The 57,671-nt window shown below is 62.3% G+C and carries 40 protein-coding genes, 1 tRNA gene and 1 riboswitch (1 of these 42 running past the window's edge); of the genes, 19 read left to right on the top strand and 22 right to left on the bottom strand.

The genetic code is table 11. From position 1 onward, the window contains the following. Positions 1-819 carry the end of a phosphoethanolamine transferase gene (locus tag JAB1_RS03875; protein ID WP_070278903.1) on the top strand. It extends 1,107 nt beyond the left edge of the window, so 819 of the gene's 1,926 nt are visible here — the last part of the coding sequence; the start codon falls outside the window, past its left edge; the stop codon is at positions 817-819. 9 nt (positions 820-828) lie between these two features. Here the strand turns inward: JAB1_RS03875 and JAB1_RS03870 are convergent, their stop codons facing one another. Further along, entirely contained in the window at positions 829-2,415 is a 1,587-nt protein-coding gene (locus JAB1_RS03870; RefSeq protein ID WP_254671968.1) for a DNA mismatch repair protein MutS, read from the bottom strand. A 186-nt stretch (positions 2,416-2,601) separates the two neighbouring features. Between JAB1_RS03870 and JAB1_RS03865 the strand changes: the two genes are divergently transcribed. The 8 genes from JAB1_RS03865 to JAB1_RS03830 all read left to right on the top strand — a co-directional run bounded on the left by JAB1_RS03865 (position 2,602) and on the right by JAB1_RS03830 (position 11,518). Next, complete coding sequence (locus tag JAB1_RS03865; RefSeq protein ID WP_070278900.1) at positions 2,602-3,867, top strand: efflux RND transporter periplasmic adaptor subunit; 1,266 nt, start codon at positions 2,602-2,604, stop codon at positions 3,865-3,867. A 24-nt stretch (positions 3,868-3,891) separates the two neighbouring features. Continuing rightward, a complete protein-coding gene (locus JAB1_RS03860) occupies positions 3,892-4,605 on the top strand; it encodes an ABC transporter ATP-binding protein (RefSeq protein ID WP_070259929.1) in 714 nt (237 codons plus the stop codon). Between the two features lie 8 nt (positions 4,606-4,613). Further along, complete coding sequence (locus JAB1_RS03855) at positions 4,614-5,936, top strand: ABC transporter permease (protein ID WP_070278898.1); 1,323 nt, start codon at positions 4,614-4,616, stop codon at positions 5,934-5,936. A gap of 28 nt (positions 5,937-5,964) precedes the next feature. Continuing rightward, on the top strand, positions 5,965-7,203 hold the full coding sequence (locus JAB1_RS03850) for an FtsX-like permease family protein (RefSeq protein ID WP_070278896.1): 1,239 nt from the start codon (positions 5,965-5,967) through the stop codon (positions 7,201-7,203). Positions 7,204-7,231: 28 nt separating this feature from the next. After that, a complete protein-coding gene (locus tag JAB1_RS03845) occupies positions 7,232-8,584 on the top strand; it encodes a sigma-54 dependent transcriptional regulator (protein ID WP_070278894.1) in 1,353 nt (450 codons plus the stop codon). Between the two features lie 14 nt (positions 8,585-8,598). Beyond that, entirely contained in the window at positions 8,599-9,915 is a 1,317-nt protein-coding gene (locus tag JAB1_RS03840) for a PAS domain-containing sensor histidine kinase (RefSeq protein ID WP_070279009.1), read from the top strand. Between the two features lie 239 nt (positions 9,916-10,154). Then, entirely contained in the window at positions 10,155-10,679 is a 525-nt protein-coding gene (locus JAB1_RS30085; RefSeq protein ID WP_034783275.1) for an FxDxF family PEP-CTERM protein, read from the top strand. A 59-nt stretch (positions 10,680-10,738) separates the two neighbouring features. Continuing rightward, positions 10,739-11,518, top strand: a complete 780-nt coding sequence (locus JAB1_RS03830; RefSeq protein WP_070278892.1) for a spermidine synthase — start codon at positions 10,739-10,741, stop codon at positions 11,516-11,518. A gap of 11 nt (positions 11,519-11,529) precedes the next feature. Here JAB1_RS03830 and JAB1_RS03825 read toward each other — a convergent pair whose 3' ends face one another. Both JAB1_RS03825 and JAB1_RS03820 read right to left on the bottom strand, forming a co-directional pair. Then, positions 11,530-12,135 (bottom strand): hypothetical protein, encoded by a 606-nt coding sequence (locus JAB1_RS03825; protein WP_070278890.1) that lies wholly within the window; start codon positions 12,133-12,135, stop codon positions 11,530-11,532. A gap of 31 nt (positions 12,136-12,166) precedes the next feature. Then, on the bottom strand, positions 12,167-13,672 hold the full coding sequence (locus JAB1_RS03820; protein ID WP_070278886.1) for a PLP-dependent aminotransferase family protein: 1,506 nt from the start codon (positions 13,670-13,672) through the stop codon (positions 12,167-12,169). A gap of 105 nt (positions 13,673-13,777) precedes the next feature. Here JAB1_RS03820 and JAB1_RS03815 point away from each other — a divergent pair, with 105 nt between their 5' ends. After that, on the top strand, positions 13,778-14,437 hold the full coding sequence (locus JAB1_RS03815; RefSeq protein WP_070278884.1) for a pyridoxamine 5'-phosphate oxidase family protein: 660 nt from the start codon (positions 13,778-13,780) through the stop codon (positions 14,435-14,437). 85 nt (positions 14,438-14,522) lie between these two features. Then, positions 14,523-15,353 carry a class I SAM-dependent methyltransferase gene (locus tag JAB1_RS03810; RefSeq protein WP_083299564.1) on the top strand — a complete coding sequence of 277 codons (831 nt, stop codon included), beginning with the start codon at positions 14,523-14,525 and terminating at the stop codon, positions 15,351-15,353. A 68-nt stretch (positions 15,354-15,421) separates the two neighbouring features. Here JAB1_RS03810 and JAB1_RS03805 read toward each other — a convergent pair whose 3' ends face one another. From JAB1_RS03805 to JAB1_RS03790, 4 genes are all read right to left on the bottom strand, one after another. Then, positions 15,422-15,616 carry a hypothetical protein gene (locus tag JAB1_RS03805; protein WP_034783267.1) on the bottom strand — a complete coding sequence of 65 codons (195 nt, stop codon included), beginning with the start codon at positions 15,614-15,616 and terminating at the stop codon, positions 15,422-15,424. A 279-nt stretch (positions 15,617-15,895) separates the two neighbouring features. Beyond that, positions 15,896-17,533 carry a serine hydrolase gene (locus tag JAB1_RS03800; RefSeq protein WP_070279007.1) on the bottom strand — a complete coding sequence of 546 codons (1,638 nt, stop codon included), beginning with the start codon at positions 17,531-17,533 and terminating at the stop codon, positions 15,896-15,898. 22 nt (positions 17,534-17,555) lie between these two features. Next, positions 17,556-19,415, bottom strand: coding sequence for a M1 family metallopeptidase (locus JAB1_RS03795; RefSeq protein ID WP_070278882.1), 1,860 nt, complete (start codon positions 19,413-19,415; stop codon positions 17,556-17,558). Between the two features lie 118 nt (positions 19,416-19,533). Further along, positions 19,534-21,927 carry a M1 family aminopeptidase gene (locus tag JAB1_RS03790; protein WP_070279006.1) on the bottom strand — a complete coding sequence of 798 codons (2,394 nt, stop codon included), beginning with the start codon at positions 21,925-21,927 and terminating at the stop codon, positions 19,534-19,536. Between the two features lie 145 nt (positions 21,928-22,072). Next, positions 22,073-22,251: riboswitch (yybP-ykoY riboswitch) on the top strand. A gap of 11 nt (positions 22,252-22,262) precedes the next feature. Between JAB1_RS03790 and JAB1_RS03785 the strand changes: the two genes are divergently transcribed. Both JAB1_RS03785 and JAB1_RS03780 read left to right on the top strand, forming a co-directional pair. Further along, on the top strand, positions 22,263-22,838 hold the full coding sequence (locus JAB1_RS03785; protein ID WP_070278880.1) for a TMEM165/GDT1 family protein: 576 nt from the start codon (positions 22,263-22,265) through the stop codon (positions 22,836-22,838). A 113-nt stretch (positions 22,839-22,951) separates the two neighbouring features. After that, a complete protein-coding gene (locus JAB1_RS03780) occupies positions 22,952-23,173 on the top strand; it encodes a hypothetical protein (RefSeq protein ID WP_070278878.1) in 222 nt (73 codons plus the stop codon). Here JAB1_RS03780 and JAB1_RS03775 read toward each other — a convergent pair. Both JAB1_RS03775 and JAB1_RS03770 read right to left on the bottom strand, forming a co-directional pair. Beyond that, complete coding sequence (locus JAB1_RS03775; protein ID WP_254671972.1) at positions 23,159-31,693, bottom strand: glucoamylase family protein; 8,535 nt, start codon at positions 31,691-31,693, stop codon at positions 23,159-23,161. The genes JAB1_RS03780 and JAB1_RS03775 overlap by 15 nt on opposite strands. A gap of 497 nt (positions 31,694-32,190) precedes the next feature. Next, positions 32,191-34,230 (bottom strand): aminotransferase class V-fold PLP-dependent enzyme, encoded by a 2,040-nt coding sequence (locus tag JAB1_RS03770; protein ID WP_070278876.1) that lies wholly within the window; start codon positions 34,228-34,230, stop codon positions 32,191-32,193. Positions 34,231-34,396: 166 nt separating this feature from the next. Between JAB1_RS03770 and JAB1_RS03765 the strand changes: the two genes are divergently transcribed. Continuing rightward, complete coding sequence (locus JAB1_RS03765; protein WP_034783259.1) at positions 34,397-34,894, top strand: Lrp/AsnC family transcriptional regulator; 498 nt, start codon at positions 34,397-34,399, stop codon at positions 34,892-34,894. Positions 34,895-35,063: 169 nt separating this feature from the next. Further along, positions 35,064-37,064: a methyl-accepting chemotaxis protein gene (locus tag JAB1_RS03760; RefSeq protein WP_070278874.1), complete on the top strand. Its 2,001-nt coding sequence runs from the start codon at positions 35,064-35,066 to the stop codon at positions 37,062-37,064. 5 nt (positions 37,065-37,069) lie between these two features. Here the strand turns inward: JAB1_RS03760 and JAB1_RS03755 are convergent, their stop codons facing one another. Further along, a complete protein-coding gene (locus JAB1_RS03755; protein ID WP_034783258.1) occupies positions 37,070-37,582 on the bottom strand; it encodes a thioredoxin family protein in 513 nt (170 codons plus the stop codon). 149 nt (positions 37,583-37,731) lie between these two features. Here JAB1_RS03755 and JAB1_RS03750 point away from each other — a divergent pair, with 149 nt between their 5' ends. The 4 genes from JAB1_RS03750 (at position 37,732) to JAB1_RS03735 (ending at position 42,318) form a co-directional block, all read left to right on the top strand. Beyond that, positions 37,732-38,028, top strand: a complete 297-nt coding sequence (locus JAB1_RS03750) for a DUF3349 domain-containing protein (protein ID WP_139144427.1) — start codon at positions 37,732-37,734, stop codon at positions 38,026-38,028. Between the two features lie 80 nt (positions 38,029-38,108). After that, positions 38,109-39,275, top strand: coding sequence for an HPP family protein (locus JAB1_RS03745; RefSeq protein WP_034783256.1), 1,167 nt, complete (start codon positions 38,109-38,111; stop codon positions 39,273-39,275). Continuing rightward, positions 39,272-40,369 (top strand): M48 family metallopeptidase, encoded by a 1,098-nt coding sequence (locus JAB1_RS03740; RefSeq protein WP_070278872.1) that lies wholly within the window; start codon positions 39,272-39,274, stop codon positions 40,367-40,369. Before JAB1_RS03745 ends, JAB1_RS03740 begins: the two co-directional genes overlap by 4 nt. A gap of 137 nt (positions 40,370-40,506) precedes the next feature. Further along, positions 40,507-42,318 (top strand): DUF885 domain-containing protein, encoded by a 1,812-nt coding sequence (locus JAB1_RS03735; protein ID WP_070278870.1) that lies wholly within the window; start codon positions 40,507-40,509, stop codon positions 42,316-42,318. Between the two features lie 72 nt (positions 42,319-42,390). On the opposite strand, the gene JAB1_RS03730 is transcribed toward JAB1_RS03735, so the two are convergent. From JAB1_RS03730 to JAB1_RS03675, 12 genes are all read right to left on the bottom strand, one after another. Next, entirely contained in the window at positions 42,391-43,230 is an 840-nt protein-coding gene (locus JAB1_RS03730) for an HDOD domain-containing protein (protein ID WP_070259968.1), read from the bottom strand. Positions 43,231-43,306: 76 nt separating this feature from the next. Further along, the gene (locus JAB1_RS03725; protein WP_070278868.1) at positions 43,307-43,939 is read right to left on the bottom strand and encodes a transcriptional regulator; all 633 of its coding nucleotides are present in this window, start codon (positions 43,937-43,939) and stop codon (positions 43,307-43,309) included. A 709-nt stretch (positions 43,940-44,648) separates the two neighbouring features. Then, positions 44,649-48,890: a DNA-directed RNA polymerase subunit beta' gene (gene rpoC, locus JAB1_RS03720; RefSeq protein ID WP_034753138.1), complete on the bottom strand. Its 4,242-nt coding sequence runs from the start codon at positions 48,888-48,890 to the stop codon at positions 44,649-44,651. A 122-nt stretch (positions 48,891-49,012) separates the two neighbouring features. Next, entirely contained in the window at positions 49,013-53,119 is a 4,107-nt protein-coding gene (gene rpoB / locus JAB1_RS03715) for a DNA-directed RNA polymerase subunit beta (RefSeq protein ID WP_034783248.1), read from the bottom strand. 244 nt (positions 53,120-53,363) lie between these two features. After that, positions 53,364-53,735 (bottom strand): 50S ribosomal protein L7/L12, encoded by a 372-nt coding sequence (gene rplL / locus JAB1_RS03710; RefSeq protein WP_034753136.1) that lies wholly within the window; start codon positions 53,733-53,735, stop codon positions 53,364-53,366. A 67-nt stretch (positions 53,736-53,802) separates the two neighbouring features. Next, entirely contained in the window at positions 53,803-54,342 is a 540-nt protein-coding gene (gene rplJ / locus JAB1_RS03705; RefSeq protein ID WP_034753621.1) for a 50S ribosomal protein L10, read from the bottom strand. Positions 54,343-54,661: 319 nt separating this feature from the next. After that, positions 54,662-55,357: a 50S ribosomal protein L1 gene (gene rplA, locus JAB1_RS03700; RefSeq protein ID WP_034753134.1), complete on the bottom strand. Its 696-nt coding sequence runs from the start codon at positions 55,355-55,357 to the stop codon at positions 54,662-54,664. Further along, on the bottom strand, positions 55,357-55,791 hold the full coding sequence (gene rplK, locus JAB1_RS03695; RefSeq protein ID WP_034783246.1) for a 50S ribosomal protein L11: 435 nt from the start codon (positions 55,789-55,791) through the stop codon (positions 55,357-55,359). The genes rplA and rplK overlap by 1 nt, the downstream gene beginning before the upstream one ends. 115 nt (positions 55,792-55,906) lie before the next feature. After that, a complete protein-coding gene (gene nusG / locus JAB1_RS03690; protein WP_034753130.1) occupies positions 55,907-56,533 on the bottom strand; it encodes a transcription termination/antitermination protein NusG in 627 nt (208 codons plus the stop codon). After that, the gene (secE, locus tag JAB1_RS03685) at positions 56,533-56,916 is read right to left on the bottom strand and encodes a preprotein translocase subunit SecE (protein ID WP_010394308.1); all 384 of its coding nucleotides are present in this window, start codon (positions 56,914-56,916) and stop codon (positions 56,533-56,535) included. The genes nusG and secE overlap by 1 nt, the downstream gene beginning before the upstream one ends. Positions 56,917-56,948: 32 nt before the next feature. Beyond that, positions 56,949-57,024: transfer RNA gene (locus tag JAB1_RS03680), tRNA-Trp, on the bottom strand. A gap of 66 nt (positions 57,025-57,090) precedes the next feature. After that, positions 57,091-57,671, bottom strand: a 581-nt coding sequence (locus JAB1_RS03675; protein ID WP_254671967.1) for an EF-Tu/IF-2/RF-3 family GTPase, incomplete at its 5' end; no start/stop codon positions are given.

Raw genomic sequence — 57,671 nt, 5'->3', positions numbered from 1 at the left:
GCGGGCTTCAAGACCTACTGGCTGTCGAACCAGATTTCGTTCGGCCAGTTCGACACGCCCGTCTCCGTCTTTGCCAAGGAAGCGGACGTGGTGCAATTCCTGAACCTGGGCGGCTTTACCAACAATTCAAACTTCGACCAGATCCTGTTCGACCCGTTCAAGAACGCGCTGGCCGACCCGGCGCCGAAAAAACTCATCGTGCTGCACACCCTGGGCAGCCACTGGAACTACAGCCAGCGCTATCCGAAAGCGTTCGACAAGTGGCAACCGTCGCTGTTCGGCGTCGACAAGCCCGTCTACACGGACACGGCCATCAAGCCGCAGCTGAACAACAGCTACGACAGTTCCATCCTGTACACGGACTGGTTCCTGTCGAACGTGATCGGCATGCTGAAGGACGATGGCCAGCGCACCGCCCTGCGCAGCTCGCTCGTCTATGTGGCCGACCATGGCCAGACCCTGTACGACGGCACCTGCCGCCTGGCCTTCCACGGCCACAACACACAGTTCGAATTCCACGTGCCCGCCTTCGTCTGGTACTCACCGCAGTTCCAGCGGCACTATCCGGACAAGGTGACACAGCTGCAGCGCCATCAAAAGGCGCGCCTGTCGACGGAAAACATGTTCCATACGCTGCTCGACCTGGGCGACATCCGCTTCGCCGGCGAACAGCCCGAGTGGAGCATCGCCAGCCCCCGCTTCAAGCAGCACAAGCGCTACGTCGACAGCTACGGCTGGACCAACTACGACAACGCCATCATCCGCGGCGATTGCCGCGAAGTGATCGACAAGAGCACGCCGGAAAAGCAGGACAAATAAGCGCGGCCATCAGGCCCGTTCGAGCACGCCGCCGCAGTCGGCCGGCTGCGCCATGTGCGTGCTGAGCCAGTCGAAGACGCGCCCGGCCTTGTCTGCGATACCGGCGTCAAAGCCGCGCTGCGCCAGCAGGGCGATGCCATTCGTGGCCTGCAGCACGCCCGGCGCCAGCAGCAGCGCGCCGGCGTCATCGCGGCCCACGCACCACGGCGCCAGACAGTCTTCCAGCAGCGGCCCCAATACCAGATTGTGCGACGAGACGATCACCAGGTGGCGCGCGGCCAGGGAATGCAGCACGGCGGCGGCCGCCGCCACGGATTCGAGGTGGTTCGTGCCGCGGAAGATTTCATCGATCAGGAACAGCGCCGGCGCGCCCTTCTCGGCCAGCGCCAGCAATTCGCGTGCACGCCGCAATTCGGCGATATATAGACTTTCGCCGCCGTCGAGCGAATCGTCATTCTGCATGCTCGCATACACGGCCAGGCGCGGCACATCAGCACTGTCCGCATAACAGAAGCCAAAGGCCCGCGCACAGACCAGGTTCAAGCCTATGCAACGCAGCAAGGTACTCTTGCCGATGCCGTTCTGGCCGGAGATGAAGCCCCCCTTGCCCTGCACGCCGAACGACAACGGCGCAGCGTTCTCCAGCAAGGGATGCAGCATGCCCCGCAAGGCCAGCGCGCGCGGTGCCGCAATGCCCGCCCAGCAAAACACGGGGGCCGCATGCAATTGCCGCGCCAGCGCCAGGTCCGCTTCCAGCTGGGCCACCTGGGTAAAGCTATCGCGCAGGAAGGGCAACTGCTGCGCCACCAGTTGGCGCGTGCGGAAATAGCGCTTGACGTTTTTCAGCAGGAGCCAGTCGCCATATTCGACCAGCAGCGTATCGATGAAGGGCACGTAATGCAGCAGCGAGCGCTCGATGGCGCGCGTCAGCTTGGCCGCCTGCGCGCTGCCGGCAGCCAATGGCAAGGCTGCCGGTACATCGAGCCGCATCAGCGCGGCACGGGTTTTCAGCAGATGGCGCAAGGTATCGAGCGTACGTTCCCATAGCTTGGCGCTTTCGTAAAAACGCACCTGCACGGTCATCAGCGCAACACAGGCGGCCAGCACGCCAAACAGCGCCGGCCAACCTGCCAGCCAGCTGGCGGCGATGGTCAGCAGCAAGGCCAGCGGCACCAGCCATAGCCAGGCACTCCACCATGGCGCCGCTGCCAGCGCCGCACCGAACAGGGTCTCGCTCACTTCCGTATCGGCCTGGCGCAAGGGCAGGCAGGCGCGCTGCAGGCTCGCCGCCTGGGCCGGGTCGTCCAGCAATCGCTGGACGCGCGCAATGGAGCCAGGATCGGCCTGGCCGCCGCTCAGGCGTCGGTGCAGCTCCTGCTGGCCAAAGATGCTGGTCTCGCGCGCCAGTTGCGACGCGTACTGGTCGAGCAACAGTTCGTTCCAGGTCTGACCATCGAGCGATGGCGCCTCGCCCGTCAGCCGCTGCAGCATCGCCACGTCGCTGCGCGCAAAAGGATAATCGAGCGCTGGCGCAAAGGCACGGGCAGGGAAAATTTGCTGGAAAAACGGATGCATGGCGCCTTGGGGAGGAGTCAAAAAAGAGTCGCCACAGCAGATGCAGGCGATTGCCAATTTATCAAGTGGAACCTGCGCGGACGGACACGCTGGACGGCGCGGACACGGCGGACAGCCGGACGCCAGAATTTTTCCCGATTCAAATCAAGGACTTAACAACTGGCATGGATCGTGCATTAAAAACGATATCCTTCACGAGACCTGACCATGATCCGCGATACATCCTCCCAAGACGCCGTACTGTCCGCCCCGCCGGGCCAGCGCCACAAGAAACGCGCCCTGCTGCTGGCCGGCGCCGCCGTCGTCATCGGCGCCGCCATCGCTGCCGTAGCCGGCTGGCGCAACAGCGAGCATTCCGTCAATTCCGACCGCCTGCGCATCGCCGACGTCACGCGCGGCACCCTGATCCGCGACGCCGCCGTGAACGGACGCGTGGTGGCCGCCATCAGCCCCACGCTGTATTCGACCACCGTGGCCACCGTCACGCTGAAAGCGAAGGCCGGCGACACCGTCAAAAAGGGGGATATCCTCGCCGTGCTGGAATCGCCCGACCTGTCGGACGCGCTGAAACGCGAGCAGTCGAGCGTGCAGCAGCTGGAAGCGGAAGTGGCGCGCCAGCAGATCCTGGCCAAGAAACAGAAACTGCTGGCCCGGCGCGAAGCGGATACGGCGGAAATCGAGCGCCTGTCCGCCCAGCGCACGCTGGAGCGCTATGAAAGCGTGGCGCAGGTGGGCATCATTGCCAAGATCGATTACCAGAAGGCCAAGGATGCCTTGAATTCCGCCGAGATCCGCAGCAAGCACGCTTCGCAGGCGGCCGGCCTGGAAGGCGAAGACGTGACCCTGGCGCTGAAGACCCGGGTCAACGAACTGGAACGCCAGCGCCTGAGCCGCGACAACGCGCAGCGCAGGGTCGACGAGCTGACCGTGCGCGCGCCCGTCAATGGCTTCATCGGCACGCTGTCGGTGGCCAACCGTAGCGTGGTGCAGGCCAACACGGCCCTGATGACCCTGGTCGACCTGTCGCAGCTGGAAGTGGAGCTCGAGGTGCCGGAAACGTATGTGGCCGACATCGGCCTGGGCATGAGCGCCGAGATCGAGACGGGCGCCATCAAGGCGACCGGCAAGCTGTCGGCGCTGTCGCCCGAAGTGGTCAAGAACCAAGTGCTGGCGCGCGTGCGCTTCAACGGCGAACAGCCGGCCGGCCTGCGCCAGAACCAGCGCGTCTCGGCACGCCTGCTGATCGACGAGCGGCCCAATGTGCTGATGCTGGCGCGCGGTTCCTTCGTCGAAGCGGAAGGCGGACGCTTTGCCTACGTGGTGCGCGATGGCGTGGCCGTCCGCACGCCCATCAAGCTGGGCGCCACCAGCATCTCTGCCGTCGAGATTCTCGGCGGCCTGAAACTGGGCGACAAGGTGGTGGTCGCCGGCACGGAAAATTTCGCGAACGCGGCCCGCGTCGCACTCAATTAATTTCAGTCAACAAGGAGGCTTCCCATGCTGCGCATGCAAAACCTGAGCAAGATCTACCGCACCCACATGATCGAAACGCACGCGCTGCGCGGCTTCGAGATCCACGTCCGCCAGGGCGAATTCGTCACCGTCACGGGACCGTCCGGCTCCGGCAAGACAAGCTTCCTGAACATCGCCGGCCTGCTCGAGGAATTCACGGATGGCGAATACATCCTCGACGGCGTCAACGTCAGGGGCATGGACGACAATGCCCGCTCGCGCCTGCGCAATGAAAAACTCGGCTTCATCTTCCAGGGTTTTAATCTGATCCCCGACCTGTCGCTGTTCGACAATGTCGACGTGCCGCTGCGCTACCGGGGTTTCAACCGCGCCGAACGCAAGGAGCGCATCGAGGAGGCGCTGGCCAAGGTGGGCCTGGCGTCGCGCATGAAGCACTATCCGGCCGAATTGTCGGGCGGCCAGCAGCAGCGCGTGGCCATCGCGCGCGCACTGGCCGGCTCGCCGAAACTGCTGCTGGCCGATGAACCGACGGGCAACCTGGACACGCAGATGGCGCGCGGCGTGATGGAGCTGCTGGAAGAAATCAATGCGCAAGGCACCACCATCCTGATGGTCACGCACGATCCGGAACTGGCGCTGCGCAGCCAGCGCAATGTGCACATCATCGACGGCCAGGTGTCGGACCTGGTACAGCATGGCGCCACGCTGTCGCTCAAGCCGCAGCACGCGACCGCCTAGGAGCCGCCATGTTCCACTACTATTTCAAGCTGGGCCTGCGCAACCTGCGCCGCAATCCCGCCCTGACGGCGCTGATGGTGCTGACCCTGGCCGTCGGCGTGGCCGCCAGCGTGGCCACCGTCACCATCCTGCACGCGATGTCGGGCGATCCACTGCCGCACAAGAGCGACCGCCTGTTCGTGCCGATGATCGATGTAGTTCCCTTGAAAGGCTATACGCCGGGCACCAAACCCAGCTTTGGCCAGTCACAGCTCGCCTATACCGATGCGAAGAACTTCATGGCCAGCAAGATGGGCATCCGCCGCAGTGTCATGTACGGCGTGGCCGGCCCCGTGGAGCCGGCGCGCAGGGACCTCGGCGCCTTCCGGGCCCAGGGCCTGGCCCCCACGCGCGATTTCTTCGCCATGTTTGAAGTACCGTTCCTGTATGGCCAGCCATGGAGCGAGGCCGACGACGCCAGCGGCGCCGACGTCATCGTCCTGAGCCGCGCCCTGGCGGAAAAGCTGCTGGGCACAGTCAATCCCGTGGGCCAGCGCGTGACGGTGCTGGGACGCCCCTATCTGGTCAGCGGCGTGCTCGATCGCTGGGATCCCGTGCCGCGCGTGCACCGCATCATCGGCAGCAAGGGCGCCTTTGGCACGGAAGATGAATTCTTCATTCCGTTTGCCAGTGCCATCCGCCACGAAACGGGACATGACGGCGGCATGGCCTGCAGCGGCGTCGAGCGCAGCCCCGGTTACCAGGGTATCCTGGCATCGGACTGCACCTGGCTGCAATTCTGGTTTGAAATGGCCAGCGCCGGCGAACGCAGCGACTTGCAGGCTTATCTCGACAGCTATGCGGCCGAACAGCGCAAGCTGGGCCGCATGCCACGCCATGCGCCCAACATGCTGTACGACGTCAGGCAGTGGCTCGATTTCCTCAACGTGGTCGACAACGACAACAAGCTGGCTGCCTGGCTGGCCTTCGGCTTCCTGCTGCTCTGCCTGGTCAACACCATCGGCCTGCTGCTGGCCAAGTTCTCCGCGCGGGCGGCGGAAGTCGGCATCCGCCGCGCACTGGGCGCCACGCAGCGCGACATCTTCCGCCAGTTCCTGATCGAGACCGGCGTCATCGGCCTGGCCGGCGGCGTACTGGGCCTGTTGCTGGCCTATGCCGCCCTGGCCGTGGTGAGCGCGCAATCGAGGGAGCTGGGCACCGTGGCGCACCTGGATGTCCCGATGCTGCTGCTGACGTTTGCCGTTTCCGTACTGGCGGCCTTGCTCGCAGGGCTGTTGCCCACCTGGCGCGCCTGCCAGGTCACGCCGGCGATGCAGCTCAAATCCCAATGACACCCACCTTTTCACAATGAGGCCCCACATGGAAATCCGCCCCATCCTGTCGGCGCTGATGCGCAACAAGACCGGCGCCGTGCTCGTCGCCGTGCAAGTTGCCATCAGCCTGGCCATCCTGGCCAACGCCTTGTACATCGTCAACCTGCGCCAGGCCATCGCCGCCCGTCCCACCGGCGTGGCGGCCGAAAACGACATCTTCTATGTCAAAGTCCAGAGCATGGACAAAGGCAGCCCGCAGCGCCAGATAGCCGAACAGAAGCGCCAGGCCGCGATACTGCGCGCCCTGCCGGGCGTGGTCTCCGTGGCGCAAACCACGCAGGCCGTGCTGTCGCGTTCCGGCAGCAGCACCAACGTCGCGGCCAAACGCGGACAGGCCGAGGCCAGCGCCGGCACCTCGATGTACGTCACGCCCGATTCGCTGGTCAGGACATATGGCCTGAAGCTGGTGGAAGGGCGCGATTTCCATCCCGACGAGGTCCCGGAAATCAATGAAGACGTCGATGAAAGCTTCCCCAAGGTGGTGATCGTGACGCGCGCCGCGGCGCAAAAAATCTGGCCAGGCGAAACCAGCTTTGTCGGCAAACCCCTGTTCAATGGCACCGGCGACAACGATGACGAGATGCGCGTGATCGGCGTGGTGGAACGGCTGCAGACGCAGGTCGGCCAGGTCAGCGCCCAGGGCGAGTATTCGATCATCCTGCCGGCGCGCCTGACGGGCGGGCGCGATTCGCTGCTATTTGCCGTGCGGGCAGAACCAGGCCAGCGCAACCGCCTGATGAAGGAGGCGGAACAAGCCATCCGCACGTCCAGCACCGAGCGCCTGCTGGTGCGCACGGATACCCTGGAGCAGCACCGCAAGACACGTTATCTGGCCGACCAGGGCTTGTCCTGGATGCTCATCGCCGTCAGCACCCTGCTGCTGCTGGTGACGGCCAGCGGCATCGTCGGCATCGCCAGCCTGTGGGTCTCGCAGCGGCGCAAGCAGATCGGCGTGCGGCGCGCGCTCGGTGCCCGCCGCATCGACATCCTGCGCTACTTCCTGACGGAGAATTTCATGATCACCAGCGTCGGCGTGGCGGCTGGCGTGGTGCTGGCGCTGGGCCTGAATCAGCTGCTGGTCAGCCAGCTGGAAATGGCGCGCCTGCCGCCCGGCTACCTGCTGGCCGGCGCGCTGGTATTCTGGCTGCTGGGCGTGGGCGCCGTGTATGGGCCAGCCTGGCGCGCGGCCAGTATTTCGCCGGCCACTGCCACGCGCAGTACCTGAGCCGGCACCTGAGTGATATGCTGCGCGCATGCCTACCGTACTGATTATTGACGACAATGCCGCCGTGGCCATCGCGCTGGACGTGCTGTTCTCCCTGCACGAGATCGACGCCGTGCGCGCCGCCTCGCCCGAGGAAGGCCTGCAGCTGCTCGAGCGCCACGCCATCGACCTGGTGGTGCAGGACATGAACTTCACGGCCGACACCACTTCGGGAGAGGAAGGCAGCGCGCTGTTCCACGCAATCCGCGCGCGCTACCCGGATCTGCCCGTGATCCTGCTGACGGCATGGACACAGCTCGACGCGGCCGTCGACCTGATCAAGTCCGGCGCGGCCGACTACCTGGCCAAGCCATGGGATGACCGGCGCCTGATCGCTTCCGTGCAGAACCTGCTGGAACTGGGACAGGCCAGCCACGCGCTGCGCCAGCGCGTGGTGGCCGAGCAGCGCCAGCGCCACGCGCTGGAAAAAGACTTCGACTTGCGCGGCATGGTGTGGCAAGACCCGGCCACGGAAAGAGTCGTACACCTGGCGTGCCAGGTGGCGCGGGCCGACGTGCCCGTGCTCATTTCGGGGCCGAACGGCAGCGGCAAGGAACGCATCGCCGCCATCGTGCAAGCCAATTCCCAGGTCGCCAGCGGCCCCTTCGTCGTGCTCAATTGCGGCGCCGTGCCGGTCGAGCTGATCGAGGCGGAACTGTTCGGTGCCGAGGCGGGCGCCTACACGGGCATCACGCGCGCGCGCGACGGCAAGTTCGACGCGGCCGACGGCGGCACCTTGTTCCTCGACGAGATCGGCAACCTGCCGCTGGCCGGGCAAATGAAACTGCTGCGCGTACTGGAAACGGGACGCTTCGAGCGCCTCGGCTCGAACCGCGAGCGGCAAGTGAAAGTGCGCGTCATCAGCGCCAGCAACGCCGACCTGCCGGCGATGATCAAGGCAGGCACGTTTCGCGAAGACCTGTTCTACCGCTTGAACGTGATCGAACTGCGCCTGCCGCCGCTGGCCCAGCGCCCGCTCGACATCCTGGTGCTGGCACAGCATTTCCTGGGCAGCGAAAAAACCCTGGACGCGCAAGCGCAGGCCACCCTGCTGGCGCACGGCTGGCCCGGCAACGTGCGCGAACTGAAAAACGTCATGCAGCGCGCCAGCCTGCTGACGGCCGGTCCCGTGATCCGCGCACAGGAAACGGGCTTGCCGCTGGCGGGTGTGCCATCGCTGCGCGCGCCGCAGGATGGCGCCGCGACGGAGCCGGACCGCGACAGCGTCACCGCGGCGCTCGCGCGCGCACACGGCGTGGTAGCGCAGGCGGCACAGGAACTGGGGCTGTCGCGCCAGGCGCTGTACCGGCGCATGGAACGCCTGGGCATCGCGCGCGGCTGATGGCCTACCGTCCCATGCGCCTTTCCCTGCTCACGCGCTGGACAGCGCTGATCGTCACCCTGCTGGTGCTGGGCATCGTCATCGCCCTGCTGCTCGCGCATTTTTTACCCGGCCAGCCGCTGCTGGTGCTGGCGGGTACCCTGCTGTGCGTGCTGCCGGTGGCCGTGATTACCATCCGCGCGCAGCTGCAAGCGATGCTGTCGCTGTTTCGCGCCTTGAGCGGCACCGTCGCCAGCTACCAGGACGGCGACTTCGGCTTCAGCCTGCGCTGGCCGCAGAACGACGAACTTGCCGACCTGGTGGCGGCCCACAATGCGCTGGGCGACGTGCTGCGCAAGCAACGCCTGGACCTGGTGCAGCGCGAACTGCTGCTCGACACCATGGTGCAAAACACGCCGGTGGCCATGCTGCTGGTGGCCGAGGGCAGCGCTATCATCTACGCCAACCTGGCCGCGCGCCAGTTGCTGCACCACGGCCGCCGGCTCGAGGGGCATCACCTGGCCGACATCGTGCAACAGGCGGCGCCGGCCCTGGCCGAAGCGCTGGCGCGCCGCAACGACGGCTTGTTTACCAGCGGCGAGGGGGAGCAGGAAGAGGTATATCATCTGGCGCGGCGCAGCTTCAGCCTGAACGGGCGCAAGCACGAACTGCTGCTGTTGCGCCAGCTGACCCTGGAACTGCGGCGCCAGGAAGTGCAGACCTGGAAAAAAGTCATCCGCGTCATCAGCCATGAACTGAACAACTCGCTGGCGCCGCTGGCCTCGCTGGCCCATTCCGGCGCCGAGCTGGTGCGCCGCGGCCAGACGGAGCGCCTGCCGCAAATCCTTGCCACCATCGAGGAACGCACGCGCCACCTGGAAACCTTCATCCTCGGCTATGCGCGCTTTGCCAAGCTGCCCGCGCCACGCCTGGCGCCGTGCGAGTGGCAGCCTTTTCTCGACAGCCTGGCCTCGCAGGCGGCCTTCGCGCTCGACTGCGTACCGCCCGCACAGGCAGCCGTGTTCGATGCGGCGCAAATGCAGCAGGCACTGTTGAACCTGCTCAAGAACGCGCTGGAATCCGGTTCGCGGCAAGAGCATATCGGCCTGCACGTCAGCCAGGCGCAAGGGCAGCTGCGCATCGAAGTGCGCGACCGCGGCCCGGGCATGAGCGGCGCCGTGCTGGAAAACGCGCTGGTACCGTTTTATTCCACCAAGCGCAGCGGCACGGGACTTGGCCTGGCGCTGGCGCGCGAAATCGCCGAAGCCCATGGCGGGCGCATCACCCTGGCCAACCGCGAAGGTGGCGGCCTGGCGGTGACATTGATTCTGCCCTTGCTGGACAGAAATTAGTTACTGGCGTAACGATTTTTTCATCACACGCTACGCAATTATTTTTCGGTATAATATTGACAATTAGAGTTTTTAATATTGCAACTTCATGAGCGCCATGCCCGTGTGTTAGAAATAAGCTATTTAAGTTTGCATAATGATATAAAAATAGCTCATTGACAATGAAATGTCCTGACGATAATTTATCTGAGCGGCACGGTTTTTTTTGAAACATTAATCGTTTTTTCGCGGGGATAAATATGAAACTGAAATCACTCATCGCAGCGGCGGTACTCGGTGCTGCCTCCATCGGCAGCGCCAGCGCCGCCGCCTACACCGTCAACCTCGTCAATACCACGGGCAATCTATGGACCAGCGGCTTCGACGCCGTACCCAGCCCGCTCGGCGACTTCACGGATACCTTTACGTTCACACCAAATGCGACCTTCGGTTCCACCGCGCAAGCCTTCCTGGCCAACCTGTCCGTCACGGGCTCGGACAGTTCCTCCATCAGCTTCAGCAGCGCCAACCTGAACGGCATTTCGTTGAGCGGCTTTGGCGGGCCCACCGTCTTTGGCTATGCCCAGGGTGAAATCCTGGCGCCGACGAGCGTTCTGTTCAATGGCCCGCTGGTTCTCACCGTCATGGGCAACACCAAGGGCGGCAGCTATGGCGGCGTCTTCAACCTGAACCTGGCGCCCGTTCCTGAACCGGAAACGTATGGCATGCTGCTGGCCGGCCTGGGCATACTGGGCTTCCTGGCACGACGCCGCAAGCAATCTTGAGCGCACCACCCAAAAGACGCTACGGCGTCTTTTTTTCACCCGGCTGCTAAACTGGCGCCATGACGACCGACTTTACCTCCACCAGCCATACCGCTTTCAGCCACCCGGGCCACCCGCCTGCCACCACCACCGAACACCGCGGCATCCGCTACCTGCACCTGGGAACCAAGTGGGTGCAGGGCGCCATGCGCCTGGACAAGCCAGATGCCATCGAGCTCGAATACGTGCAGATGATGATGATGTGGATGCTGTTCAAGACGCAGCCCAAACGCATCGTGCAGCTGGGACTGGGCAGCGCCGCGCTGACCAAATTCAGCTACCGCCGCTTCCCCGAGGCCACGGTCACGGCCATCGAACTCAATCCGAACGTGATCGCCATCTGTGGCGCCCAGTTCGCGCTGCCGCCGAACGACGCGCGCCTCGATGTGCGTGAAATGAATGCGCTCGACTTTGTGCTCGATCCTGCCAACCACGGCACGGTCGACGCGCTGCAAGTGGACCTGTACGACGAAGACGCGCGCGGTCCTGTGCTCGACACGCCAGAGTTCTACCAGGCTTGCCACGACTGCCTGGCCGACGACGGCATCATGTGCACGAATGTCTTCGGCGACTTCCCCAACTACGACAAGAATCTACAGGCGATGGAACTGGTTTTCGACGCCGTCGTCTGGGTGCCGGAAATGGAAGATGAAAACATCGTCGTGCTGGCCTTCAAAAAATCGCCATCGCTCGACTTCAGCGATTTATACGAACGCGCCGCCGCCATCAAGAAGCAGTTCAACCTGCCCGCCAAGAACTGGGTCAATGGCTTGAAGCAGTGGATGCAGGACCAGCAGTAAGCCATGCGATCTCATTCCAGGACAGGCTGCCAGTTTCCTGCGGCGCGATAAAACCCCAGGCTCTTGCCGCCGTTGAAGCGCGCGGCTTTCATCAGGCCAGCGAGCTCGCTGGAGATCAACAGGTCACCCGATTGCGCATCCCTGGCGATCTGCCTGGGCGCCAGTTCCTCGTCGCGCAAAAACGTCCGCGTGAAGTAGATGACGTTGCCCTTGTCATCTTTTTCCGCGATTGAACGTTCGAGGTCCACCATCTGTACGTGTTGCGTCGCATTCACGATGTAAAACGGCTGCTCCACAGGTTCACCGCCCGCCATGATGCAGGCGGGAGCGAGCAATTCCACGTCCTGGCCGGCGGCACCGGCAAGGAACCCGGCCAGACGGGCCGAGACCAGCGGCACGTCCCCCAGCAGCCACAGACAGTCATGTTTCAGGAGCCTTTCCCGGGTGCAGACGAAATGCACGGGGGGCCTGTCCATACCGAACGGATACGGAGCCCCCTGCAGCAGCGCCAGATAGTCGAAGTTCGATCCAGCCGTCTCATAGGATCCACCTTCCTTGTCGTAGGAGCCGATCAGTTTGTCATGGTAATCAACCGGGGCTTTCCAGCTCAGTATCATGGGTAGTCCTCTTCCTCGTGCTGGCAAAGGCCTATTGTGACCGCTTCGCCTGCCCAGCCGCGCCAGCTTGCGCAAGCAGCGCGCCCAGGCGGCGTGCCAGGCCGTCCATGTTCTCGGCCGGCACCTGCGCATAACCGAGCAGGAAGCCGTTCCAGCCCATCCCTTCTCCCGTTCCATGCGCGGACAGGGCCAGCGCCACGATGCCGTCCTGCGCGGCGCTCCGGCTCAGCGCCAGGTCATCCCATTCCGCTTCATGAAAACGCAGCGCCAGGTGCATGCCGGCCGTGCCGCCATGGATGGCCGCGCCGCCACACGCATGGCGCTGCAAGGCCTCGCTCAAGGCGTCGCGGCGCTGGCGGTACAGGCGGCGCATGCGGCGCACGTGGCGCGCAAACAGGCCGCTGCGCAGGAAGTCGGCCAGCGCCAGCTGTTCGGCTACCCGTCCGCGCGCGGCGCCCTGCGCCTGCATCTGCGCGAAGGCGCCGGCCAGCGCGGACGGCACGACGATAAAGGCGATGCGCAAGGCGGGAAACATGGTCTTGCTGAAGGTGCCCAGGTACACGACGGGCGCGTCGGCCACCAGTCCCTGCATGGCGGCCAGGGGCGGGCCGCCATGGCGAAATTCGCTGTCGTAATCGTCTTCGATGATCAGGGCGCCGGCCACGCGCGCGCGTTCGAGCAGCGCCATGCGGCGCGCGGGACTGAGCACGCTGCCCGTCGGATACTGGTGCGACGGCGTGGTGTAGATCAGGCGCGGCGGCGTCTCGCGCCAGTCGTCATCCGTCGGCGCGATGCCATCCATGTCAACGGCGATGCCCGTCACCTGCAAGCCGGCGCCGCGGCCCGCAGCCAGCGCGCCGCCATAGCCGGGATGCTCAATCCACAAGGTATCGCCCTGGTCGGCAAAGGCGCGCAGGCAGACATCGAGGCTGCTCTGCGTGCCGTCCGTGATGAACACCTGGCCCGCATCGCAGACGACGCCGCGCGCGGCGCGCAAATGCTCGGCGATGGCCATGCGCAGCTGCGGCTCGCCGGCAGGGTCGCCGTAATTGAGCTGGCGCGGCGTCAGCGCGCGCCATGCGCGGTCCAGCATGCGCCGCCACTGCGCCAGCGGGAATTCATCGAGCGCCGGCACGCCAGGCGCGAACGCGCCCATGGCGTCGGCGGGAAACACCAGCGCCGCATTCACATCCTGTCCCGCCACGCCGCGCAAATGTCGGGCGCGGCGCGACAAGCCATCCTTGCTGCCGGCCGCCGGCACGGCTTCCGGCATGCCGACGCTGCCGGCGACGACGGTGCCGCGCCGGTCCGGCAAGACAAACCCTTCGCTGGCCAATTGCTCGTAGGCGTACAGCACGGTATTGCGCGCCAGTCCCAGTTCGGCGGCCAGCACGCGCGTGGCGGCCAGCCGCGTGCCGGGCGCCAGCTGCCCGTTGCGGATCGCCGCGCGCAGGCATTCATGCAGCAGGCGCTGGCGCGGCCAGCCCCGCTCGCGGTGCGTGCGCTCGAATGCATCAAGCAGCAAAGCAAAATCCATGCGCTTCCTTGGTGGCTCCAAATTATTTGTCGGTTCTGGATCTTTTTTCAGGGCCAGATGCCGATTATAGTGCGGCCTGCTTCTTCAACCAACCGGACTTCCGCCATGACCGCTACCGCCCTGCCTCCCAGCCCCCGTACCCGCGTGCGCCGCGTCGCCGAACTGGCCAGCTACGAGCAAGCCACCCTGTACGCCATCGTCGATGCCGCCTACCTGTGCCATATCGCCTTCCGCGACGACACGGGCAGCCATTGCATCCCGACCGCCTGCTGGCGCATCGGCGGGCACCTGTACATCCATGGCTCGAACGGCAGCCGCATGCTCAAGCAGCTCTTGCACGATACCGATGTGTGCGTAACGGTGAGCCATCTCGACGGCCTGGTGCTGGCGCGCTCCGCCTTCAATCACACGATGAACTACCGCTCGGCGATGGTGTACGGGCAGTTTGAAAAAGTAAGCGATATCGGCCAGCAGCATGCGGCCATGGATGCGCTGATGGAAAAACTGGCGCCGGGACGCCTGGCGCAGGTACGCGGCGGCAGCGCCAAGGAATACGCGGCCACCACCGTGCTGCGCATCGCGCTCGACGAATGCGCCGTCAAACAGCGCAAGGGCGGCCCGCTCGACGACGCGGGCGACATGGCGCATGCCGTCTGGACGGGCGAACTGCCGTTTACGCACGGGCGGGGCGCAGCCATCGCCGATGCGCTCAACACCAGCGAAATGCCCGCGTATGCAGCCGCATGGGGGACGGAATCCGCTTGACCGGCCAGCGTGCTTGCCCGATGATCGGCGTTGATGGCGATCGCCACCAATTGAGCAACCGATGCAATCACGCATGGAGCATATGATGATGAAGCGAGTAACCCTGACCGCGGCCTTGACGGTCATGCTGGCCTGTGGCGGCAGCGGTGCGGCACTGGCCGCCGATGCGGGCGACGCGGCCCTGAAGGCGGCCATCGCCGGCAGTGCGCGCACGCCGGCCAACGCGCTGCGCGACAGCGCCCGCCATCCGTATGAAACGCTGGCGTTCTTCGGCATCAAGCCGACCATGACGGTGGTGGAACTGGCGCCCGGCGGCGGCTGGTACACGGAGATCCTGGCGCCCTACCTGCGCGACAACGGCAAGCTGATCGCCGCCGGCAACGACCCGCAGTCAAGCAGCGAAGGCGCCCGCCGCGGCGCGGCGCGCTTCCAGCAAAAGCTCGACGCCAACCCGGCGGCTTTCGGCAAGGTGGAGATCGGCGCCTTCGCGCCCCCCACCACCTACCGCATCGCGCCCAAGGGCACGGCCGACATGGTGCTCACCTTCCGCAATATCCACAACTGGATACCCATCGGCGAAGCCGGCATGCAGACCTTGTTCAAGGAAGTGTACGACAGCCTGAAACCGGGCGGCGTGTTCGGCGTCGTCGAGCACCGCCTGCCGGCCAACAAGGCGCAGGATGCCACGGCGAGCAGCGGCTACATGCACGAAGCGTATGTGATCAAGCTGGCCGAAGGCGCAGGTTTCAAACTGGCGGCCAAGTCAGACATCAACGCCAATCCGAAGGACCATGCCGACCACCAGGGCGGCGTGTGGGCGCTGCCGCCGACCTATGCCAACAAGGATGTGGACCGGGACAAATACACGGCCATCGGCGAGAGCGACCGCATGACCCTGAAATTCGTCAAACCCTGAGTCACTGACAAGACGATGGCGGCGGGCCGAAACGGCGCGCCGCCATCGTCCTGTGCGCGCAGCGCGCCTTACAGGTAAATGCCGTACACGCCACACAGGCGCTTGACCAGGGAGCAGGAGCTGGCATCGCCATCCGTCACGCACGCGGTATAGGCTTCCTCGCAGGTTTCACGGGTTGGCAGGGCATATGCGGAAGAACTGATGGCGCCGGCAAAACCGACGGCGGCGCAAAAGACAAATACGGCTTTTTTCACATTGATCATTTTTATCCCGTTCCCAAAGAGTTGAGTTGTTATATAAAACCACTGGAAGACAAAGACGCCAGCCGCCGGAAACTGCCTGTCGAGGGACGAATTTCATGGCGCACGGAAATAGTAACACCTTGAAAAGTTAATAAATACGCAAACAAGAAAACAAGATAACGTTTCTTTTTCATCCCATTTCATGGAATAAAAACTGGCCCGCCGCCCTCCTGCCGTGCATTTGCATGGAAACAGGCGAAAAAAAACCGCAGCACAGGCTGCGGTTCTTGTATCGATACCTTATTTCTTTGCTTCCTTCGGCTTCACCGGCACCAAGCTCAGATCCTGGAAGTCGTAGCTGAAATCCGTCTCGGCCGACACCGGCGCCATCTTTACCCGGTCGATGCTGCCATCGGGATTGAGCGAGAACGTCACGTAGGCATCGGCGTTGAAATTGCGCTCCTTCCAGCGCACGATGAAGGTGTCGTGCTGCCAGTGTTCCAGCTCGCCCGTCAGGTCCGGCGTGCGCGTAAAGCTGAGGATGTGCTTCTTGCCTTCCGGACGGATAGTGACCTTGCCATACCAGGCATCCTCATACTCGCCGTCATACGCCGCCAGCGGCAGCGATGGCTGCGATCTGGCCGCGCGCGCGCTCGACGCCTTGCCCTGCTTTTTCACTTCCTCGGCATGCTGGTCCTGCTCCACCTTGGCCACCAGCGCCAGCCAGTCCGACGGCGCCGCCTGCAGGTAATGGTCGAGGATGCGCCATTGCAGCGCCGTCATGGAACCGCCATTTTCCGCATTGGTCAGAATGGCCACGCCCAGCTTTGCTTCCGGCACCATCACCACGCGCGAATAAAATCCTTGCAGCGCGCCGCCGTGCATGGCCACTTTCATGCCCTTGTAGTCGCGCAGCTGGAAGCCCAGTCCATACGCGCTGAAATTCGGTTTCGTTGCGGCCAGCGCCGGCTTCGGCTCGGAAATCTTGATCGGCGTTTGCGCCGTCCACATCTCGCGGCCCTGCTTTTCACTGAACAGGCGCGCTTCCTTGCCATCCTTGTCCTTCACGCCGGCGATCTTGCCGCCGTCGAGCAGCACCATCATCCACTTGGCGATATCTTCCGCATTCGTGTTGATGCCGACGGCACCCACGGCATTCGGCACGGGCATGGACTTCACGGCGGCGATCTTGCCGTCGATCTTGCTGTGCGCACTGGCGACGTCGGACTTGCCCGCGTTTTCAAGCAGGCTGGTGGTGGTGCCCGTCATGCCCAGCGGCGCCAGGATGCGTTCATGCATGGCCTCGCCCCAGCTTTTCCCCGCCTTGTCGGCGATGATCTTGCCGGCCACGATATACAGCAGGTTATCGTAGGCATAGCTGTTGCGAAAACTCGTGGCCGGACGGATGTAGCGCAGCTTCTCGATGATCTCGTCGGTGCTGAACGTGGTGGTCGGCCACCACAGCAAGTCGCCCGCGCCCAGGCCCAGGCCACTGCGGTGCGTGAGCAGGTCGCGGATGGTCATGGCACCCGTCACGTAGGAATCGTGCATCTGGAAACCGGGCAAGTGCTTGGTGACGGGATCGTCCCAGGCCAGCTTGCCATCGTCGACCAGCATGGCCAGCGCGGCGGCCGTAAAGCCTTTCGAATTCGATGCCACTTCGAACAAGGTCTGCGCATCAACAGCGGCCGGTTCGCCCAGCTTGCGTACGCCAAAGCCCTTGGCGGTGACGACCTTGCCATCCTTGACGATGGCGATCGCCATGCCGGGCACATCGAACACTTTCAGGGCGGTGGCAACGTCGCGGTCAAGATCGAAGGCGGGCGCGGGCGCCGGCGCAGCGGCAACAACGGGTGCGGCGTCCAAAGCCAGCGCCGGCACGGTGATGCTGGAAAACGCCAGCACGATGGCGGCGGCAAGACGGTTCATGGTATGCATGGTCAGGATGTCCAAAGAAGGTTCAATGCGCTTGCGCGGCCATCAATTTATCGACGCTCTCCTGCGTCACCGGGTGGTAGCGTTCACGCGCCTTCGCATACACGTCCTTGGCCCAGGCATGGCCTTGCGGCGTCTTCATCAAGGCGCTGTACAGGGGCACGACGAACTTCTGGCGGCCCACGCTCATCAGGAATGCCTGCAAGGGCTGGCGCACATCGTAGCCGGCGTTCACGGAGGCCAGATAAAAGCGGTAAGCGACTTCATTGTTGCCGCTCTTACCCACGCCGTAGGCCTGGTCCAGCTCACGCAATTGCGCTGCGCTGGCCTTGTTGTTGATATCGTTCAGGAAGTGCATCGATTCGATGGCGATCCACTTGTCCATGCCCAGGTCCTTGGTCGCCAGCTCGCCTTTCAGCCAGGCGTCGCGGTGCTGGTCGAGCAGTGCCAGGCGCGGCGAGACGACGCGCTGCGCGCTGGCCGGCACGCCCGTGCCATACAGCCATTCATCGAGTTCCGCTTCCGGCATCACGTCCGGATGCTGCGCCAGCAGGTTCTTGCGCAGGTAGGCGATGAACTGCTCCGTCGTCACGCTCTGGAACGCGTGCTGGTCGAACCAGCCGCGCAGGAAGGGGTCGAATACGGCGCGGCCGGCACGGCGCTCCATGGTGGCCAGGAACCAGGCGCCTTTCGGGTAGATGATGCCATCGTCCGTGTATGTTTCAGCGGGATTGGCATCCGCATCGCGCGTGATCAATGCCGTTTTTGCTGCCGGCAATTCGCGGATCGCAGCGGCCAGTTCTTCCTGGTCGACCTGCACGCCCATCTGCGCCACTTCGCTGCCATACAGCTGCTCGACGATGCGCGTGGTGACGTAGGTGGTAAAACCTTCGTTGAGCCACATGTGCTTCCACGAGGCATTGGTAACCAGGTTGCCCGACCACGAGTGGGCCAGTTCATGCGCGATCAGGTCGACCAGGCTGCGGTCGCCCGCGATCATGGTCGGCGTGAGGAAGGTCAGGCGCGGGTTTTCCATGCCGCCGTAGGGGAACGATGGCGGCAGCACGATCATGTCGTAGCGCCCCCAGCCATACGGACCGTACAGTGCTTCGGCTGCCTGGATCATCTTTTCCGTGTCGGCCAGCTCGTATTCGGCCGCCTTGATGCGCGGCGGCTCGGCATACACGGCGGAGCGGGGACCGAGCTTGCGCACTTCCAGTTCGCCGATGGCGATGGCCAGCAGGTACGAGGGAATCGGCTGCGGCATCCTGAATTTCCAGCCGCCCTTGCCCGTCGCTTTTTCGTCATTCTCGGCGCTCATCACGACGCGCATGCCCGCTGGCGCCTCGATGCGCGCGCTGTACGTAAAGCGCACGGCCGGCGTATCCTGCGACGGCACCCACGAGCGGGCGTTGATGCTTTGCGACTGGCTGAACATGAAAGGCAGCTTGCCCGACATGGTCTGCTGCGGCGTGAGCCACTGCAGCGCGATGGCGTTCGGCGCCGTGTGATAGTAGACGCGCACCTTGCCCGGCTGGCCCGTGGTGGTGATGCGCAGCGCCTGGCCTTTTTCCGGATCGGCCTTGTCCAGCTGGTACGGCGCCATCTGCCATGCGCCGCGCTTGTCCTGTACCTGCACTTTCGCGATCGACAAATCGCGCGTATCGAGTACCAGGGTACGCGCCGCCGGATCGATCCAGTTCAAGGACAGCTCCGCATAGCCGGACAGGGTCTTTTGCTTGAAGTCCGCTTTCAGGTCCAGCTGCAGGTCGCGCGTGCGCACCTGGTCGTAGCGCGCGTAGCTGAGGGGGTCGGCGTGCGCGGCCAGGGTTACCTGGCAAAGTAGCGCACAGCCCAGCGCGCGCAGGAAGGTCAAAGTTTGCATGGTCGTCTTTTGAATGATTTGCGAAAGCCCCGGTCCGTGTGCGCCGGGGCGTCGCGCAGAATAGCACTTCCGGCGCAGGCCGGCAGAAAAAAGCGCCGGACTGGCCGGCGCCGTTTCCCTATTTCGTCTCGGCCTTGGCTTCCGGCTTGGCCTCGGATGCCTTCAGCGGCGCATTAAAATCCTTCATCAGGTTGTTCTTGTCGCGGTCCTGCTTGAACAGTTCGAGGCGCGATGGCGTGATTTTTCTCGGCCACGCATTGTTGCTGGTGTCGATATCGGCCGTCTCCCAGTACGGGTCCTGCACCAGTCCCACCATCGGCTCGTCCGTAACGATGACCTTGCTGATCTTGTGCGGCGCATAGCGCCACACTTCGGCAGGCACGCGCTCGATGATCTTCTTGCCGCTTTTCAGTTCAATCTCCAGTATCAGCGGCATCACCAGGCCGCCGAGATTCGAAAAGTCGACCAGGTACAGATGCTTGCCCATGTTGCGCTGTTCCAGCAGCTGTCTCTCCCACGGCTCCAGCGCTTCCTGCTCTTCCGCATAGCTGTTGCGGTCCTTGTTAGTGACCGTGAATTCATCGTGCCGGTTATAGAAATCCTTCAGCGCGGGATCGACATCGACCTTCTTCGGCAGCGCCTTGTTGCGCTGGTCCGAGATCGAGATGGGCTGCGCGGCCTTCTGCGCCTTCTTCCACGCTTTCTCGACTTCCGGATTCTTCGTGCTCACGCCATATTCGCTGATGCCGTCGATGCTGATGTCGACCGCGTCCGTGGTATAGAACCAGCCGCGCCAGAACCAGTCCAGGTCCGTGCCGGAAGCGTCTTCCATGGTGCGGAAAAAGTCGGCGGGCGTGGGGCGCTTGAACTTCCAGCGCAAGGCATACTGCTTGAAGGCGAAGTCGAACAGTTCGCGCCCCAGGATGGTCTCGCGCAGGATGTTGAGTGCCGTGGCCGGCTTGTCATAGGCATTCGCCGTGAACTGCAACAAGGACTCGGAATTGGTCATGATGGGCACCTGGTTCTGGCTGCGCATGTAGTCGACGATCTTGCGCGGCTCGCCATTCCAGGAGGGGAAATGCTCTTCCCACGCCTGCTCGGCCAGGTACTGCAGGAAGGAATTGAGGCCCTCGTCCATCCACGTCCACTGGCGCTCGTCCGAGTTGACGATCATGGGAAAATAATTGTGGCCCACTTCATGGATGATCACGCCGATCAGGTCATATTTGGCCGTCTTCGAATACGTGAGTTCTCCCGTCTTCTTGTCCTTCACGGGGCGTCCGCCATTGAACGCAATCATCGGGTACTCCATGCCGCCGACGGCGCCATTGACGGAGATCGCGTTCGGATACGGATAGTCGAAGCTGTACTTGTTGTACTGCTCGATCGCGTGCACGACGGCGCGCGTGCTGTACTGCTGCCACAGCGGATTGCCCTCGTTAGGATAGTAGGACATGGCCATCACGCGCTTGCCGCCGCTGTCCAGTCCCTGCGCATCCCAGATGAACTTGCGGCTCGAGGCCCACGCCACGTCGCGCACATTGGCCGCCTTGAAGTGCCAGGTTTTCATCCCCACCGCTTTACTCTTTTCCGCCGCCAGCGCCTCGGCGGGCGTGATCACCAGCAGCGGCGTATTGCTGTTCTTTGCCCGCGCCAGGCGTTCGCGCTGCGCCGCGCTCAACACGCTAGCAGGGTTTTGCAGCTCGCCCGTGGCGGCCACCACATGGTCGCCCGGCACCGTCAGGTACAACTCGTAATCACCAAACTCCAAGGTGAATTCGCCGGAGCCGAGGAACTGCTTGTGCTGCCAGCCGACGGCGTCGTAATACGCGGCCATACGGGGGAACCATTGCGCGATCTGGAAAATCGCGTTCTTGTCGTCTTCAAAGTACTCATAGCCGGAGCGCTCGACCAGCACCTTCTGGTCATTGATCTGATACGACCAGTCGATGTTGAAGGTGACGCTCTGGCCAGGCGCCAGCGCCACCGGCAGATCGATGCGCAGCATGGTCTGATTGACCACATGCGACAGCGGCTTGCCGTTGGCCGCTTTCACGGCGCTGAGCTTGAAACCGCCGTCGAATTCGCGGCCCGCATGGATGGCGCGCAAGTCCTCGAATTTCAGCGCTTCGTCCTCGCTGCCGCTCAACCAGGCCTGGCGCGAGGGCGCGCTCAGTACGCGGCGCTGGTCGGCATCCTGGCGCAAGCCATTCTGGTCCAGCTGCAGCCACAAGTATGCAAGGCTGTCGGGCGAGCGGTTGTGGTAGGTGATCTGTTCGCTGGCCGTGATGGCGCGCCGTGCCTCATCGAGCGTGGCGCGGATCACGTAATCAGCGCGCTGCTGCCAGTAGGCGTGACCCGGCGCACCGGACGCCGTGCGGTAGGCATTCGGCGTAGGCAGCAGTTCTTCCAGCTGGCGGAACTTGTCGTCGAAGGGCGCGGCGGCGCACAGGCCGGACAAGGGAGCAAACAAGGTCAAACATAAGGCAAGCAAGCGGACAAGGACCGGCATGGCGCATTCCATCTGGGAGTCGTGGGCACACTGCATTCTAAGTCGAGTCTGTTTGCAAATCGATCATTGTTGTCGAAGTCCCACACACCAGGCCGTGCCGTGCCCCGCCGGTACTGGCGCCGGCGCGGGCATTGGCGTATGATGCGCCTCGAACATTGGGGAGTAGTCGTCCCGCGGTCCTGCCGCGGGAACCTGTATCAACATGATTGGCCCGCAGGCCATGGTGCAGGTGGTTGCAGAACTTGACGAGACCATTGATCCAGGGCGGCCGCATGGGCCGGAGTCGCCCGTGGATCATTGGTTAATTCGTCCGGCCCGCGTACTCTTGCAATCTCATGGAAGCATTCCTCATCTCCACCGGCATCGTCGGTCTCGCTGAAATCGGCGACAAAACCCAACTCCTGGCCTTTTTGCTGGCCGCCAAATTCCGCAAGCCCCTGCCCATCGTGCTGGCGATCTTCGTCGCCACCATCGCCAATCACGCGTTTGCCGCCGCCGTCGGTACCTGGATCACCAGCATGCTGGGGCCCGATGTGCTGCGCTGGGTACTGGGCGTATCATTCCTCGCCATGGCCGCCTGGACCCTGATCCCCGACAAGCTCGATGAAGGCGAAACGAAGCTGGCCAGGTATGGCGTCTTCCTGACCACTCTGATCGCCTTCTTCATGGCGGAAATGGGAGACAAGACGCAGGTGGCGACCGTAGCGCTGGCGGCGCGCTATCACGACATTGTCTCTGTTGTGCTGGGCACCACCTTCGGCATGATGCTGGCCAACGTGCCGGCCGTCTACCTGGGCGACAGGATCGCCAACCGCGTCCCGCTGCGCCTCGTGCACGGCATCGCGGCGCTGGTCTTTGCCGTGCTGGGCGTGGCCACCCTGCTGGGCGCGGGCGCGGCACTAGGGTTCTGAGGCAGCCTGATATAATTTCTCATTTACAATATTCATGCTCATAATTACAATGTCGGCGACATGAGTACCGGCGCGCCCATCCCGAGCGGGCAGCGCGCCTTCTTGAGGAATGTATGCAGTTAAACAGAAAAGTGGCGGCGCTGTGCCTGGCCGCTTGCGCCAGCCAGCCTATCGCCGCCCTGGCGATACCCTTGAACTACCACCGCCAGACAGCAGCGCAGTCCGCACCCGAAGTACGCACGCGCGACCTGCTGCTGTTCGGCGCCGGCTTGATCCTGCTGGCTGGCCGGCGCCGGCCAGAACACGACACCTGGACAATACTAGAGCAGCAGTAGCACCGCATACTCGCGGCCCTCGTCGCGCAAGGCAATGCTGTTGCCGCCCTGTGCGACGCCATCGAGCGACAATCCCGCAGGCCGCCCCTGTGCCTGCTCCACCGTGATGGCATAACTGCTGGCACCGAAGCGGTAATGCAGCTTGAAGCTGTCCCATTCGGCCGGCATGGTGGGCGTCATGCGCAGCACGTTCGCTTCACGCGTCAAGCCCAGCAGGGATTCGACGATCAGCCGGTACAGCCAGCCCGACGATCCCGTGTACCAGCTCCAGCCGCCGCGTCCCACGTGCGGCGCGACGGCATACACATCGGCCGTCACCACATACGGTTCCACCTTGTAGCGCGCCACCGCATGTGCGTCCATGCCATGGCGCACGGGATTGATCATGCGCAGCAATTCCCACGCCTTTTCGCCGTCACCCAGGCGCGCAAACGCCATCGCCGTCCAGATGGCCGCATGCGTGTACTGGCCGCCGTTCTCGCGCACGCCAGGCACATAGCCGCGGATATAGCCAGGATTGAGGTCGGCTTTGTCGAACGGCGGATCGAGCAGCTGGATCACGCCGGAATCACGGCGCACCAGGCGCGCATCGACCTGGCGCATGGCGCCGGCAACCCGCTCCTTGTTGGCCGCGCCCGACAGCACGCCCCAGCTTTGCGAAATCGAATCGATCTGGCACTCCTCGTTCGTGTGCGAACCCAATGGCGTGCCGTCGTCGAAATACGCGCGCCGGTACCACTCGCCATCCCACGCATGTTCCTCGACGCTGGCCGCCAGTTTCACGGCTTCGTCGCGGCAGAACTGGGCAAACGCAGCATCACCGCGCAGCACGGCCACCTCGGCAAAGCGCTGCAGCACTTCGTACAGGAAGAAGGCCAGCCACACGCTCTCGCCCTTGCCATGTTCGCCCACCTTGTCCATGCCGTCGTTCCAGTCGCAGGAACCGATCAACGGCAAGCCGTGCACGCCCAGGCGCAAGCCATGGCGGATGGCGCGCACGCAGTGCTCGTACAGGTCGGCCGACTCGCCCGAACGCACGGGCAGGTCGTAATACGAATCCTCTTCCGGCTTGACGGCGCGGCCCTCGATGAAGGGCGCCACTTCCGACAGCACGTTGACATCGCCCGTGGCGATCACATAGCGGCAGGCGGCCAGCGGCAGCCACAGGTAATCGTCGGAGCAATGCGTGCGCACGCCACGGTCCGATGGCGGATGCCACCAGTGCTGCACGTCGCCTTCGACAAACTGGTGCGCCGCACACAGCAGCAAGTGATTGCGCAGCAGCTGCGGCGCCGTGTGGATCATGGCCATCGCATCTTGCAGCTGGTCGCGGAAACCGTAGGCGCCGCCCGACTGGTAGTAGCCGCTGCGCGCCCACAGGCGGCAGGCGATGGTCTGGTACATCAGCCAGCCATTGGCGATCACGTCCAGCGATGGATCGGGCGTTTCGATGCGCACGGCGCCCAGAGTGCCTTCCCAGTGCGCGCGCACCGCGTCGAGCGCACTGCGGGCCGCATCCTTGCCCGCATGGCGCTGCACCATCGTGCTGGCGTCCGCATTGCGGCGCCCGCCCACGCCGAGCAGGAAGACGATTTCACGTTCCTGCCCCGGCTGCAATTCAAACGGGACCTGGATGGCCGCGCACGGATCCAGCCCCGTGCCCGCCTTGCCGGACAGGCGCACGCGGCGCAAGGCGGCCGGCTGCGCCAGGCTGCCATTGCGGCCGATGAATTCATTGCGGTCGCAAGTGATGGAGCGGATGCTGGCATCCGTATTGAAGAAGCCGACCCGGCCCGAAAACTCCGTGTTGTAGTTATTGCGCGCAAACAGGGCGCCGCTGATCGTGTCGACCTCCGTGGCCACATGCATGCCGGACTTGGCGCGCAGGTCGGCCATCACCCATTCCACATAGCCCGTGACGGACAGGCGGCGCGGCACGCCGCTGTCGTTGCGCACCTTGATGACGGAGTATTTGACGGCCGCATCGAGCGCCACATAGGTGCACAGTTCCGTGGCGATACCGCCCTCGCTGTGTTCAAACACGCTGTAGCCGAAGCCGTGGCGCGTGACGTAGTCGCCGCTGCCGCGCGCGGGGAGGGACGAGGGTGACCAGAACTGGCCCGTTTGCTCATCGCGCACATAGAACGCTTCGCCGGACAGGTCGGACACGGGGTCGTTCTGCCATGGCGTGAGGCGGAATTCATGCGCATTCTCGCTCCACGTATACGCCTGGCCGGCTTCGGACACCACCGTGCCGAATTGCGCATTGGCCAGCACGTTCGACCACGGCGCCGGCGTCTGCTTGCCCTCTCCCGTGGTAATCACGTATTCGCGGCCATCGGGCGTGAAGCCGCCGAGGCCATTTTCCAGGATCAGCTCGCGCGCCTGCGCCCGGTGCGGCACGCCGCCATGTTCGCGGGCCGGGTCCTGCAGCAGCGGCGGCATGCGCAGCACGGGGCTCGGCGGACGCTTGACCTGCTCGGCCAGCGTGCCGCGCAGGTCGCTGATGATGGCGCGTGCCACCGATTGCAGCAAGATGCGGTCCTCGTTGGCGATCTGCTCGGCCAGGCGCACGAAGATGCCGCCCGGGCGGTCGATCGCCTGCGCGTCGATGCCCGAGGCGATCAAGCCCATGATCTGGTCGTGCAGCAGCTGGCGGTAGCCCGACTGCTCTTCATACCAGATCACCAGGTCGACGATCAGGCCTTTCAGGCGCCAGTAGGCATGCGCCTGCACCATCTGGCGCGCCAGTTCGATATTGGCCGCGTCGCGTATCTGCAGCAGCACGATGGGCAAGTCGCCGGATATGGCATACGCCCACAGGCCGGACTGGCCACGCTGGTTCTTGATCAGGATGCTGGCCTCGGCGCGCAGGGCCGCATTCGGATAGATCACGGCATTGGCCAGGCGCGCATACAGCTGCGCGTCCGCTTCGCTGGCATTCAACTGGCGCAGCACCACCTGGCTGTGCGTCCAGGCCAGTTCGAACACGCGGTCGGCCAGGTGGCGGTCCTGGTATTTGTCGATCAGGTGCAGTGCCGCGTCGCGTTGCTCCACCATGCCGGTGACGCTGTCGACGGTGACGGCCTGGTCGGGTTCGAGCGTGATGACATAGCGGATGGCCACGATGGGATCGAGCACGGAGCCGTGGCCGCCACCGAGCGGACCACTTTCCTGCAGCGCCTGCGGCAGTTGCACCGTATTGCCGCGGCCGATGAAGCGCGCGCGGTCCGTCTCGAACGATACTTCGTAGCGCTCGATATCGTGCACCGTCATCACATGCAGCAGCCACGGCATCTGCTCTTCCTTGGAGCGGGGCCGGCGCGTACATAAAATCGCTTTTTCATGCGCGAGGATTTCCGTCTGTACGAACAGCTTGCTGAACGCGGGATGGGCCGCATCGGCCGCCGCCGGCGCCATCACCACTTCGGCAAAACTGGTGATCTCGATGCGCCGCTGGCGGTTCGAATTATTGCTGATGCGCGTGCGGCGGATTTCGATGTCGTCCTCGGGCGAGACAACGATTTCCGTGTACAGGTCGAGGCCATGGTCGGCACGGCGGAACTCCGCCCGCCCCTCGGAAAAGATCACTTCATATTTCTTCGGTTCGGCCAAGGTGGGCTGGTACATGGTGGACCAGACGGCACCGTCGTCGAGGTCGCGCAGGTAGCAGAAATTGCCCCAGTTATCGCGCGTGCTGTCTTCGCGCCAGCGCGTCACGGACAGGTCTTTCCAGCGGCTGTAGCTGCCGCCCGCATTGCTCACCATGACGTGGTAGCGGCCATTCGACAGCAGCTGCGTTTCCGGCACGGCGCTGTTGGCTTGCGTGAGGATGCGCATCGGCATGGCTTGCTCGGGCGCGCCGCTGCGCAGCACCGCCAGTTCGGCCGTGTTCGAGTAGAACGCGCCGGCCTGCGGCGTGCGTTCCTGCAGCACCAGCAAGGCCGATTGCAGCAGCGGATCGGACTCGAAACGGCGCTGCATCGGACGATCGTGCAGCAGGTAGCTGAGGGCCAGGAAGCCCATGCCCTGGTGGTGCACCATGAAGGAGCGGATGATGGCGCTGCCCTGCCCGCGCGGCAGGCGCGCCGTCGTGAAATCGATGGCTTCAAAGAAGCCGTAACGCCCCATGTAGCCGGCCGCCTGCATGCGCTGCAGGTTCTGGCAAGACGCTTCCGGCTGGACCATCAGGCCCATCATGCTGGCATATGGCGCCACCACCAGATCGTCAGCCAGGCCCCGTTTCAAACCCAGCCCCGGCACGCCAAAGGCGCGGTATTGATAGTTCAAACTGGCGTCGACCGTGTTGTAGCCGGATTCGGAAATCCCCCATGGCACGTCGCGCTGGCGGCCATAGTCGATCTGCGCCTCGATGACGGAGTGGTAGGTCTGGTCAAGCAGGGTATTCGGGTAGTTCGGCATCACCAGCAGCGGCATCAGGTACTCGAACATCGAGCCGCTCCACGACAGCAGCACGGGCTGGCCGGCCACCATGCACAGCTGGCGGCCCAGGGCGAACCAGTGCTCCTGCGGCAGCTGGCCCTGGGCGATGGCGATGAAGCTGGCCAGGCGCACTTCGGAAGCCAATAAATCGTAGTAGCTGGGGTCCAGGCGCCGCTCGCTGACGTTGTAGCCGATGGCCAGCAGTTTTGTCGATGGGTTGTACAGGAACGCGTACTCGATCTGCGCGAAATCGCGCGCCTGGCCCGCCGCGTGGGCGATATCGCGCATGTGGCGGCCCGCCTGTTCGCGGCCCTGCGCCAGCAAGGCGGCCAGCTCCGAAGGCGTGCCTTCCGGCGTTTCCAGGTTGGCCAGTTCGCGCAGGGTCGGCACGCGCAGCCACGCAGGATCGACGCCCGCCTGCGCCGCCCATGGCGCCAGCTGCAGCAACTCGGCCAGCGCCGCGCGGCACTGGCGCGCCAGCGCACCGCTCCACATGGACAGCTCGCCATCCTCGCTTTGCAAGGTCAGCGACAGCAGCGCCTCGGCAGCGCCATTCGCGGCGGCGAGATAGGCATGCCATTCGGCCAGGCTGGCGGGCGCGGCCTGCGCCTGCAGCAGGCTCATGCTCTCGCGCATGGCCTTGCTCTCGCCTTCGGCGGCGATGAATTCCTGCAGCACTTGTGCCGTCGTGCGGATGCCCTGCACCACCTGCGCGCCGATGATCGGGGCGTCATACAGTTCCACCAGTCCCGGCTGCAAGGTCAGCAGATGGCCGGCCAGGTTGCCGCTGTCGACCGTCGAGATGTACATCGGCTGCAGCGCCTTCAGGGTCTGCGTGTCGTACCAGTTATAGAAGTGGCCCTGGAAACGTTCCAGCTCACCCATGCTGTGCAGGGTGGCGCGGCTGCGCTCGATCAACTGGCCAAGGGTGAGGTAGCCGAAATCGTAGGCCGTCAAATTGGCCAGCAGCGCCAGGCCGATATTCGTCGGCGAGGTGCGGTGCGCCACCACCAGGTTCGGATGCTCCTGCATGTTATCGGGCGGCAGCCAGTGGTCATCGGGACCGACGAAGGTATCGAAATAGGCCCAGGTCTTGCGCGCCACGCCGTGCAGGAAACGACCCTGCTCGGCCGACAGGCGCGCCACGGCACGCTCGATGGGGCGGCTGATCCACCAGGCGATGGCGGGTGCGGCCAGCCACAGCAGCAGCACCACGGCTGCGGCGGGCAAGGCCTCGGGGCGCCAGTAGAGCAAGGCGCCGAAGGCGGCCAGCGCCAGCGCGGGCGAGCACCACATGGCGCGCCAGCTGTCGGCCTGCGAACCCGACGATACATGCAGGTTCGACGCGCGCCAGTCGAGCAAGTGCTTGTGCGACACGCCCAGGCGCCACAGGGTGCGCACGATGGCGTCCAGGCTGATCCACGCCTCATACGGCAGGAAGACGAGGGTCAGCATGGCGTGCGAAAACTGCACGCCGCAGCGCCGCTCGAAGGCGGCCAGGTGCTGGCGCCACAGGGTGTCGCGCGGTTTGCGCAGCAAATCGTACAGGGCTGAAAAGACGGGCGGCAGGAAGATGATGGCCAGCACGGCCGCGCTCCAGAATGCCACCTGCGGCAGGAAGCCCCACGCCAGCAGCAGCGACAAGGTGGTGGCCGGCGCCACGACGCTGCGGCGCAGGTTGTCGAACAGCTTCCAGCGCGACAGCATCGACAAAGGATTGCGTTCGCGCTTGCCGGCGCGGCCCGGCACCCGGCCCAGCAGCCAGCCGATCAGCTGCCAGTCGCCGCGTATCCAGCGCTGGCGGCGGCTCACGTCGGCGTCGTAGCGGGCCGGGTATTCCTCGTACAGCTGCGAGTCGCTCAGCAAGCCGGCGCGCAGGTAGCAGCCTTCCAGCAAATCGTGGCTGAGAATTTTATTGTCGGGCAGGCGCTGGCCCAGCACGCGCTCGAACATGTCGAGGTCATAGATGCCCTTGCCGATGAAGGAGCCTTCATAGAACACGTCCTGGTACAGGTCGGAGACGGTGCGCGTGTAGGGGTCGATGCCCGGCTCGCCGCCGCACAGCAGCTCGTAGCGCGAGGCGTTGGCGCTGGGCAGCGCCACGGCCACGCGCGGCTGCAAGATGCCGTATCCGGCCACCACGCGCGTGCCGGCCGCGTCCAGTACGGGACGGTTCAGCGGGTGCATCATGGTGGCGATGAATTCGCGCGCCGCGTCGCGCGGCAGCTGCGTATCCGTGTCGAGCGTGATCACGTATTTGATCGTGCGCAGGCCGCGCAACTCGCCTTCCACCAGCGAGAATTTGTCGCGCGCGCCGCCCCGCAAAAATGCGTGCAGGTCGGACAATTTACCGCGCTTGCGCTCCTGCCCCATCCACGCATTCTGCTGCGAATTCCACAGGCGCGGACGGTGCAGCAGCAGGAACGGCCCCACCTGGCCCAGCTGTTCCGGGTCGGCCGGGTCGCCGTTTTCCTTGGCCGCCACGCCCTCCACGCGGTATTTCTCGTTCAAGCCACGGATGGTCTCCTGCGCCTGGCGCAGCAAGGCTTCGTCGCCCGGCATCGTTTGCGCTTCCGCGTCGACGAAGTCGGTCAGCAGGCAAAAGCGCAAATTCGGATCGCGGTTGGCGAGATAACGCACTTCCAGCGCCTCGCACAGGGCCGCCACGTTGTCCTCGCTGTAGATCAGGGTCGGCACGACGACCATGCCGCGCGCATCCGATGGAATGCCGGCCTGGTAATCCATGCGCGGCAGCGGGTGCGGCGACGTCATCAGGGTCGCCAGCCAGTTCACCACGGCCACGGCCAGCTGGCTGCTGCCCAGCAGCGCCAGCGCACCCAGCGCCGCCAGGGGCCAGCCCTGCACGCCATGGCGCACGGCGCGCTCGAGCAGCAAGGCGCTCGTCGCCAGGGTCAGGAACGAGATCGCGCCCAGGTAGACGGCCAGCGGCGCGGCGCGCGCCGTATGCTGCAGCGCCTCGATGAAAGGCAGCCTGGCGCCGGCCTGCTTTTCCAGCACCAGCACGCCGCGCCCCACCAGGTAAAAGCCGATGTGGCCGCGGCGCGCGTCATTGCCGTTGCCGTGCGTGTGCGCCAGTTGCACCACCATCTCGGCCACCTCCACTTCGCTGCGCGCGCTGCGCTTGGCGATGCGCTCGATGGCGTGGCGGTAGCTGTCGCGCGTGGCGAAATCCATCAAGCCATACGTGCCGGCCGGGTCCAGGCGCAGGGTCTGCTCGACCACGCTCATGGTTTCGACGAATTCCTGCCAATCCATGGTGCCGAGAAAACGCAGACTGCCGATGCTGTTGGCAATCGACACCTGGTCGGCCGCCTGCTGCCCGATCTCGGACTGGATCTGCTGCTCGATGGTGAGGCCCGACTCGGCCAGCTTGTGCGTCAGCCACGACAGCGCCAGGGTCAGCGAGGAGCTCTGCCCCTGCAGGCGGCGCGACAATTCGGCCACGAAGGCGCTGGTCATCGGCGGATTCGAACGTGCCATGTCTGCCACCAGCAGTATCAAGCCGCTGGGATTGCGCTCGGCGATCTCCGTCATCTGGTCGGCCCAGGTATTGGCCAGGTCGCGCTGCATGCGGTCATCGGCCACGCGTACGGCGACGCGGCGCAGGTTTTCGATCAGGGCCAGGCGCAGCATGATGGGCACGGCCCACAGCTCGCCCAGGGTCAAGGTGGCCACGTCCTGGTAAGCCTCGACGAAGTGGCACAGGTTTTCCAGGTCGACGCGGCCATCGCCATGCGAGATGATTTCCAGCGCGATCTTGTACACGCGCGGACAGCCCGCGTCCACGCCAGAGGTCAGCCGTGGCAGCTCCTTGCTGTAGTTCTTCGGCAAATGCCGCCGCGTGGTGCGGATCTGCTCTTCGATCAGGTAAAAATTATCGAGCAGCCATTCCGAGGCGGGCGTGACCTGGCGCCCGCTTTTCACCGTGGCCGTCAGCTCGTTGACGGTAGCCGTGATCAGGGCCGCATTGTCGGCCAGGCGCGCCAGCAGGCGGTCGCGGCCATGATGCCGACCTACCGCATGGCCGGCGGCCACATGCTTGCCGTGGGCGGCCATCTGGATGGCGCTGAATAATTCGGAACGCAGGGGCAAGGCGTCGTCGCGCGCGGCGTCGAAGGTGTCCGGTGCGAGGGAATGGTCGCGGAAGATTTCCCTGACTTTGGAAACCTGTTCCTTGATCTGCTGCGTGACAACTGCTGTGTACTCTTTCAACTTGGCCTCGCTAGGTGCGCGCAGGCAGCCAGCGGCCGCCGTCACGCTGGCCCAGTCTGAAGAACACGATCGGACACTGGCGAAGACGGAAAGCGAAGCGCCGGAGCGTTGCGACGAATCTCAGGGTATAGGGAGATTTTCTGAACTTCATCGTAGGGGCGCCCTGTGCGCAAGACCGTGCGCTAGCGTACATACCCGGCGCTTTAGGGGCGTGCCGGCAAAGAAATCAGCGAGTAAAACGGGAGAAAAATTCCTGGAGGAAATGAACAGAGGGAAATGAGTAGCAGCACCGTGCCAATGATGGCACGGCGCAATATTTCACGGAAGAAAGTTCAAGCCGCTCAGGCAGCGATGGCCAGCGGGTGGCGTGTCGCCTCCGCCATCGCCATGCCGCCGTTGAGTTGCCATGCCGCGCCGTGACCGAGGCGGCGCAGACAGGCGGCGGCGCGCGCGCTGCGGTTGCCGCTGCGGCAGAAAAAGACCAGCGGGCGCTGCGGCTGCTGCAGCCACGCGGCTACCTGGCCCGCCAGGCGGCTCAACGGCACACTGCGCACGGCGCAGCCCTCGAATACCGTGCCGGCGCAAGCCGCGTGTTCATACGCTTCGCGCACATCGACAAGGATGGCGTCGGGATGCTGGCGCAGGAAGGCGGGCAAGGCGGCTGCATCGAGCTGCAGTTCGGCGGCAGGCACGATGCCTTCCTGCACGCTGCGTACGGTGCCGCAAATGCTGCCGTCGTCGCCTGACGCGCACAGCACGGTGCCTTGCGTCAGCAACGCCGCATCCAGCAGGGGCGCCAGCGCCTCGGGCGCCAGGTTGCCGATGAAGGCGAAGCGCTGATCGAGCAGGTACACATGGTTTTCACCACACTCGACGCGGCGCAGGCGCTGCTGGCCCAGTGCCAGCTCACCGTCGATATCGATGCGGCCCACCTGCTCGATGGCGAGTTCCTGCAGCAATGCCAGGCGCGCCACGCCATGGTCGGCTGGCGGCGCCGTGTGCACGATGGCGCGCAAGGCCAGCTGCTGGCAGCGGATGAAGGCGGCCAGGCGCGGCACGAGCGCGGCGACCGGATCGATGACGACACAACTGGCGCTGGCAGCGTCGCTGATCAGCCAGGTGCACTGGCCATCCACGCCCAGCTGGATTATGCCGTCCTGCGCGCCGTCCTGCGGCGATGGCGCCAGCGCCGACGGCAGCAGACAGCTGCTGCGCAGGGCCTCGCCACAGCGCTCGATGCGCGCGCAGGCAGCGGCAATCGTCGCCGCGTCGATCAGGGGGCCGAACGACAGACGGATGGCCGAGCTGGCGCGCCATTGCGGCACATGCATCGCTTCGAGGACATAGCTGGGGAGCGCCTTGGCGGCGGAACAGGCGCTGCCCGAACTGACGCGCACGCGCGCCGCGTCGAACAGGTCCAGCAGCTCTTTTGAGGACAGGCCCGGCACGGAAAAATTGAGCGTCGTCGACAAGGACAAGTCGAACGGCATATTGAAAACGATGCCGGGAAAAGCCCGTTCCAGGCTGGCCACCAGCTGCTCGCGGAAAGCGGCCAGGTCGGCGTGGCTGCGGAAGGTCTTGCCATCGTCGAGCGCGGCCAGCACGGCGCCCAGCGCGGCGATGCCGGCCATGTTTTCCGTGCCCGAGCGCAGGCCACCTTCCTGGCCGCCACCCATCATCAGGGGCGTAAACGGCGCGCCGGCGCGCACGTACAGCATGCCGATGCCCTTGGGCGCATACAGCTTGTGGCCGGAAAACGGCGCGTAATCGATGCGCGTGGCGGCCAGGTTCAATTTCAGCTTGCCCAGCGCCTGCACGCAATCGACCATCCAGTAGGCGTCGGCGCCCCGTTCCTGCAGCAACTGGGCGATGGCGGACAAATCGCTGACAACGCCCGTTTCATTATTCGCCGCCATCGTGCACAGCATGGCCGCGTCGCCGATCAGCGCGCCCAGGGCCTGCAGATCGTGGCGCCCTTGCGCATCGACAGGCAGCTTGCGCACTTCCAGGTTCAGGCCCAATAAGCGGTTCCAGTGCGCCAGGCTTTCCGGCACGGCCTTGTGCTCGGTCGCGCCATACAGCAGCAGGCTGCCGATGCGCTTGCCCGCATCGCGCCGTTCGCGCAGCGCGCACAGGGCGGACAGCACGGCCGTCTGGATACCTTCGGTGGCGCCGCTATTGAACATCAACCGGCCGTCGCCCACGCCCAGCAAGCCGCTGGCGCGCCGGCGCACGCCATCCATCATGGCCTTGGCCTGCAATCCCGTGGCATGGGTGCTGCTGGGATTGCCATAGCCCTGCTCCATCGCTTGCCGGGCGGCGGCAACGGCGGCGGGCAGCACGCAGGTGGTGGCATTGCTGTCGAGGTAGATTTCTTTCATGATGGCAGTCTGAGTATTCTATAAAAGGGCGCAGCTAAAAAGGGGCAGAGCAAGCGGCTGAAACATATGGATAGTCTACCGGCCTGCACCCGTGAAGATATGCCAAAAGACACTGCAACTACGGTACTATGCAGCATGTTCATGCCATAAAAACCGGAATAACAAAATGAATTCACCAAACACCTCGCTCGACAAATTCGACTGCGCCATCCTCGCCGCCCTGCAGCAGGACGGCACCCTGTCGATCGCCGCCCTCAGCGAAAAGATCGGCCTGTCCAGCACGCCATGCTGGAAACGGGTCAAGCGCCTGGAGGAAGAGGGTTATATCGAGAGCCGCGTGGCCATCGTCAACCGGCAAAAAGTGGGCTTGCCCGTGACCGTCTTCGTCAGCGTGCGCACGGGCCAGCACGATGAGAAATGGCTGCGCCGCTTTGCCGCCGCCGTCATCGTCTTGCCGGAAGTACAGGAATTCCACCGCATGAGCGGCGACATCGACTACCTGCTGAAAGTCGTCACCACCGACATCAAGGGCTACGATACCTTCTATAAAAAGCTCATCAAGGCCGTACAGCTGACGGGCGTGTCCTCCGCCTTTTCCATGGAACAGATCAAATGCAGCACGGAATTGCCGCTGGAATTGATCGCCCACGGCTTGCCTGCCTGAAGCGTTTTCCATCCACGCCGGCCGGACGTGGAAAATCACGTTGCTGCAATGCAACATAAATGAACGAAAAGCAGCAATGGTGCGGCGGGACGCGCAGCGCGGCCGGTATACTGTCCGCTTGTCTGCCCGCTTTTCTGCACCTTGTGCAGGCCACCATCCAAGGTCTTCCATGTCTCTGCTCCGCCGCCTCTCCATCCAGAAAAAACTCCTGTTCAGCATGGGCTTGTGCCTGCTGCTCTTCATGGCGATCTCGTCCTTCCTCAGCGTGCGCATGAGCAGCGACTACGTGCGCGAGCGCGTCGTCAGCCAGGAATTGCCGGCGCAAGTGGGCGAGATCCGCAACGACGTGCTGCGCCAGATCAGCCAGCCGCTGTCCGTGGTGCAGACCATGGCCAACGATGTCTATCTGCAAGACTGGGAAGACGCTGGCTTGCCCGACAGCGGCATCGCCACCTTCCAGCGCTACGCCAGCGTGGTCAAGGAAAAGAACAAGGCGGCCTCGATCAACTGGGCTTCCGCCAGCACGGGCAAATACTTCACCACGGACGGCTTGCTGCGCACCCTGGACAAGAACCAGGCGGCCGACCAGTGGTTTTATGGCTTGCTGGCCGGCGACAAGGCCTATACGCTCGACATCGACAAGGCGGAAAACTCCAGCGACCTGATGTTGTACCTGAATGCGCGTGGCCAGACGGCGGGCGGCAAGCAGATCGCGGCCGGACTGGGCCTGTCCATCAATGCGCTGGTCGACACCATCCGCAGCTACAAGATCGGCCAGACGGGCCATGTCTACCTGGCGCGCGCCAACGGCGTGCTGCTGGTGCACCGCGACACGGCCTTGGCCGACGGCAAGCATCTACTCAAGGATTTGCCGGGCTTTAGCGATACCCTGAGCCAGAGCCTGTTGACGGGCAAAAAATACGCGTACGCCATCTATGACGCGCCTGCGGGACGCCAGTTCGTCGCCGCTTCCTTCGTGCCGGAATTGAATCTGTATGTGATGGCTGAAGTACCGGAAGCGGAAGTACTGGGCAATGTGACGCGATCGGCCCTGATCGCCGCCCTGATCGCCGGCCTGGCCGGTGGCGGCATCGCCCTGCTCATCATTTATGTCATCAGCCGCGCCATCGCCGCCCCCGTCGCGCGGGCGGCCGACATGCTCAGCGAGATCGCCAGCGGGAATGGCGACCTGAGCCGCCGCATGCCTGTCGAATCGGAAGACGAGGTCGGTGCGCTGGCCGCCGCCTTCAACCGCTTCGTCGCATCGCTGAACGTGACGATACGCGAAGTTCGCGACAGTACCGGGGCCATTGCCAGCGCATCGAGCCAGATTGCGTCTGGCAACCTGGACCTGTCAGCGCGCACGGAAGCCCAGGCGTCGAGCCTGGAAGAAACAGCGGCAGCCATGGAAGAACTGACGTCGACGGTGAAACAGAACGCTGACAATGCGCGCCAGGCCAATCAGCTGGTGGTGTCGGCGTCGAGCCACGCCGTCAAGGGCGGCGAAGTGGTCGGACAAGTCGTGCAGACGATGGGCGCGATTACGGAAAGTTCGCGCAAGATCGCCGACATTATCGGCGTGATCGACGGCATTGCCTTTCAAACCAATATCCTGGCGCTGAATGCGGCGGTCGAGGCGGCCCGCGCGGGTGAACAGGGCCGCGGCTTTGCCGTGGTGGCGACCGAGGTGCGCAACCTGGCGCAGAGGTCAAGCCAGGCGGCCAAGGAAATCAAGGACTTGATCGTCGACTCGGGCAGCAAGGTGGAAGCGGGCAGCAAGCTGGTCGACTCGGCCGGCGCCACCATGCAGGACATCGTCGTCTCCGTCCAGAGAGTCGCCGACCTGATGGGCGAAATCGCCTCGGCCAGCCAGGAGCAAAGCCAGGGCATCGCGCAAGTCAATGCCACTGTCACGCAGATGGATGACGCCACCCAGCAAAACGCGGCCCTGGTGGAAGAAGCGGCGGCAGCGGCCCAATCCCTGCAGGATCAGGCGGGCAGGCTGGCGCAGGTGGTCAGCGTCTTCAAGCTGGAAGAAAGCGGGCATGCCGCGCAGCAGCCGGCCGGCAAGCCGGCGCTGCCCAAGCCGGTCCGTCCGGCACTGGCCAAGGCAGCGGCACCCGCAGCGCGCCCGACAGCGCCGGCCAGCGATGCGTGGGAAGAGTTTTAAGGAAATTACAGGGCAGGTGACTTCACGCTCGCCGCTTGCTTGAAGAAATCATAAATGCCGCTTTCGCTCATGCGGCGGGCATTTGCCAGTTCGCCGCCCTTGGTGGCGTACAGCACCTGGTTGTTGTCGCTCGATACGAGCACGGCAGCGGGGATGCCTTTCTTGAGCGGATTGCCATAGGCTTGCGCCACATCGAGGTTATGGTCGAAGTTACCCACGTCGACCTTGACGACCTTGAACTGCTGTTGCATCAACTCGGCGTTCTTGCCTTCCTTCAAGGCCCTGTCGAGCGCGCGGCAATCCTCGCACCAGTTCGCGCCAAAGATCAGCAAAACCGGTACGTGCGCCGTCTTGGCCTCGGCCAGCGCGCGCGCCACGTCGGCCTTGGCGTCGGCCGCAGCGTTGTACGGCAAATGCGGCGTGGCGACAGGGTTGCCCGGTGTGGGGGCGGCGGCAACGGCAGTGCCGGCAAGCAGCAGGCTGGCAAGGAAAAGGGAAACGAAACGGGAAACGCGCATGCGGGGCTCCTGAGAGAAATCGTGAAGCCAGCTGAACAGCTGCCAGCGGGCGTGATTGTCTAGAATATGCCTGCTTGTAGGAAATATCCACCATTTAATTGCACTGTGCTTATGCGGAAAACATATAAGCACCGCCAAGGAGAAGCCGCTTGAGCACGCCAGATACCCTGCCCCCGACTTTGTCCCGCGCCGCGCGCATGCTGCGCAGCGCCTATCCCGGCGGCATGCCAGACACGGCGTATTTCGCCGTGCTGGCCCTGCTGTATGACCACTTTTCCGACCGTAACCTGGCCGAGCTGATGGCCGCCGTCACGCACAAGGATGCTGAGACGGTCCTCAATGACATCTATGCCTGCGCCAGCAGCCAGCCGGAGCCTTCCAGCGTCGAGGCCGCCAAGAACTTGCTGGCGCAGCATGGCTTGCAGGCCGTCTGCGCCGAGGATTAATGCCCGCAGGCAGCGAAATGGAACGCATGGGATAATATGGGGCTCACACTGAGCAACGCGGCCCGAACGCGCCCTCCCCCATGACGACTTCTTTCCTGGCACGCTGGCTGCCGCAACCGAACAACGGCAGCCGCCGCGAACAATTACGAGCCTGCGCAGGCGCCATCTGCGGCTTGCTGCTGACGGGCCTGATCTGCCATTTCCTGCTGGCCCCCGACAGCGCCAGCGTCTACCTGATCGCACCCATGGGCGCCTCGGCCGTCCTGCTGTTCTGCCTGCCGGCCAGCCCACTGGCGCAACCGTGGTCCGTGGTGGGTGGCAATGTCGTCTCCGGCCTGGTCGGCATGGCCTGCGTGAAATGGCTGGGCCCCAGCGTGGGTGTGGCGGCGCTGGCCGCCTGCCTGGCCATCGGCGCCATGTTTGCCCTGCGCTGTTTGCATCCGCCGGGCGGCGCGGTCGCTCTGACCACGGTAGTTGGCGGCGCCAGCGTGCATGCAGCCGGCTTTGAATTCGTCTTCATCACCGTGCTGTTCAATTCCGCCGTGCTGGTCGCTTGCGCCGTGCTGTACAACAACCTGACGGGGCGCCGCTACCCGCACATCCAGCAACTGGTGGCGCCGCATCCGCACGACACCAAGGATGAGGTGCCCAGCAACCGCCTGGGCTTTTCGCCGGACGACCTCGATGCCGTGCTGCGCCAGCACAGCGAAGTGCTCGACATCAGCCGCGACGACTTGCAAGCCATCTTCCTGCAAACGGAAATGCGCGCCTACCAGCGCCGCTTCGGCGTCGTCACCTGCGCCGACATCATGTCGAAAGACGTGCTCAGCGTGGAATTCGGCACGCCGCTCGATGTTGCCTGGCGCACCATGCGCGAGCATCAGGTGGGCGCCCTGCCCGTGCTGAACCGGGCGCGCCGCGTCATCGGCATCATCACGCAGACGGATTTCCTGCGCCACGGCGGCCTCGACGATTATCAGGGCATGCGCCAGCGCCTGCGCGGCCTGCTGCAGCGCAGCGGCTTGTCCCACAGCGACAAACCGGAAGTGGTGGGCCAGCTGATGACGCCGTCGCCGCACACGGCCCGCCTGGGCACGCCCATCATCGACCTCGTGCCCCTGATGGCCGATGCCGGCTACCATCACATTCCCATCCTCGACGATGAAGAGCGCCTGGCCGGCATCATCAGCCAGTCCGACCTGATGGCGGCCCTGTACGAAAGCCGCTTTGCCGAGGCGGTGGCATGACGCCATTCCAGGCACTGCTGGCTGGCCCCGATGGCGGCTCCGCCGGCACGGCCGTCAGCGCGCACTTCTTCGGCAGCCAGCTGGCCATCGATGCACCCGGCTCCACTGTCGATGTGACGCAGCTGGTCGTCAGCGTGGGCGGTGTCGACGGACCGGAACTGTTCCTGAACTGGCTCGACGGACAAGGCCGGCAAGCCTCGCTCAAGCCGCTGACAGCGGACGACATCGCCATCGTGCTAAAAGAAGCGCCGGCCGCGCTGCAGCCGCAACTGCAGCGCCTGTGGGGCGAGCGCCAGCGCAACCGGCGGCAAGTATCGGGCTGGCTGGCCGGCTTGACGGGCGCGGCCGTCGCCGCCGCCGCCCTGCTGTGGTGGCAAGGCGGCCATGCCGTCGGCGCGCTGGCGGGATGGATCCCCTTGTCGACGGAAAAGCAGCTGGGCGAACTGGCCCTGTCGCAAGTGCGCGCGCAGGGCGGCATCAGCGAAAGCGGCGTGGCGCAGCAGACGGTGCAGGAGATCGGCCGCAAGCTGACGGCCGGTTCGCGCTACCAGTACCGCTGGCTGGTCAAGCAGGACGACACGGTCAACGCGTTTGCCATGCCGGGCGGCATCATCGTCGTGCATACGGGCTTGCTGCGCCAGGCAGCCGACCCGGGCGAACTGGCCGGCGTGCTGGCGCATGAAGTGCAGCATGTGGAGCAACGCCATTCGCTGCGGCAAATGATCAGCAGCCTGGGCTGGGGCGCCCTGGTGGGCGTGACCATCGGTGACATCAGCGCCGTGGCCGCCATGCTGGCGCACCAGGCCGGCACCCTGTATTTCAGCCGCGACATGGAAGAAGAGGCGGACCGCCTGGGTTTGCTTGCCTTGCAGCGCGCACAGATCCGTCCCGACGGCATGCTGCGCTTTTTCCAGAAGCTCGACGACAAGGACAAGGCCAGCGTGCCGGGATGGATTTCCTCTCACCCGCAGACGGCGGCGCGCGCGCAGCAGATCCGCAGCCTGATCGCCGCCACGCCCTGCCCCGCCTGCGTCCCCTTGAACAGCCAGCACTGGCAGGCGATGAAAGCCGTGGTCGCGCCAGCGGACAAATAGCAACATTCCTCCCCAATAATTTGTCCAAACGCACTGGGCAATCGCGTATGCTTACGCCCCGGCTGTTCCATCGCGACCGGCCACCCCGACCTCGCTACGCCTCCGTTCATTCTCCTTCCTTACAAAGGACATCGCGCATGAAGCATCGTATTGCCGCCGGCACCCTCGGCACCCTGGCCATCTCCCTGTTGCTCGCCCATGCGCCCATGGCGCAAGCGGCCCAGCCCGCTACCAAAACCGTCGCCGTCAGCGCGCCGCAAGCCAAGCAGCGATTGCAGGTCGTGGCCGATCAGTACTACGATGCGCTGGCCCGTTTCGAGCCGATCAATGCCACCGAGAGCGGCGACAACCGTTTTGACGACCAGCTCGGTTCAGCCATCGTGCCCGCCGCGCGCGCAAAACAGTTCGCGCTGTACCGCCAGTACCAGAAAACCCTGCGCAGCATTGCCCGCGCACAGCTGTCGCACCAGGACCAGATCAACTACGATATTCTCGACTATGAACTGGCCACGGCACTGAGCTTCGAGCGCTTCCCCGAATACCTGCTGCCCTTGAACCAGATGGACAGCATGCCCGTCACCCTGGCCAACTATGCGGGCGGCGAGGCATCGCAGCCTTTGACCACGGTCAAGGAGTATGACGCTTACCTGAGCCGTATTGGCCAGTTGCCGGGCTGGATAGACCAAGCCATCGCCAACATGAAAGTCGGCATGCAAAAGGGCATCGTGCTGCCGAAGGCGTTGACGGAATCGGCCCTGCCGCAATTTAAAAAGCTCGTCAGCGCCACGCCGCAGGACAGCGTCTATTACACGCCGATCAAGAACTTGCCGGCCAGCTTTTCCGACGCGGACAAGGCGCGCCTGACGCAAACCTACACCGTCATCATCGGGGCCAAATTGATGCCCGCGCTGCAGCGCCTGGCCACCTTCATGGAACGCGATTACCTGCCGGCCGGCCGCGCGAGCAGCGGCTGGAGCGCCCTGCCCGATGGCGCTGCCTGGTACCAGGCGCGCTTGGCCAGCAGCACCACCACGGATTTGAAGCCGGAGCAGATCCACGCCATCGGCTTGAAGGAAGTGGCGCGCATCCAGGAACAATATGCGATCGTGGGCCCGAAGATGGGCTACAACGGACCGGCTGCCGGCTTGCCCGTGTGGGTCTCGGAACAGGCAAAATACCGCCCGTTCAAGACGGAACAGGAAGTGCTCGACGTCTACCGCAAGCTGAACGTGCTGCTCGACAGCAAATTGCCCGCCCTGTTCACCCTGGTGCCGAAGGCGCCGCTGGACTTGCGCCTGGAACCCGAACTGAGCCGCGACACGGCCGCCGACCACTACACGGCGCCGGCCGCCGACGGTTCGCGCCCCGGCGTGTTCTGGTCCGTCGTCACCGATCCGAAACTGTATGGCGACACGGGCATGACCACCTTGTTCCTGCACGAAGGCAAGCCTGGCCACCATTTCCACCTGGCGCTGGTACAAGAGATGGACTTGCCGAACTTCCGCCGTTTTGGCGGCAACAATGCCTTCACGGAAGGCTGGGCCCTTTATGCGGAAACCCTGGGCAAGGAAATGGGCCTGTTCGAGGATCCGGCCCAGTATTTCGGCCATTTGAACGACGAGATGCTGCGCGCCGTGCGCCTGGTGGTGGACACGGGCTTGCACACCAAGGGCTGGACGCGCGAACAGACGATCAAGTACATGCGCGACACCCTCGGCTATGACGCCGTGGCGAAAAGCGAGACGGAGCGCTACATGGCGTGGCCAGGCCAAGCCCTGGGCTACAAGATCGGTTCGCTGAAGATCGTCGAACTGCGCCAGCGCGCGCAGCAAGCGCTGGGAGACAAATTCAGCCTGCCGAAGTTCCACGAAGTGGTGCTCGGCGACGGCACCCTGCCCCTGAAACTGCTGGAGGCCAAGGTCGACCGGTGGATCGCGCAACAGAAGTAAGACGCGGCGCCTGAAGGCACAACGGCAGCACCTCGATGGCGCTGCCGTTTTTTTTCGCCTGGGCGTTTGAGACTACACCAGCAACGCTGCACTCATCGAGCGCACTTCCTCGGCCGATTCGGCCAGGATGCTTTGCAGGGTCTCGTTGTCGATAATGAAATCGATGACGGAATCGGATGGGGTGAGCATTTCCACGTACGTCACCTGCAAGGGCGACGGCACGGGCGACAGTTGCTTGGCCAACAACAAGGTATCGAGCAGGGAATCGGGCGGGATCGATAGCAAGCCATCGCGCAAGCCTTCGATGGCCTCGCTCACGGCCGCCGGGATCAGCAGCTTCTTCATGACTTCGCGGGAAATGATCTCTTCGGCGGACTCCATCCAGTGATCCGCATCATCATCGAGCAGCCCGGGGAATTCATCGGCACGCGACAGCAGGTAAAAACCGCCCACCTCATGCACGATGCCGGCGAACAGCGCCGTGTCGGCATCGACGTGCGTCACGCGGCGGGCCAGCACGTGCGCCAGCGCCGCCACGTGGGCCGTGTGCTCCCACAGCTGTGTCGCCTTTTGGCGCAGGATGGGGTCAATGATCTTGCTGCCGAACTGGCGCACCACCATGGCCGCCACCAGCGCGTACAGATTGCGGTAGCCCATGCGCATGACGGCGGCGCGCACGCTGGTCACGGGCGCCGCATCGCCGCGGCTGTACACGGCCGAGTTGGCCAGCGCGACCGTGCGCGCCGCCAGCAAGGGCTCGGCCAGTACCAGTTTGATGGCATGGTCGATATGGCAATCCGGTTCAGCCAGGGCCAATTGCAATTGCAGTGCGGAATTAACACTTGTGGGAAATGTTAATTCACCGCGCACCGCCTGGGAAACAATTAAACCGAAAGCCTGTAGTTTATTCATCATACGATCAATCCGCCTCAGATATTTTCCTGGCCAACAATGTCATGCATTAAAAATTGAATGCCAGGCCCGGTCTTTAAAATACAGATGGCATGTCATTCGTCTGCATTGAGGAATCTGGCAAAGCCAGCGCTTGCAATAGCGATTCATCGCCGATGACAAACAACTTCGGCTGCTGTAATACCTGCAGCAGAAATGGCTGGCCTTCACGCAGGCGTCGGCGATAATCGGCCAGCGTATATAAGTTGGGATTGATTTTACGCCTTAAGGTTCGCTCGGCCGGGGCCAATCCCGTCAACAGATCGCCATAATTGGCTTCTTCGCCCACCAGCAGAAAATCGATGGCGCTGCCAGGCATGTCCTGTCCCTTCGCCGTGGCGCCAGACACGAAGGCCAGGTGCAACTGGGCACGCAAGGGCGCCAGCGTCATACTGAGCACGCCGACGATGCCGAAGGTTTTCTGCACCAGTCCGCTCAACTCCGGATACACGAGGCTTTCCTTGTTGGGCCAGAAGCGCCGCACGTTACCGATCCGCTCCGACGTGATCAGCCCGGACTCATGCAGCCGGCGCAGTTCCCGCTGCGCCGACGCACTGCCCAATCCCGTCAAGCGCATGATCTCGTTCAAGTGAAATCCTTCATTCACGCGGACAAAGAGCAGTCCCAGCAATTTCTGCTGGGCGGGAGTAAACAGGGCTTGGGCAATCATGTGCCAAATCTTAGCATGAATAAACTGGAAACTGGCGCGGCAGGGCTAATCGCAGGCGGTGGCGCAACAGTGCGCCGCCACGCCGTCTCCGGCCGGCCGCGCCGGCACGCGCCGCGCCACGGCGCCAGCTTGCGACGGCCCCGCCTCGGCAGAAAAGCGGGCGGCACCAGGCAAGCTTATGAGCGCTCACTACTATGACGGCTTCCAACCGCAACTTTCCGCGCCTCGCCTCGCCACGCAGCGGCAACCGCGGCAAATCGATAAAACGCCGGGCAATGCCACCCGATAAACCGTCAGGATCAATGCCTGTATTTGCCATGTCCGTCAACAGATTATTGAATGCTCCGTTCTTCAATAATGCCATTCAATAGCCCGCCTTAATAAAACAGGAAACCCGTTCCATTCAATTGATTAACACTTGCATGATTCAAATTGGCCAGCTTTTCATTGAATGCCCGATACCGGACAAATCGGCGCATGAAGGAAATACGGGCAAAAAAAAAACGGCACCAGGAATTTCTCCCAGGTACCGTGATTATTAATTGCCGAGGTAGCCGATTCCCCTTTAGCAGCGTGGCAACTGACGCTCTTCACTTTCCCACGCTGCTAGCTCTTTGCGTATTCGGTGCAATTTACCGGTGCAAATTACGGCAGCGCGCATAAAAAAACGGCACCCGAAGGTGCCGTTCTTGTCAGCTAGCCGCGTAGATTACGCTTCGTCGCCGTGGTGTTGCTGGGTTTCGATGTCCTGCAGCGCTTCGGCAGCTTCGCCAGCCATCGAGGCTTTCTCGGCCAGCAGCAGTGCTTGACGCTCTTCCACTTCCCACGCTTCTTTCTCTTTGCGTGCGCGGTGGAAGGCCAGGCCCGTACCGCCAGGAATCAGGCGGCCGACGATGACGTTCTCTTTCAGGCCGCGCAGACCATCGCGCTTGCCCATGATCGCCGCTTCGGTCAGCACGCGGGTGGTTTCCTGGAACGATGCGGCCGAGATGAACGAATCGGTCGACAGCGATGCCTTGGTAATACCCAACAAGACGTTTTCGTAGGTCGCTGGAATCTTGTTCTCAACGGCCATGCGATCGTTCTCGTCCAGCAGTTCCGAACGCTCAACCTGCTCGCCAACGATGTAGTTGGTGTCGCCGGCATTGACGATCTGAACACGGCGCAGCATCTGACGCACGATCACTTCGATGTGCTTGTCATTGATCTTCACGCCTTGCAGACGGTACACGTCTTGCACTTCGTCAACGATGTAACGTGCCAGCGCTTCGATACCCAGCAGGCGCAGGATGTCTTGCGGATCGGCCGGGCCGTCCACGATCATCTCGCCCTTGTTCACGACTTGGCCGTCATGCACCAGCACTTGTTTGTCCTTGGTGATCAAGAACTCATGCTTGTTGCCGTCCATGTCCGTGATTTCCAGACGCTGCTTGCCCTTGGTTTCTTTACCGAACGCAACCGTACCCGTGACTTCCGCCAGCATACCGGCATCTTTCGGCGAGCGCGCCTCGAACAGTTCCGCAACGCGTGGCAGACCACCGGTAATATCGCGCGTTTTTTGCGATTCGGTAGGAATACGTGCCAGCACTTCACCAACCGATACCTGTTGACCGTCCTTGACCATGATCAGCGCGCCGACCTGGAAGCCGATCGCCACCGAGTGTTCGGTGCCCGCGATCTTGACTTCTTCGTTCGCGTCGTTGATCAGCTTGACTTGCGGACGCAACGTTTTCGTCAACGAACCGCGACGTTTCGCATCGATCGCCACCAGGGTGGACAGACCGGTCACTTCGTCGACCTGACGGGCTACGGTGACGCCTTCTTCGACGTTCTCGAAACGCACTTGACCGGCGTATTCGGTAATGATCGGACGGGTCAGCGGATCCCACGTTGCCAGGGCCGTACCGGCCTTGATGACCATGCCGTCCTTGACGATCAGGGTCGCACCGTACGGTACTTTATGACGCTCACGCTCACGGCCATGGTCGTCGGTAATCAGCACTTCGCCGGAACGGGAAATGACGATTTGCGCGCCCTTGCCGTTCGTCACGTAACGCATGGTTGCCGTGAAGCGGATGGTACCGTTCGACTTGGCTTCCACCGACGATGCCACTGCTGCACGCGATGCCGCACCACCAATGTGGAACGTACGCATGGTCAGCTGGGTACCAGGCTCACCAATCGACTGCGCTGCCACCACACCGACGGCTTCGCCGGCGTTGACCAGCATGCCGCGGCCCAGGTCGCGGCCATAGCACTTGGCGCACAGGCCGAAGCGCGTGTCGCAAGTCAGTGGCGTGCGGACCTTGACTTCATCGATGGACAGACGTTCGATCTCTTCGACCATGTCTTCGTCCATCAGCGTGCCGGCTTCGTACAGCGTTTCCTGGGTTTCAGGATTGACGACGTCATGCACCACCACGCGGCCGAGGATACGGTCACGCAACGGTTCGATGACTTCACCACCTTCGACCAGTGCCTTCATGACAGCGCCGTTCATGGTGCCGCAATCGTCCTCGATCACCACCAAGTCTTGCGTCACGTCAACCAGACGACGCGTCAGGTAACCGGAGTTAGCCGTTTTCAGCGCCGTATCGGCCAGACCTTTACGAGCGCCGTGGGTCGAAATGAAGTACTGCAAAACGTTCAGACCTTCGCGGAAGTTCGCGGTAATCGGCGTTTCGATAATCGAGCCATCCGGTTTGGCCATCAGACCACGCATACCGGCCAACTGGCGAATCTGGGCTGCGGAACCGCGCGCGCCGGAGTCGGCCATCATGTAAATGGCGTTGAACGATTCTTGCGTCGACTTGGTGCCGTCGCGGCGGATCACGTCTTCGACTTTGAGCTGGTCCATCATGGCCTTGCCGACTTCATCGGAGGTTTTGCCCCAGATATCGACTACCTTGTTGTAACGCTCGCCGGCGGTCACGAGACCCGAGGCGTATTGCTGTTCGATCTGCTTGACTTCCGACTCGGCCGTCGCGATCAGCGTGACTTTTTGAGGCGGTACCAGCATGTCGTCGACGCAGATCGAGATACCGGCGCGTGTCGCCAGGCGGAAACCCGATTGCATCAGTTTGTCTGCGAACACCACGGTGGCGCGCAGGCCGCACTTGCGGAACGACGTGTTGATCAGCTTGGAAATTTCTTTCTTTTTCAGCGCGCGGTTCAGGACGGAGAACGGCAAGCCTTTAGGCAGAATTTCCGACAGGATCGCACGGCCGATCGTCGTTTCGTAGCGGGTAACCGTTTTCTCGAATTCGCCCGTTTCGGCGTTTTTCGGGTATTCGGTAATACGCACGGTCACGCGGGTCGTCAGTTCGACTTCCTTGTTGTCGTAGGCGCGGATCACTTCCGACACGTCAGGGAACATCATCCCTTCGTTCTTCGCATTGATCGCTTCGCGGGTCGCGTAGTACAGACCCAGCACGATATCCTGGGAAGGAACGATCGACGGTTCGCCGTTCGATGGGAACAGGATGTTGTTCGATGCCAGCATCAAAGTGCGTGCTTCCATCTGCGCTTCGATCGACAGAGGAACGTGGACCGCCATTTGGTCACCGTCAAAGTCGGCGTTGAATGCGGCGCAGACGAGCGGGTGCAACTGGATGGCCTTGCCTTCAATCAGGACTGGCTCGAATGCCTGGATACCCAGACGGTGCAGCGTAGGTGCGCGGTTCAACATGATCGGATGTTCACGGATCACGTCTTCCAGGATGTCCCACACGACCGGCTCTTGGATCTCGACCAGCTTTTTCGCGGCCTTGATCGTGGTCGCCAGACCCATCAGTTCCAGTTTATTGAAAATGAATGGCTTGAACAGTTCCAGCGCCATCAGTTTCGGCAAGCCGCACTGATGCAGTTTCAATTGCGGGCCCACGACGATGACCGAACGACCGGAGTAATCGACGCGTTTGCCCAGCAAGTTTTGACGGAAACGGCCGCCCTTGCCCTTGATCATCTCTGCCAGCGATTTCAGCGGACGCTTGTTGGCGCCGGTCATCGCTTTGCCGCGACGGCCGTTGTCCAGCAGCGAATCGACCGCTTCTTGCAGCATGCGCTTTTCGTTGCGCGTGATGATCTCTGGAGCGCGCAGCTCCATCAGGCGTTTCAGACGGTTGTTACGGTTGATGACGCGGCGATACAGATCGTTCAGATCCGAGGTCGCGAAACGGCCACCATCCAGCGGTACCAGCGGACGCAGTTCCGGCGGCAGCACTGGCAGCACTTCCATGATCATCCAGTCAGGCTTGATGCCCGAACGTTGGAACGCTTCCAGCACTTTCAGGCGCTTCGCGTATTTCTTGATCTTGGCTTCGGATTTCGATTCCTTCAGTTCCACGCGCAGGGTTTCGGCATCGCGGTGGATGTCGATCGAGCGCAGCAGTTCACGGATACCTTCGGCGCCCATGAAGGCGGTGAAGTCGTCGCCGTACTCTTCGTACTTGGCGGCGTAGTCGTCTTCCGACATGATCTGGCACTTTTTCAGCGGAGTCATGCCTGGATCGGTCACGACGTATGCTTCAAAGTACAGCACGCGTTCAATGTCCCGCAGGGTCATGTCCAGGACCATGCCCAGACGCGACGGCAGCGACTTCAGGAACCAGATGTGGGCGGTCGGCGAGGCCAGCTCGATGTGGCCCATGCGCTCGCGGCGCACCTTGGCCAGCGTGACTTCGACGCCGCACTTTTCGCAGATCACGCCGCGGTGTTTCAGGCGCTTGTACTTGCCGCACAGGCATTCGTAATCCTTGATCGGGCCAAAGATCTTGGCGCAGAACAGGCCGTCGCGCTCAGGCTTGAAGGTACGGTAGTTGATGGTTTCCGGCTTCTTGACTTCGCCGTAGGACCACGAACGGATTTTCTCAGGCGAAGCGAGACCGATCTTGATTGCATCGAAGGTCTCGTTGGTCTGTACTTGCTTGAATAGATCGAGCAGTGCTTTCATGTATCACTCCAGAGGTGATTAAATTTCTATATTCCTGAGACTACATTGCCCGGCGTGGTTTCCCAGCCGGGCTTTGTGTTTCCCAAACCAAATGACGCTTATTGGGTCAATAAGCCTGTCGTTTAGTTGCGTTCGAGGTCGATATCGATACCCAGCGAACGGATTTCCTTGACCAGCACATTGAACGATTCCGGCATGCCGGCGTCGATCACGTGGTCGCCCTTGACGAGGTTCTCGTACACTTTGGTACGGCCATTCACGTCATCGGACTTGACGGTCAACATCTCTTGCAAGACATACGACGCGCCATACGCTTCCAGTGCCCAGACTTCCATCTCACCGAAACGCTGACCACCGAACTGGGCTTTACCGCCCAGTGGCTGTTGCGTCACCAGCGAGTAAGGACCGGTCGAACGCGCATGCATCTTGTCATCCACCAAGTGATGCAGTTTCAGCATGTGCATGACGCCGACAGTGACCTTGCGCTCGAACGCTTCACCGGTGCGACCGTCATACATGGTCACTTGGTTTTTCGAAGCGGTCATGCCCAGGTTCTTGGCGATGTCGTCCGGATACGCCAGGTCCAGCATGCGGCGGATCTCTTCTTCATTGGCGCCGTCGAACACTGGCGTGGCGAATGGAACACCTTTTTTCAGGTTTTCCGCCAGCTTCATGATCTCTTCGTCGTCGAAGTCGTTCAGCTCTTCGGCACGGCCGTTGTCGTTGTAGATCGTCGTCAGGTACTTGCGCACTTGCTCGACCTTGGTTTGCGCCTTCAGCATTTCGCCGATGCGGATACCCAGACCCTTGGCAGCCCAGCCCAAGTGAGTCTCGAGAATCTGACCAACGTTCATCCGCGAAGGAACGCCCAGCGGGTTCAGCACAACGTCGGCTGGCGTGCCGTCGGCCATGTATGGCATGTCTTCCACAGGAACAATACGGGAAACCACACCCTTGTTACCGTGGCGACCTGCCATCTTGTCGCCCGACTGCAGGCGGCGTTTCACGGCCAGGTACACCTTGACCATTTTTTGCACGCCTGGTTGCAGCTCATCGCCTTGCGTCAGTTTCTTGCGCTTCTCTTCGAAGGCCAGATCGAACTGGTGACGCTTCTCGTTGATCGATTCCTTGATCGCTTCCAGCGCTACCGCTGCATCGTCGTCCGCAGGGCGGATGTCGAACCAGTGGTATTTGTCCAGATCGGCCAGGTAATCCTTGGTGATCTTGGCGCCTTTGGCCAGCTTTTTAGGGCCGCCGTTGACAACTTTGCCGATCAGCATTTTTTCCAGACGCTGGAAGGCATCGCCTTCAACGATACGCATCTGGTCGTTCAAATCCAGACGGAAGCGTTTCAGTTCGTCATCGATAATTTGCTGGGCACGCTTGTCGCGCACGATGCCTTCACGGGTGAAGACTTGCACGTCGATCACGGTACCGATCATGCCCGAAGGCACGCGCAGCGACGTATCTTTCACGTCCGATGCTTTTTCGCCGAAAATCGCGCGCAGCAGCTTTTCTTCCGGGGTCAGCTGGGTTTCGCCTTTTGGCGTCACTTTACCAACCAGGGTATCGCCGGCTTGTACTTCAGCGCCGATGTAGACGATACCGGACTCATCCAAACGTGCCAGCTGATTTTCAGCCAGGTTCGAGATGTCGCGCGTAATTTCTTCCGCGCCCAGTTTCGTGTCACGGGCAACAACCGACAACTCTTCGATGTGAATCGAGGTGTAGCGGTCATCCTTGACGACGTTTTCCGAGATCAGGATCGAATCTTCGAAGTTCAGACCATTCCATGGCATGAAGGCCACGGTCATGTTCTGGCCCAGAGCCAATTCACCCAGGTCGGTCGATGCGCCGTCGGCGATCACGTCGCGCTTGGCAACACGGTCACCCACTTGCACGATAGGACGCTGGTTGATGTTGGTGTTCTGGTTCGAACGGGTGTACTTGATCAGGTTGTAGATGTCGACGCCCACTTCACCAGCGGTAGCTTCGTCATCGTTGACGCGAATCACGACACGGCCCGCATCGATGTAATCGACGATACCGCCACGCAGCGCTTGCACGGTGGTGCCCGAGTCGACCGCAACAGTGCGTTCGATACCGGTACCGACCAGCGCTTTTTCCGGACGCAAGCAAGGCACAGCCTGGCGTTGCATGTTGGCGCCCATCAATGCACGGTTTGCATCATCGTGTTCGAGGAACGGAATCAGCGAGGCAGCGACGGAAACGATCTGGCCTGGCGCCACGTCCATGTACTGGATGCGTTCCGGGGAGACCAGGATGGTTTCGCCGGCTTCACGGGCCGAGACCAGTTCATCGGACAGCATGCCTTCGTCGTTGATGGTCGCATTCGCCTGAGCGATGATGTAGCGGCCTTCTTCGATGGCGGACAGGTAGTCGATCTGATCGGTAATCTTGGAGCCTTCGACCTTGCGGTACGGGGTTTCCAGGAAGCCGTATTCATTCAGGCGGGCATACAGAGCCAGCGAGTTGATCAGACCAATGTTCGGACCTTCCGGTGTCTCGATTGGGCAGACGCGGCCGTAGTGGGTCGGATGCACGTCGCGCACTTCAAAGCCGGCGCGTTCGCGTGTCAGACCGCCGGGTCCCAGAGCCGATACGCGGCGCTTGTGGGTAATTTCCGACAGAGGATTGGTTTGGTCCATGAACTGCGACAGCTGGGACGAACCGAAGAACTCGCGAATCGCGGCCGAAATCGGCTTCGAGTTGATCAGGTCGTGCGGCATCAGGTTGTCCGCTTCGGCTTGGCCGAGGCGTTCCTTGACGGCGCGCTCAACACGCACCAGGCCGGCGCGGAATTGATTCTCGGCCAGTTCGCCCACGCAACGTACGCGACGGTTACCCAGGTGATCGATATCGTCGACTTCGCCGCGGCCATTGCGCAGTTCCACCAGGATCTTGATCACGGCCAGCACGTCTTCGTTCGACAGCGTCATGGCGCCGGTCAGTTCATCGCGGCCAATGCGGCGGTTGAACTTCATGCGGCCCACGGCCGACAGGTCGTAGCGGTCCGAGTTGTAGAACAGGCCATTGAACAGCGCTTCAACGGAATCTTCCGTTGGCGGTTCGCCTGGACGCATCATGCGGTAGATCGCCACTTTCGCAGCCATCTGATCGGCGGTGTCGTCGATACGCAGGGTTTGCGAGATGTAGGCGCCCTGATCCAGGTCGTTCGTGTACAAGGTCTGGATTTCGGAAATGTTGGCATCGCGCAGGCGGCCCAACAGATCTTCGGTCAGCTCATCGTTCGCGGAAGCGACGACTTCACCGGTATCGCCATCGACGATGTTCTTCGCCAATACGCGGCCCAGCAGGTAGTCTTCCGGTACGGAAATGTGCTTGATGCCGGCAGCTTCGATATCACGCACGTGTTTCGCGTTGATACGCTTGTCTTTCAGCACCAGGGTCTTGCCCGACTTGTCGACGATGTCGAAACGCGCCACTTCGCCGCGCAGACGCTCGGAGACGAATTCCATTTCCGCGCCTTCGGAGCGCAGGTTGAAATTGTCGAAGACGAAGAAGTTCGCCAGGATTTGCTCATGCGACATGCCGATGGCTTTGAGCAGGATCGTCACTGGCATCTTGCGGCGGCGGTCGACGCGGAAGAACAGGATGTCTTTCGGGTCGAACTCGAAGTCCAGCCACGAACCGCGGTAAGGAATGATACGCGCGGAGAACAGCAGTTTGCCGGACGAGTGGGTCTTGCCGCGGTCGTGCTCGAAGAACACGCCAGGCGAACGGTGCAACTGGGAAACGATAACCCGCTCCGTGCCGTTGATCACGAACGAACCGGTGGTCGTCATGAGCGGCAATTCGCCCATGTAGACTTCCTGTTCCTTCATCTCTTTGACGACGGGCTTGGTTGGCGATTCCTTGTCCAGGATCACCAGGCGCACTTTCGCGCGCAGCGGCGACGCGAACGTCAGGCCACGTTGTTGACATTCTTTGACGTCGAAGGCAGGATCGCCCAGAACGTACGACAAGAATTCGAGGCGCGCAAAACCATTGTGCGACACGATAGGGAAAATCGAAGTGAAAGCCGACTGCAGGCCATCATTCTTGCGGCCGGACGGTGCTATGTCCTCTTGCAAGAAGCTATGATAAGACTCGAGCTGGGTCGCCAGCAGGAACGGAACGTGGTGAACGTTGGCGCGCTTCGCGAATGATTTGCGAATGCGTTTCTTCTCAGTAAATGAGTAGTGCATGGACACTCCGTGAGTGACAGAAAGGATAGAAAATTCAGGTTTTGCAAGTGTTCGTTTGCACCGCTGCGTGTGACACAGACGAAACCTCAAGGCTCTGCTTTCCGGCTTGAATCGAATAAAAACTGCTGCTACAACTACATGACAAATACGATGCAGACGACAAAGGAGCCAAAGTCGGATTCCCCCCCTTGCGAGGGGAAACCTCAGACTTTGACTCGGGCGCTAACTGCCGCCGGTACAGATATTACTTGATCGAAGCGGTTGCGCCGGCTTCTACCAGTTTCTTCTGTGCAGCTTCAGCGTCAGCTTTCGACACTGCTTCTTTCACAGTTTTTGGTGCGCCATCGACCAGGTCTTTAGCTTCTTTCAAGCCCAGGCCGGTGATTTCGCGAACTGCTTTAATAACGCCAACTTTGTTTGCGCCGAAGGTGTCAAGGATGACGTTGAATTCGGTTTGCTCTTCAGCAGCTGCTGCTGGGCCTGCTGCAGGACCGGCCGAAGCCATTGCTGCTGCGGACACGCCGAATTTTTCTTCGAATGCTTTAACCAGGTCGTTCAGGTCCATTACGGACATGGCGCTAACTGCTTCCAGGATATCGTCTTTGCTAATTGCCATTTTGAAACTCCTAAATTTATTACGTTAGTTACATCAGATTGGTACTGAGAGAAAAAAGCGCGCGCAATTAAGCGGCTGCTGGGGCTTCTTCTGCTGCTGCTTCTGCAGGAGCTTCGGCGCCTTCGCCTTTTTTCGCTGCCAGGGCAGCCAGACCACGTGCAAAGCCCGAAACCGGAGCCAGCATAACGCCCAACAACTGCGAAATGAGGACTTCACGGCTAGGAATGCTCGCCAACGCGGTGACAGCAGCTGTATCCAGCGGCTTGCCTGCGTAGTTACCTGCTTTGATGACCAGTTTGTCGTTGGTTTTAGCGAAGTCAGCGATGACTTTAGCTGCTGCAACGGCATCGGCCGAGATCGAGTAGATCAACGGGCCGGTCATGGCATCTGCCAGGCTGGCGAATGCGGTACCTTCAACGGAGCGACGAGCCAGAGTGTTTTTCAACACACGCAGGTACACGCCTTGGGCACGCGCTTTAGCACGCAGTTGCGTCAAGTGACCAACCTGGATGCCACGATATTCGGCCACGACGATCGTTTGCGCATTTGCTACTTGTGCGGAAACTTCGGCGACGACGGCCTTTTTGTCATTCAGATTGAGACTCACGGTCAACCTCCTTAAATGATGTTCGGCAATCACAACCGAGTGGTTGAGCGCCTTGCATCGGTTCGAACACGGCGTCCGAAGTCAAGAAGTACTAAACTGAGCGGATGGATTCACGCAGCATGAGGACTACAAAACTTGTTCGGGTACACCATCTGCGTTGGGCACCTGCCGTTGCCGGCAAGCCTATTAACCTTCTGCATGTGCGATCGCAGTCGGCCCAACGGTCTTTGATTGTCTGCCGGCCTGGTGCGAACACCGGGCCGACAGCCCAAAGATGCGCCCACAGCGCCCGAAGGCGCGTGGGACTTGATTCTGTTACTTAAGCTGCCAGGCTAGCCTGGTCAACACGGACGCCAGCGCCCATGGTCGACGACAGCGAAACTTTGCGCAGGTACACGCCTTTGCTCGATGCTGGCTTGGCTTTGTTCAGTGCGTCGATCAGTGCGACCAGATTCGACTTCAGATCTGCGTCAGCGAACGATTTACGGCCGATGGTAGCGTGGATGATACCGGATTTGTCGGTACGGTACTGAACTTGACCGGCTTTCGCGTTTTTCACGGCGGTAGCGACGTCAGGAGTAACAGTGCCAACTTTCGGGTTAGGCATCATGCCGCGTGGGCCCAGGATCTGACCCAGGGTACCAACGATACGCATGGTATCTGGCGAAGCGATCACGATGTCGAAAGGCATGTCACCGGCTTTGATCTGCTCAGCCAGGTCTTCCATACCAACGATGTCGGCGCCAGCTGCTTTGGCAGCTTCCGCTTTTTCGCCCGACGCGAATACAGCCACGCGTACGGTTTTGCCGGTACCAGCTGGCAGCACGACGGAGCCGCGCACCACTTGGTCGGATTTCTTAGGATCAACACCCAGTTGTACCGATACGTCGATCGATTCATTGAACTTGGCCGTTGCGCACTCTTTGATCAGAGCGACAGCGTTGTCGAAAGCGTACACTTTGGTACGGTCGACTTTGGCTTTCAAAGCCTTGATACGTTTGGATAACTTAGCCATTATACAACACCTTCCACCGTGATACCAATCGAACGAGCGGAACCAGCGATGGTGCGTACAGCAGCATCCATGTCGGCAGCGGTCAGATCAGGGGTTTTCAATTTAGCGATTTCTTCAGCTTGTGCGCGGGTCAGCGTACCGACTTTGTCGGTATGTGGCTTCGGCGAACCTTTGGTGATCGCAGCAGCTTTTTTGATCAGGTAGGTTGCTGGAGGCGTCTTCATCACGAACGTGAAGGACTTGTCCGCAAACGCGGTGATCACGACTGGGATCGGCATGCCTGGTTCCATACCTTGGGTCTGCGCGTTGAACGCTTTGCAGAATTCCATGATGTTCAGACCACGTTGACCCAGAGCTGGACCGATTGGTGGGGATGGGTTTGCTTTACCAGCTGGCACTTGCAGCTTGATAAAACCAATGATTTTCTTTGCCATGATGGCTCCTATCTTGGATTGAGTAGTAGCGCCCCGCCGATCCTACCCTGGCGGGGCTCCTCTGACCGGATTTTGCTGAGACTGCCGCAACGCTCCTGGTGGCGCTTGCTAATGCTTAAACTTTTTCGACTTGGCCGAATTCGAGCTCTACCGGGGTAGCGCGGCCGAAAATGGTGACCGAGACGCGCACTTTGGATTTCTCGTAATTGACTTCTTCGACATTGCCGTTGAAATCGGTGAACGGACCATCCTTGATGCGGACTTGCTCGCCCACTTCGTACAAGGTTTTTGGACGGGGCTTTTCAACACCTTCCTGCATCTGCTTCATGATGCCGTCGATTTCGCGCGCGGAGATCGGCGTCGGCTTGTTCGACTTGCCACCAATGAAACCGGTAACCTTGCTGGTGTTCTTGACCAAGTGCCAGCTCTCGTCCGTCATTTCCATTTCAACCAGCACATAGCCAGGATAGAAACGACGTTCGGTGACGGACTTCACACCATTCTTGACTTCAACGACTTCTTCGATCGGCACCAGGATCTGGCCGAACTGGTCTTGCATGCCCGCGCGCTCGATGCGCTCGGTCAGTGCGCGCATGACGCTTTTTTCCATGCCGGAATAAGCATGCACGACATACCAGCGCTTGCTGCTTACTGGCACGCTCAGCGCTGCACCAGTGTCCGCTACCGGAGCGTCGCCCGGAACGGACTCGTCCGCCGCTTCATCATGCACATTTTCGCTCATTATTTTTTCCAACCCAGAATTACGTCATACAACAAAAACTCGAGCAATTTATCCGTGCCCCACAGGAAAATCGCCATGACCAGCACAAAGGCAAACACGATCGCAGTAATCTGCGTGGCTTCTTTGCGGGTAGGCCAAACGACTTTCTTGGTTTCGCGCACAGCTTCTTTGGCGAAATTGAGAAATTCACGGCCGGTCGTCGAGACATACAAGAGCGCAACAGCAATAACCAAACCAGCCACAAGCGCGCTTGCACGCACCAGAGCTGGTTGGCCTGCCAGGTAATAAAACCCGACTACTCCTGCAATCGCAGCCACTATTGCCAGCGCGACTTTTATCTTGTCACTCGACGTGCTAACGGTTTGCACGGATTGATTTGACATTTTTCTACTTTCGGTGCCCTGCACCTTGACGGTGGCAGGGACGGAGGGCATCGAACCCCCAACCTTCGGTTTTGGAGACCGACGCTCTGCCAATTGAGCTACGTCCCTACGTAAAACTTTCGAGGAGTGCTATTCTACCACCCAGGACGCCCCGGGTGGAAGCATAACATTTCCTTATGCGAGGATTTTTGCAACCACGCCGGCGCCGACGGTACGGCCGCCTTCACGGATAGCGAAGCGCAGACCTTCTTCCATCGCGATCGGGTTGATCAGCTTGACGGTGATCGACACGTTATCGCCTGGCATGACCATTTCTTTGTCTGCTGGCAACTCGATCGAACCGGTTACGTCCGTCGTACGGAAGTAGAACTGTGGACGATAGTTGTTGAAGAATGGCGTATGACGGCCGCCTTCGTCTTTCGACAGAACATAGATCTCGCCGGTGAAGTGCGCATGCGGCTTGATCGAGCCTGGTTTTGCCAGAACTTGACCACGTTGCACGTCTTCACGCTTGGTGCCGCGCAGCAGCAGACCAACGTTGTCGCCAGCTTGACCTTGGTCCAGCAGTTTGCGGAACATTTCCACGCCGGTGCAAGTCGTTTTGACGGTATCGGTGATACCGACGATTTCGATCTCTTCGCCGACTTTAACAATGCCGCGCTCGATACGACCGGTCACAACGGTACCGCGACCCGAGATCGAGAACACGTCTTCTACTGGCATCAGGAAAGCACCATCAACAGCGCGCTCTGGCG

Source organism: Janthinobacterium sp. MP5059B, assembly GCF_001758645.1.
Lineage (GTDB): Bacteria > Pseudomonadota > Gammaproteobacteria > Burkholderiales > Burkholderiaceae_D > Janthinobacterium > Janthinobacterium lividum.
This window is presented reverse-complemented; position numbering and strand designations above follow the sequence as displayed.

Coding starts and splice junctions, on each gene's coding strand:
- JAB1_RS03865 (WP_070278900.1), top strand. CDS start 2,602: ATGATCCGCGATACATCCTCCCAAGACGCCGTACTGTCCGCCCCGCCG.
- JAB1_RS03860 (WP_070259929.1), top strand. CDS start 3,892: ATGCTGCGCATGCAAAACCTGAGCAAGATCTACCGCACCCACATGATC.
- JAB1_RS03855 (WP_070278898.1), top strand. CDS start 4,614: ATGTTCCACTACTATTTCAAGCTGGGCCTGCGCAACCTGCGCCGCAAT.
- JAB1_RS03850 (WP_070278896.1), top strand. CDS start 5,965: ATGGAAATCCGCCCCATCCTGTCGGCGCTGATGCGCAACAAGACCGGC.
- JAB1_RS03845 (WP_070278894.1), top strand. CDS start 7,232: ATGCCTACCGTACTGATTATTGACGACAATGCCGCCGTGGCCATCGCG.
- JAB1_RS03840 (WP_070279009.1), top strand. CDS start 8,599: ATGCGCCTTTCCCTGCTCACGCGCTGGACAGCGCTGATCGTCACCCTG.
- JAB1_RS30085 (WP_034783275.1), top strand. CDS start 10,155: ATGAAACTGAAATCACTCATCGCAGCGGCGGTACTCGGTGCTGCCTCC.
- JAB1_RS03830 (WP_070278892.1), top strand. CDS start 10,739: ATGACGACCGACTTTACCTCCACCAGCCATACCGCTTTCAGCCACCCG.
- JAB1_RS03825 (WP_070278890.1), bottom strand. CDS start 12,135: ATGATACTGAGCTGGAAAGCCCCGGTTGATTACCATGACAAACTGATC.
- JAB1_RS03820 (WP_070278886.1), bottom strand. CDS start 13,672: ATGGATTTTGCTTTGCTGCTTGATGCATTCGAGCGCACGCACCGCGAG.
- JAB1_RS03815 (WP_070278884.1), top strand. CDS start 13,778: ATGACCGCTACCGCCCTGCCTCCCAGCCCCCGTACCCGCGTGCGCCGC.
- JAB1_RS03810 (WP_083299564.1), top strand. CDS start 14,523: ATGATGAAGCGAGTAACCCTGACCGCGGCCTTGACGGTCATGCTGGCC.
- JAB1_RS03805 (WP_034783267.1), bottom strand. CDS start 15,616: ATGATCAATGTGAAAAAAGCCGTATTTGTCTTTTGCGCCGCCGTCGGT.
- JAB1_RS03800 (WP_070279007.1), bottom strand. CDS start 17,533: ATGCATACCATGAACCGTCTTGCCGCCGCCATCGTGCTGGCGTTTTCC.
- JAB1_RS03795 (WP_070278882.1), bottom strand. CDS start 19,415: ATGCAAACTTTGACCTTCCTGCGCGCGCTGGGCTGTGCGCTACTTTGC.
- JAB1_RS03790 (WP_070279006.1), bottom strand. CDS start 21,927: ATGCCGGTCCTTGTCCGCTTGCTTGCCTTATGTTTGACCTTGTTTGCT.
- JAB1_RS03785 (WP_070278880.1), top strand. CDS start 22,263: ATGGAAGCATTCCTCATCTCCACCGGCATCGTCGGTCTCGCTGAAATC.
- JAB1_RS03780 (WP_070278878.1), top strand. CDS start 22,952: ATGCAGTTAAACAGAAAAGTGGCGGCGCTGTGCCTGGCCGCTTGCGCC.
- JAB1_RS03775 (WP_254671972.1), bottom strand. CDS start 31,693: ATGGCCGCCCACGGCAAGCATGTGGCCGCCGGCCATGCGGTAGGTCGG.
- JAB1_RS03770 (WP_070278876.1), bottom strand. CDS start 34,230: ATGAAAGAAATCTACCTCGACAGCAATGCCACCACCTGCGTGCTGCCC.
- JAB1_RS03765 (WP_034783259.1), top strand. CDS start 34,397: ATGAATTCACCAAACACCTCGCTCGACAAATTCGACTGCGCCATCCTC.
- JAB1_RS03760 (WP_070278874.1), top strand. CDS start 35,064: ATGTCTCTGCTCCGCCGCCTCTCCATCCAGAAAAAACTCCTGTTCAGC.
- JAB1_RS03755 (WP_034783258.1), bottom strand. CDS start 37,582: ATGCGCGTTTCCCGTTTCGTTTCCCTTTTCCTTGCCAGCCTGCTGCTT.
- JAB1_RS03745 (WP_034783256.1), top strand. CDS start 38,109: ATGACGACTTCTTTCCTGGCACGCTGGCTGCCGCAACCGAACAACGGC.
- JAB1_RS03740 (WP_070278872.1), top strand. CDS start 39,272: ATGACGCCATTCCAGGCACTGCTGGCTGGCCCCGATGGCGGCTCCGCC.
- JAB1_RS03735 (WP_070278870.1), top strand. CDS start 40,507: ATGAAGCATCGTATTGCCGCCGGCACCCTCGGCACCCTGGCCATCTCC.
- JAB1_RS03730 (WP_070259968.1), bottom strand. CDS start 43,230: ATGAATAAACTACAGGCTTTCGGTTTAATTGTTTCCCAGGCGGTGCGC.
- JAB1_RS03725 (WP_070278868.1), bottom strand. CDS start 43,939: ATGATTGCCCAAGCCCTGTTTACTCCCGCCCAGCAGAAATTGCTGGGA.
- rpoC (WP_034753138.1), bottom strand. CDS start 48,890: ATGAAAGCACTGCTCGATCTATTCAAGCAAGTACAGACCAACGAGACC.
- rpoB (WP_034783248.1), bottom strand. CDS start 53,119: ATGCACTACTCATTTACTGAGAAGAAACGCATTCGCAAATCATTCGCG.
- rplL (WP_034753136.1), bottom strand. CDS start 53,735: ATGGCAATTAGCAAAGACGATATCCTGGAAGCAGTTAGCGCCATGTCC.
- rplA (WP_034753134.1), bottom strand. CDS start 55,357: ATGGCTAAGTTATCCAAACGTATCAAGGCTTTGAAAGCCAAAGTCGAC.
- rplK (WP_034783246.1), bottom strand. CDS start 55,791: ATGGCAAAGAAAATCATTGGTTTTATCAAGCTGCAAGTGCCAGCTGGT.
- nusG (WP_034753130.1), bottom strand. CDS start 56,533: ATGAGCGAAAATGTGCATGATGAAGCGGCGGACGAGTCCGTTCCGGGC.
- secE (WP_010394308.1), bottom strand. CDS start 56,916: ATGTCAAATCAATCCGTGCAAACCGTTAGCACGTCGAGTGACAAGATA.